This is a genomic window from Synechococcus sp. BIOS-U3-1 (assembly GCF_014279975.1).
In the GTDB taxonomy this organism is placed as follows: Bacteria; Cyanobacteriota; Cyanobacteriia; order PCC-6307; family Cyanobiaceae; genus Synechococcus_C.
On sequence record NZ_CP047936.1, the window covers coordinates 2,250,729 to 2,307,277 of the forward strand.

Annotated in this window: 58 protein-coding genes and 1 tRNA gene (1 of these 59 only partly in view); 31 read left to right on the forward strand and 28 right to left on the reverse strand. The window is 53.5% G+C overall.

From position 1 onward, the window contains the following. Positions 1-551 precede the first annotated feature (551 nt). The 5 genes from SynBIOSU31_RS12365 to SynBIOSU31_RS12385 all read right to left on the reverse strand — a co-directional run bounded on the left by SynBIOSU31_RS12365 (position 552) and on the right by SynBIOSU31_RS12385 (position 4,352). A complete protein-coding gene (locus tag SynBIOSU31_RS12365; protein WP_186490471.1) occupies positions 552-845 on the reverse strand; it encodes a hypothetical protein in 294 nt (97 codons plus the stop codon). Positions 846-962: 117 nt separating this feature from the next. After that, complete coding sequence (locus SynBIOSU31_RS12370; protein ID WP_186490473.1) at positions 963-1,145, reverse strand: hypothetical protein; 183 nt, start codon at positions 1,143-1,145, stop codon at positions 963-965. 1,181 nt (positions 1,146-2,326) lie between these two features. Further along, the gene (locus tag SynBIOSU31_RS12375; RefSeq protein ID WP_186490475.1) at positions 2,327-2,578 is read right to left on the reverse strand and encodes a hypothetical protein; all 252 of its coding nucleotides are present in this window, start codon (positions 2,576-2,578) and stop codon (positions 2,327-2,329) included. A gap of 1,192 nt (positions 2,579-3,770) precedes the next feature. Further along, positions 3,771-4,136, reverse strand: coding sequence for an AbrB family transcriptional regulator (locus SynBIOSU31_RS12380; protein WP_186490477.1), 366 nt, complete (start codon positions 4,134-4,136; stop codon positions 3,771-3,773). Between the two features lie 54 nt (positions 4,137-4,190). After that, positions 4,191-4,352, reverse strand: a complete 162-nt coding sequence (locus SynBIOSU31_RS12385; RefSeq protein ID WP_186490479.1) for a hypothetical protein — start codon at positions 4,350-4,352, stop codon at positions 4,191-4,193. Positions 4,353-4,753: 401 nt separating this feature from the next. Between SynBIOSU31_RS12385 and SynBIOSU31_RS12390 the strand changes: the two genes are divergently transcribed. The 6 genes from SynBIOSU31_RS12390 (at position 4,754) to SynBIOSU31_RS12415 (ending at position 9,245) form a co-directional block, all read left to right on the forward strand. Beyond that, positions 4,754-4,948, forward strand: a complete 195-nt coding sequence (locus SynBIOSU31_RS12390; protein ID WP_186490481.1) for a hypothetical protein — start codon at positions 4,754-4,756, stop codon at positions 4,946-4,948. A 928-nt stretch (positions 4,949-5,876) separates the two neighbouring features. After that, on the forward strand, positions 5,877-6,707 hold the full coding sequence (locus SynBIOSU31_RS12395) for a tetratricopeptide repeat protein (protein ID WP_186490483.1): 831 nt from the start codon (positions 5,877-5,879) through the stop codon (positions 6,705-6,707). 137 nt (positions 6,708-6,844) lie between these two features. Further along, positions 6,845-7,075: a Nif11-like leader peptide family natural product precursor gene (locus tag SynBIOSU31_RS12400; protein ID WP_186490484.1), complete on the forward strand. Its 231-nt coding sequence runs from the start codon at positions 6,845-6,847 to the stop codon at positions 7,073-7,075. A gap of 240 nt (positions 7,076-7,315) precedes the next feature. Continuing rightward, positions 7,316-8,200: a tetratricopeptide repeat protein gene (locus SynBIOSU31_RS12405; RefSeq protein WP_186490485.1), complete on the forward strand. Its 885-nt coding sequence runs from the start codon at positions 7,316-7,318 to the stop codon at positions 8,198-8,200. Positions 8,201-8,425: 225 nt separating this feature from the next. After that, positions 8,426-8,746, forward strand: coding sequence for a hypothetical protein (locus SynBIOSU31_RS12410; RefSeq protein ID WP_186490487.1), 321 nt, complete (start codon positions 8,426-8,428; stop codon positions 8,744-8,746). 325 nt (positions 8,747-9,071) lie between these two features. Next, positions 9,072-9,245 (forward strand): hypothetical protein, encoded by a 174-nt coding sequence (locus SynBIOSU31_RS12415; protein ID WP_186490488.1) that lies wholly within the window; start codon positions 9,072-9,074, stop codon positions 9,243-9,245. A 790-nt stretch (positions 9,246-10,035) separates the two neighbouring features. Here SynBIOSU31_RS12415 and SynBIOSU31_RS12420 read toward each other — a convergent pair. Next, on the reverse strand, positions 10,036-10,482 hold the full coding sequence (locus tag SynBIOSU31_RS12420; RefSeq protein ID WP_186490490.1) for a hypothetical protein: 447 nt from the start codon (positions 10,480-10,482) through the stop codon (positions 10,036-10,038). A 581-nt stretch (positions 10,483-11,063) separates the two neighbouring features. Here SynBIOSU31_RS12420 and SynBIOSU31_RS12425 point away from each other — a divergent pair. From SynBIOSU31_RS12425 to SynBIOSU31_RS12440, 4 genes are all read left to right on the forward strand, one after another. Beyond that, entirely contained in the window at positions 11,064-11,288 is a 225-nt protein-coding gene (locus SynBIOSU31_RS12425) for a class IIb bacteriocin, lactobin A/cerein 7B family (RefSeq protein WP_186490492.1), read from the forward strand. A 40-nt stretch (positions 11,289-11,328) separates the two neighbouring features. Continuing rightward, positions 11,329-11,550 (forward strand): hypothetical protein, encoded by a 222-nt coding sequence (locus SynBIOSU31_RS12430; RefSeq protein WP_186490494.1) that lies wholly within the window; start codon positions 11,329-11,331, stop codon positions 11,548-11,550. A gap of 55 nt (positions 11,551-11,605) precedes the next feature. Then, complete coding sequence (locus SynBIOSU31_RS12435) at positions 11,606-11,779, forward strand: hypothetical protein (RefSeq protein ID WP_186490496.1); 174 nt, start codon at positions 11,606-11,608, stop codon at positions 11,777-11,779. Positions 11,780-13,204: 1,425 nt separating this feature from the next. Then, positions 13,205-14,140 (forward strand): carbamoyl-phosphate synthase, encoded by a 936-nt coding sequence (locus SynBIOSU31_RS12440; RefSeq protein ID WP_186490497.1) that lies wholly within the window; start codon positions 13,205-13,207, stop codon positions 14,138-14,140. 274 nt (positions 14,141-14,414) lie between these two features. Here the strand turns inward: SynBIOSU31_RS12440 and SynBIOSU31_RS12445 are convergent, their stop codons facing one another. Further along, positions 14,415-14,678: a DUF1651 domain-containing protein gene (locus SynBIOSU31_RS12445; protein WP_186490498.1), complete on the reverse strand. Its 264-nt coding sequence runs from the start codon at positions 14,676-14,678 to the stop codon at positions 14,415-14,417. A 60-nt stretch (positions 14,679-14,738) separates the two neighbouring features. Between SynBIOSU31_RS12445 and SynBIOSU31_RS12450 the strand changes: the two genes are divergently transcribed. The 3 genes from SynBIOSU31_RS12450 (at position 14,739) to SynBIOSU31_RS12465 (ending at position 16,798) form a co-directional block, all read left to right on the forward strand. Next, entirely contained in the window at positions 14,739-14,951 is a 213-nt protein-coding gene (locus SynBIOSU31_RS12450) for a hypothetical protein (RefSeq protein ID WP_186490499.1), read from the forward strand. A gap of 52 nt (positions 14,952-15,003) precedes the next feature. Further along, complete coding sequence (locus SynBIOSU31_RS12455) at positions 15,004-15,264, forward strand: hypothetical protein (RefSeq protein ID WP_186490500.1); 261 nt, start codon at positions 15,004-15,006, stop codon at positions 15,262-15,264. A 340-nt stretch (positions 15,265-15,604) separates the two neighbouring features. Further along, a complete protein-coding gene (locus SynBIOSU31_RS12465) occupies positions 15,605-16,798 on the forward strand; it encodes a THUMP domain-containing class I SAM-dependent RNA methyltransferase (protein ID WP_255477237.1) in 1,194 nt (397 codons plus the stop codon). Between the two features lie 11 nt (positions 16,799-16,809). On the opposite strand, the gene SynBIOSU31_RS12470 is transcribed toward SynBIOSU31_RS12465, so the two are convergent. Then, a complete protein-coding gene (locus SynBIOSU31_RS12470) occupies positions 16,810-17,208 on the reverse strand; it encodes a phage holin family protein (protein ID WP_186490501.1) in 399 nt (132 codons plus the stop codon). Further along, positions 17,205-17,645 (reverse strand): glycine zipper domain-containing protein, encoded by a 441-nt coding sequence (locus SynBIOSU31_RS12475; RefSeq protein ID WP_186490502.1) that lies wholly within the window; start codon positions 17,643-17,645, stop codon positions 17,205-17,207. The genes SynBIOSU31_RS12470 and SynBIOSU31_RS12475 overlap by 4 nt, the downstream gene beginning before the upstream one ends. A 61-nt stretch (positions 17,646-17,706) precedes the next feature. Between SynBIOSU31_RS12475 and SynBIOSU31_RS12480 the strand changes: the two genes are divergently transcribed. From SynBIOSU31_RS12480 to SynBIOSU31_RS12490, 3 genes are all read left to right on the forward strand, one after another. Next, positions 17,707-18,093, forward strand: coding sequence for a hypothetical protein (locus SynBIOSU31_RS12480; RefSeq protein ID WP_186490503.1), 387 nt, complete (start codon positions 17,707-17,709; stop codon positions 18,091-18,093). Between the two features lie 131 nt (positions 18,094-18,224). Beyond that, positions 18,225-21,776 (forward strand): chromosome segregation protein SMC, encoded by a 3,552-nt coding sequence (gene smc / locus SynBIOSU31_RS12485; RefSeq protein ID WP_370593632.1) that lies wholly within the window; start codon positions 18,225-18,227, stop codon positions 21,774-21,776. A 60-nt stretch (positions 21,777-21,836) separates the two neighbouring features. Then, positions 21,837-23,027, forward strand: a complete 1,191-nt coding sequence (locus tag SynBIOSU31_RS12490) for a PRC-barrel domain-containing protein (protein ID WP_186490509.1) — start codon at positions 21,837-21,839, stop codon at positions 23,025-23,027. Positions 23,028-23,054: 27 nt separating this feature from the next. On the opposite strand, the gene msrB is transcribed toward SynBIOSU31_RS12490, so the two are convergent. The 3 genes from msrB to SynBIOSU31_RS12505 all read right to left on the reverse strand — a co-directional run bounded on the left by msrB (position 23,055) and on the right by SynBIOSU31_RS12505 (position 24,905). Further along, on the reverse strand, positions 23,055-23,480 hold the full coding sequence (gene msrB / locus SynBIOSU31_RS12495; RefSeq protein WP_186490511.1) for a peptide-methionine (R)-S-oxide reductase MsrB: 426 nt from the start codon (positions 23,478-23,480) through the stop codon (positions 23,055-23,057). Between the two features lie 27 nt (positions 23,481-23,507). Continuing rightward, positions 23,508-24,794, reverse strand: coding sequence for a glycosyl transferase (locus tag SynBIOSU31_RS12500; RefSeq protein WP_186490513.1), 1,287 nt, complete (start codon positions 24,792-24,794; stop codon positions 23,508-23,510). A 29-nt stretch (positions 24,795-24,823) separates the two neighbouring features. After that, positions 24,824-24,905 (reverse strand) — tRNA-Leu (locus SynBIOSU31_RS12505). Positions 24,906-25,053: 148 nt separating this feature from the next. On the opposite strand from SynBIOSU31_RS12505, the gene accC reads away from it, so the two are divergent. Continuing rightward, a complete protein-coding gene (gene accC / locus SynBIOSU31_RS12510) occupies positions 25,054-26,400 on the forward strand; it encodes an acetyl-CoA carboxylase biotin carboxylase subunit (RefSeq protein WP_186490515.1) in 1,347 nt (448 codons plus the stop codon). 22 nt (positions 26,401-26,422) lie between these two features. Here the strand turns inward: accC and SynBIOSU31_RS12515 are convergent, their stop codons facing one another. Continuing rightward, entirely contained in the window at positions 26,423-26,752 is a 330-nt protein-coding gene (locus tag SynBIOSU31_RS12515; RefSeq protein ID WP_186493052.1) for a YggT family protein, read from the reverse strand. Between the two features lie 89 nt (positions 26,753-26,841). Between SynBIOSU31_RS12515 and psbX the strand changes: the two genes are divergently transcribed. The 4 genes from psbX (at position 26,842) to SynBIOSU31_RS12535 (ending at position 29,005) form a co-directional block, all read left to right on the forward strand. Then, complete coding sequence (gene psbX / locus SynBIOSU31_RS12520; protein ID WP_066910860.1) at positions 26,842-26,964, forward strand: photosystem II reaction center X protein; 123 nt, start codon at positions 26,842-26,844, stop codon at positions 26,962-26,964. A gap of 81 nt (positions 26,965-27,045) precedes the next feature. Then, complete coding sequence (locus SynBIOSU31_RS12525; RefSeq protein ID WP_186490520.1) at positions 27,046-27,993, forward strand: Ycf66 family protein; 948 nt, start codon at positions 27,046-27,048, stop codon at positions 27,991-27,993. A gap of 38 nt (positions 27,994-28,031) precedes the next feature. Beyond that, positions 28,032-28,520 (forward strand): TolB family protein, encoded by a 489-nt coding sequence (locus SynBIOSU31_RS12530; RefSeq protein ID WP_186490521.1) that lies wholly within the window; start codon positions 28,032-28,034, stop codon positions 28,518-28,520. After that, complete coding sequence (locus SynBIOSU31_RS12535; protein WP_186490522.1) at positions 28,517-29,005, forward strand: TolB family protein; 489 nt, start codon at positions 28,517-28,519, stop codon at positions 29,003-29,005. The genes SynBIOSU31_RS12530 and SynBIOSU31_RS12535 overlap by 4 nt, the downstream gene beginning before the upstream one ends. Before the next feature lie 14 nt (positions 29,006-29,019). Here SynBIOSU31_RS12535 and SynBIOSU31_RS12540 read toward each other — a convergent pair whose 3' ends face one another. The 3 genes from SynBIOSU31_RS12540 to SynBIOSU31_RS12550 form a co-directional block, all read right to left on the reverse strand. Beyond that, positions 29,020-29,229 (reverse strand): chlorophyll a/b-binding protein, encoded by a 210-nt coding sequence (locus SynBIOSU31_RS12540; RefSeq protein WP_186490523.1) that lies wholly within the window; start codon positions 29,227-29,229, stop codon positions 29,020-29,022. A gap of 6 nt (positions 29,230-29,235) precedes the next feature. Further along, positions 29,236-31,527: an ABC transporter ATP-binding protein/permease gene (locus SynBIOSU31_RS12545; protein WP_255477239.1), complete on the reverse strand. Its 2,292-nt coding sequence runs from the start codon at positions 31,525-31,527 to the stop codon at positions 29,236-29,238. Positions 31,528-31,596: 69 nt separating this feature from the next. After that, a complete protein-coding gene (locus SynBIOSU31_RS12550; protein ID WP_186493056.1) occupies positions 31,597-31,938 on the reverse strand; it encodes a histidine triad nucleotide-binding protein in 342 nt (113 codons plus the stop codon). 77 nt (positions 31,939-32,015) lie between these two features. Here SynBIOSU31_RS12550 and SynBIOSU31_RS12555 point away from each other — a divergent pair, with 77 nt between their 5' ends. Continuing rightward, positions 32,016-33,566 (forward strand): YifB family Mg chelatase-like AAA ATPase, encoded by a 1,551-nt coding sequence (locus SynBIOSU31_RS12555; RefSeq protein ID WP_186493055.1) that lies wholly within the window; start codon positions 32,016-32,018, stop codon positions 33,564-33,566. Positions 33,567-33,597: 31 nt separating this feature from the next. Here SynBIOSU31_RS12555 and SynBIOSU31_RS12560 read toward each other — a convergent pair whose 3' ends face one another. The 5 genes from SynBIOSU31_RS12560 to def form a co-directional block, all read right to left on the reverse strand. Next, positions 33,598-33,741 carry a hypothetical protein gene (locus SynBIOSU31_RS12560; protein WP_186490524.1) on the reverse strand — a complete coding sequence of 48 codons (144 nt, stop codon included), beginning with the start codon at positions 33,739-33,741 and terminating at the stop codon, positions 33,598-33,600. A gap of 149 nt (positions 33,742-33,890) precedes the next feature. Further along, a complete protein-coding gene (gene rpsU, locus SynBIOSU31_RS12565; protein WP_006043142.1) occupies positions 33,891-34,061 on the reverse strand; it encodes a 30S ribosomal protein S21 in 171 nt (56 codons plus the stop codon). A 44-nt stretch (positions 34,062-34,105) separates the two neighbouring features. Further along, positions 34,106-34,723, reverse strand: coding sequence for a DUF3747 domain-containing protein (locus tag SynBIOSU31_RS12570; RefSeq protein WP_186490526.1), 618 nt, complete (start codon positions 34,721-34,723; stop codon positions 34,106-34,108). Between the two features lie 57 nt (positions 34,724-34,780). Continuing rightward, positions 34,781-34,978, reverse strand: coding sequence for a hypothetical protein (locus SynBIOSU31_RS12575; RefSeq protein WP_186490528.1), 198 nt, complete (start codon positions 34,976-34,978; stop codon positions 34,781-34,783). Between the two features lie 4 nt (positions 34,979-34,982). Continuing rightward, on the reverse strand, positions 34,983-35,588 hold the full coding sequence (def, locus tag SynBIOSU31_RS12580) for a peptide deformylase (protein ID WP_186490530.1): 606 nt from the start codon (positions 35,586-35,588) through the stop codon (positions 34,983-34,985). A gap of 65 nt (positions 35,589-35,653) precedes the next feature. On the opposite strand from def, the gene SynBIOSU31_RS12585 reads away from it, so the two are divergent. Next, positions 35,654-37,576, forward strand: coding sequence for a S9 family peptidase (locus SynBIOSU31_RS12585; protein WP_186490532.1), 1,923 nt, complete (start codon positions 35,654-35,656; stop codon positions 37,574-37,576). Here the strand turns inward: SynBIOSU31_RS12585 and SynBIOSU31_RS12590 are convergent. From SynBIOSU31_RS12590 to sufB, 6 genes are all read right to left on the reverse strand, one after another. Continuing rightward, positions 37,552-38,232, reverse strand: coding sequence for a class II aldolase/adducin family protein (locus SynBIOSU31_RS12590; RefSeq protein ID WP_255477240.1), 681 nt, complete (start codon positions 38,230-38,232; stop codon positions 37,552-37,554). The genes SynBIOSU31_RS12585 and SynBIOSU31_RS12590 overlap by 25 nt on opposite strands. Beyond that, the gene (gene mtnA / locus SynBIOSU31_RS12595; protein ID WP_186490533.1) at positions 38,219-39,331 is read right to left on the reverse strand and encodes an S-methyl-5-thioribose-1-phosphate isomerase; all 1,113 of its coding nucleotides are present in this window, start codon (positions 39,329-39,331) and stop codon (positions 38,219-38,221) included. The genes SynBIOSU31_RS12590 and mtnA overlap by 14 nt, the downstream gene beginning before the upstream one ends. Positions 39,332-39,439: 108 nt before the next feature. Continuing rightward, positions 39,440-40,708, reverse strand: a complete 1,269-nt coding sequence (locus SynBIOSU31_RS12600) for a SufS family cysteine desulfurase (RefSeq protein WP_186490534.1) — start codon at positions 40,706-40,708, stop codon at positions 39,440-39,442. Further along, entirely contained in the window at positions 40,705-41,901 is a 1,197-nt protein-coding gene (locus SynBIOSU31_RS12605; protein WP_186490535.1) for a SufD family Fe-S cluster assembly protein, read from the reverse strand. Before SynBIOSU31_RS12605 ends, SynBIOSU31_RS12600 begins: the two co-directional genes overlap by 4 nt. A gap of 2 nt (positions 41,902-41,903) precedes the next feature. After that, the gene (sufC, locus tag SynBIOSU31_RS12610) at positions 41,904-42,692 is read right to left on the reverse strand and encodes a Fe-S cluster assembly ATPase SufC (RefSeq protein ID WP_186490536.1); all 789 of its coding nucleotides are present in this window, start codon (positions 42,690-42,692) and stop codon (positions 41,904-41,906) included. 54 nt (positions 42,693-42,746) lie between these two features. Beyond that, on the reverse strand, positions 42,747-44,186 hold the full coding sequence (gene sufB, locus SynBIOSU31_RS12615; protein ID WP_186490537.1) for a Fe-S cluster assembly protein SufB: 1,440 nt from the start codon (positions 44,184-44,186) through the stop codon (positions 42,747-42,749). A 594-nt stretch (positions 44,187-44,780) separates the two neighbouring features. Here sufB and sufR point away from each other — a divergent pair. The 7 genes from sufR (at position 44,781) to SynBIOSU31_RS12650 (ending at position 50,296) form a co-directional block, all read left to right on the forward strand. Further along, positions 44,781-45,455 carry an iron-sulfur cluster biosynthesis transcriptional regulator SufR gene (sufR, locus tag SynBIOSU31_RS12620; protein WP_186490538.1) on the forward strand — a complete coding sequence of 225 codons (675 nt, stop codon included), beginning with the start codon at positions 44,781-44,783 and terminating at the stop codon, positions 45,453-45,455. Then, a complete protein-coding gene (locus SynBIOSU31_RS12625; RefSeq protein ID WP_255477241.1) occupies positions 45,452-45,835 on the forward strand; it encodes a hypothetical protein in 384 nt (127 codons plus the stop codon). The genes sufR and SynBIOSU31_RS12625 overlap by 4 nt, the downstream gene beginning before the upstream one ends. A gap of 78 nt (positions 45,836-45,913) precedes the next feature. Continuing rightward, on the forward strand, positions 45,914-46,504 hold the full coding sequence (locus tag SynBIOSU31_RS12630) for a phycobiliprotein lyase (RefSeq protein ID WP_186490540.1): 591 nt from the start codon (positions 45,914-45,916) through the stop codon (positions 46,502-46,504). A 93-nt stretch (positions 46,505-46,597) separates the two neighbouring features. Further along, positions 46,598-47,356 (forward strand): phycobilisome rod-core linker polypeptide, encoded by a 759-nt coding sequence (locus SynBIOSU31_RS12635; RefSeq protein WP_186490542.1) that lies wholly within the window; start codon positions 46,598-46,600, stop codon positions 47,354-47,356. A 194-nt stretch (positions 47,357-47,550) separates the two neighbouring features. Beyond that, complete coding sequence (locus tag SynBIOSU31_RS12640) at positions 47,551-48,630, forward strand: DUF4912 domain-containing protein (RefSeq protein ID WP_186490544.1); 1,080 nt, start codon at positions 47,551-47,553, stop codon at positions 48,628-48,630. Between the two features lie 10 nt (positions 48,631-48,640). After that, positions 48,641-48,823, forward strand: coding sequence for a hypothetical protein (locus SynBIOSU31_RS12645; RefSeq protein WP_186493185.1), 183 nt, complete (start codon positions 48,641-48,643; stop codon positions 48,821-48,823). A 114-nt stretch (positions 48,824-48,937) separates the two neighbouring features. Then, a complete protein-coding gene (locus SynBIOSU31_RS12650; RefSeq protein ID WP_186493060.1) occupies positions 48,938-50,296 on the forward strand; it encodes a phospholipase D-like domain-containing protein in 1,359 nt (452 codons plus the stop codon). Positions 50,297-50,963: 667 nt separating this feature from the next. Here the strand turns inward: SynBIOSU31_RS12650 and SynBIOSU31_RS12655 are convergent. Beyond that, entirely contained in the window at positions 50,964-52,106 is a 1,143-nt protein-coding gene (locus SynBIOSU31_RS12655; RefSeq protein ID WP_186490546.1) for a DegT/DnrJ/EryC1/StrS family aminotransferase, read from the reverse strand. 1,695 nt (positions 52,107-53,801) lie between these two features. On the opposite strand from SynBIOSU31_RS12655, the gene SynBIOSU31_RS12660 reads away from it, so the two are divergent. Continuing rightward, positions 53,802-56,549: the 5' portion of a tetratricopeptide repeat protein gene (locus tag SynBIOSU31_RS12660; RefSeq protein ID WP_186490548.1), read on the forward strand. It continues 612 nt past the right edge of the window; the window shows 2,748 of its 3,360 coding nt (coding positions 1-2,748); it begins with the start codon at positions 53,802-53,804; its stop codon lies off the right edge, out of view.

Sequence of the window (56,549 nt, forward strand, 5' to 3'; positions counted from 1 at the left end):
TGCCAAGGAGAAATCGTCAATAACGCAATAGAGGTCTAGGATTTTTCATCTATATGGAATTCTTTATACAAAGCCTTAGCACCATCTTCATTCATTGTGTCAACTAGCATAATGATACGGCTTTTCCACCACTTTTTGATAGGACCTGCGTCTTTTTTGATGAATGAATGAGGAGGCATATTCACAAGGTTCTCGTCGACTAAGAGACTTATAAACGATTTTTGCAAAAAAGCAAGTAGCAACAATCACTAGGTATTTCACACAGCAAACTCAGCTCACGTATGTGAATGGGCTCTGTCTGCATATCACAAGTTGCATTTACTTCTGGTCATCGAAATGATAGGTGTATACCACATAGACAATGTTGATGTAAGGCAACTACGGCTGAAAAGATTATTTTGCTAGGTGATCACCTGGTCTTGTGTAATTAACAATTTCCCCGTAGGCAATACATTGAGCCAGCTTTATTAAGCCCATTGTTAAAGCATTAGTTAAGGCTGTGACGAACGTTGCGTAAGGGTCCTGAGCTGTTGGTTCTTGAGAAGAGCTCTCTACGTGAGGTCATCACCGAGGCATGACAAGACTGTGACTATGGCTTCACTGATGACGCTGTCTCTGGGTTCACACTCAAGCTCACACGCCGTGGGACTGGTCTCGAAACGAGCTACAGCCTTCTGCCCAAGCCAGCCAAGATTACTAAGGCAGACACCGAAGCAATGGCCTAGGTGCGTGAAATGAATGTCTCCTGCCTCACCGATAGAGGTCACCCCTTTATCAAGCCTGCTGCTTCTTTCATCACTGACAGCAATGAGGAGGGTGGAGAGTTCTGATAAGCGGTATGGCATTCATCAGTTCATCATCAACACTTCAACCTTCACTGATGTGAGACTCCTCGACTGATATCGATTCAAGACCCGCTCTTAGAAGGCGGGTCTTTTGTTGCCTCGAGCTTCGGGGTTTGTCTAGCCCTGCTCGGTGTCTTCGCAGCGGATCTCTTCAATGGAGTGGGGGTGAGCCTTGATAAAAGGAACCACCTCCATAGCCAGAATCCTTGCTTCGTACGCATCTCCGGCGTAGTAGCAGCTTTCGACTCTTCGACTACTGGACTCTCGGTGCCTAACCGTATAGCGCTTGTGACTTTTCATAGATCCAAAAGTGGATTCACCTAAAGCTTCGGCCTGATCTGGCCACATAACAGCAAAGATCTTTAATTACTTCGGGATCACTCGACTGCTTTTGAGTGGCATGCTCTCCTATGTTGTATCAAGTCCTATCTGCTGTGAGGCAAGCGGGATTATTCTTGCCTTGATCTTTGGGGTATATCAGAAGACTCGGGTCTAGCCTTCGATCAGAGGCACAGCCCAAATAAAACAAGTCGCAGACGTCCTTCTTTTACAAGGACTAGCCAGTTGTAGCTATCCATCTCAGGTCCAGGCGAAGGAAGCCTGCGATGAATGGGCTTCCAAGAAGAATAGATTGATTTTATCAAGGCTTACGGCGGGGCAGGAGCAAACGACTGGTTTGAACTAGATCGCAAGTGCGTGCTTGAAGGAGTCACTAACCAATGGCTATGCTAGAAGGGAGATTTTGATGATGCTGATCGGGCAATAGCAGAATACAGGATTGAATGTGACGATACATCTAATCTACCGGCATGTTCTGATTGGAAATTTGTCAAGAATTTCCACTATTAGTTTTTACTAGCCTTGAATTTTGTAGTATATCTATTATTTGGCCAATAATATCTATAGGCTGTGGCTAGGTTGTATCCAACCGGCACATCGTTCATTGATTCTGGCAGGTTCCACGGTTGGTAAAACCAAGTTTCACATTACCTGTGCGAACTCTCAAAGACAAAATATCACTGTGTCCAATATTGTAAAATGGGAGGAGGGTTGCAACGTACGCTATTGGATTTGCATCATTGGCAGAAATAAGATCTGCCAGAGGCTATGTATTGAAATCAAGAAAGGCGGACCATTCAGCCTAATTGTGGTCCAATAATCACTCATCAGTTAAACGACAGCCTCACTATTAAAATTCTGTAAGTTCACTGATGTCGTTCTTCAGTTCTTGAATTGAAGATTTAACTGTCTCAAGCTATTTCCGGTGCTCTTCAGCTCTAGCTTCTAGTGCTTTAATTTGCTTCTCGATTTTGTTTTTCTGCATCTGCCGATAATGTGAGTCAGAGATGACATATACACGAGGTGAAAATGCATTGTTACTGTCAAAAACTGAATCAAGTGTCGGGAATGAGAACATAATTTCAATTATTGGTGAATCTAGGCTAAAAGCCATTCATTGCTGTTGATGCGGAGAACCGAAGCTATTGATTAGGGCTTACCTCACCCTCAATGGATACTTTATTTTTTCTAAATAGCTCCAGCATCCATACAGGCTCATCGCCAGTTAAGACGTAGGAGTTCTCTTTGTTATGGAGGACAGCGATATCTACGATGTTCCTTTGAATGTGGAACGCCCAGCGATCAGCATCCGCAAAGATTTCGTCTAAGCAAAGCTCTAGAAGGCAGGCATCAAAGAACTCTGCAGGTGACATCAGGTCTGAATCGTCGGACATAGTAACAGCACAAAACGTAAAAGCTATTTTACTGTCTTCATCTTGTTAACCGCAGGCATCAGCCCATGCCTTGCTTCATTGCTATCAGGCATTCACGATGTTATCTATAGCCTAATGAACTTTGTATTAACCAATTCAGCATGAAACAGACATGCAATAATGCGATAAATTCTTATTCATCTTGCTTTAGTTCGTCAACACTAAGCCTGTCTAGGTTATCAAGAGTGTTTTCAAGCAGTACCTGACCCTGTAAAGACTTGGCACTGATTGCAGCATTGTACGGTGGAATGTAGCTCCACCAATTCTCATCGTTGATCAATCAGGGCTGATGCTTTGTCTGCCTTCAGATGGTGCATGTCAACTGGCATTTCTCTTTTGCCTGGGTCCAGGCATGGCATGTTTGGACATTTATTATTAAGCTGAGCTCCACTTAATTTGGGCATATAAAGCCGTCCGTGATTCTTAAATGTGATGAAAAATATTCCTCTGCTATACGTACTTTGGAATCCAGGCAAAACTCTCTGCCGGCTTTCGAGATAGGTTCGGTTATACGCATTCATATACCGAAACAGAGTCCCTATGGTGTTAGAAACAGCTTTACCTAAATGAACACTACTGACCTTCTTGTTCTATTTGCCAGCTTTGCAACCGCTTGTTTCACTCTCAACATCTATAAGATTAATCGAACCGCTAAGCAATGACAGACCAAATTACAGTTTTATTCCTTGTAAGTTTTTCAACTGCCACACTTGCCTTGAGTATCTATAAACTCAACAGAGTAGTTTATTAGTAATCTGCTATCAGTTATTTTCTTGGCAAGGTATGGTTGTTCCGTTCATTTGCTCATTTTGATTCATAGATTGTTTAAGACACGTTGGTCGATGGCGATAGCTTAATAAGGTAGGGCCTTTCTGCATATTTAACTTCCACTAATAGAGTTTATGCTTTATTTGTAAGTTCTTTTATATAGTTTGCAATGCTCTTTGCTATTGCAAAGAACGATAGTTAAATCGGTTTTGCATTAGCTCAAAAGGGCTATAAATTTTTGACTGATTTGATTCCTTCTGCTGTCCGATTTATACTCATGCAATAAAGAATGGGTGTATGACATCAACAGGTTTTGATTATATATATTCAGCCCTACCTCACAGCAGGTAGGGCAGTTGGTGAGATCAGGGCTTTGCACAGTCTCTCACTCTTCTTTTTCTTCCTCTTCTCCAACTGGGATCAAGCGAACTGCCTTTTTGCCTAGCTTGATTTCGAATTCGTCACCAGGCTGTAGTTCAAGCATCGCTGTATAGGCTTTGCCGACCAGCAGATTGCCATTGCCTTGCACTTTTGCTGTGTAGCTAAGCGTGCGACCCCCTTTGCCCATAGCAGCAGAGCCACCTAAGTCAATGCCTTTTGCTTTGAGCAAGGCTTCATAGAAGGATGTGAAATTCACACGGTCTGAACCGTCCTTCTTCTTGGAGACGTAGCCACAAGCTGTTGCAAGATCAGTCTTTGAGACATCACCAAGGTCTTTGACTTTGGCGAGCAGTTCAGATCCAGTGAGCATGTTGTTTTCTCTGTTACTTCATTAATGGCTCAGAAATGATGCGTCGTCAACTGATTAAGTGTGGCGATGATGGCGGCGATCAATTCGCTGCGCCAGGAACTGACTAGCTTCGTCAACCAACTGCTTTGGGTCAATCACTTCGGGGTGAAGGCGGGAATAAACATTCAGTAGGTTGACCCTTAAGGCGTTGGTGGCTTCACCCTCTTCTTCGGGCACCAGATCAAGTAGACGACGTGCCTCTGTGATGGTCTTGATCTATTGGGAAGACGGATCCCACTCTGTCAGTTTCGGGTTCGTGCTGAATGGTTTAGTCATATCAGAACCTCAATGTCTGTTCGATCTCTCCGAAAAGTTAATTGCGCCGCTTGGCGGCGGCTTTTTCAATCGTGTCATTCTGCCCGGCGGTGATGGAGGTATCACTGGGCTCGTCGTCACAAGGTCTCCCCTCACAAAGTAATCTCTCCGCAATGTTGGCTAACACGGCAGTGCTGTTGTGGTGCCGCTGGAGAGCTGATCGTTGTTCTGGTGACACCTGTCTGTGACTCATCGGTTTGCCATCGCCAGAAGGATTAAGGAGTTAGGGGAGCCTCGATCGGTATTGGCGACTCAATGGGTATTTGCTTGATCTCGTCTTTGGCTGCATCTGCAGTAATGAAGCCGCCAACGATGACAACCGCCAAGCAGCTCAGGCCACCAATTACTCCCACTGCAGTGATCACAGCAGTTATGTGATCACCTGTGTTCCCTGGACCAGTGCTTTGAACCATCAAGTCAATTCAACTACTTCTGTTCTGGCTGGTGCCGATCCCTGAAGCAAGAAATCATCAGATTCCCTCTTGCTGCAAGAGAAATCGGCATGTTGAAAATCGATTAGCCACTAGTCTGATAAAGCTCTCTCTAGGCGTGGGAGCTTTTGGCTGATCTGAGTGACAAACGGCCGCCGGAAAGTGAGTTATGCAGAAGGTCTGAGACGTAGCGCCTACCTGCTTTTTGAGCTTCTTGAATGGACTTAAAATTGCCAACAAAGTCGTAATCAGAACCGTCAATAGTTGCCGTGACTGCGTATAAGCTTTTAGTTACTTTTTGGACACTCCAGCGTAGAAAGCAGGCTGGAGTTTTTTGGGATGCATTCATGCTCGTCTCCATTTCGTGTGTCGAACTTATGCTTATCCAAATGAATAAGCGCACAGATTTATTATTTCGCAAATAGGTATTTATTTTTTGTTCGGTTTTTGGGTGTGATTGGATTGCTGCTTTGGTTCCATTGTGCTTTTGCAGAAATCAGCTAAGCGGCACTTTCTGCATGAGACCCGTGCAGGTGTTTGGCACGGGATACGCGCTAGGTCTGCGAGATGTTCAATGCCAATGAGTATTTTCTCTTATGAGTGAATTGCTAGGTAGTTTATTCGCCGACACAAATTATTTGACTTTCTTGTGCAGTGCCTCCTATAGAGCGCTCACTCGGGAGCAAAGCATGTATGAATTGAAGAAAGAACCCCTTCAGAGTTCTATCACTGAAAGATGGGATGCACTTGATGATTATTTCGTCTGCATCACAGAATGCGATTTGAATGACAAAAATTGCATCACTAGCTGTCTTGTGACTCATTTGAATATTGATGACGGATCAGCAAGTACCGTCGCGGCTTAGATCGAACATCCCCCGCCAAGTGCGGGGTTTTTTATTGCCATGATCTTTGGGCTACACCTAAGCTCACAGCACAGCAGAGCACTAAACGAATGTCACGCAGGACTACTGCCATTGCTGCAGCACTGTCTGTGCTTGCTCTTGGGTCGCCGTTGATTACCGCTTGCGCGAACCCTTTGGCGGATGATTTATATGATAGTGGACAGGTAAAGTACAATCAAGGTGATTATCAAGGGGCAATTTCTGATTACAATAAGGCAATAGAGGTTAATCCTGAATACGCCAGTGCCTTCGTTAACCGTGGTGTCGCCAAGAATAAATTAGGAGATCATAAAGGAGCAATTTCTGATTACAATAAGGCAATAAAGATTAATCCTCAGAATGCCAATGCCTACAACAATCGTGGCATTGCCAAGAGAGTGCTAAAAGATTTCCAAGGAGCAATTGATGATTACACGAAGGCGATAGAAATCAATCCCAAGTATGCCACAGCATATTACAATCGTGGCAATATCAAGTGTGATTTGGATGATTATCAGGGAGCAATTGCTGATAACACAAAGGCGATAGAGATCAATCCCAAGTTTGCCCTTGCCTATTACAATCGAGGAAATGCCAAGTACGAGCTAGAAGATCATAAAGGAGCAATTTCTGATTACAATAAGGCAATAGAGATTAATCCTAGATATGGCGATGCCTACGGGAACCGTGGCATCGCTAAGTCTGATTTGGATGATTATCAGGGGGCAATTGCTGATTACGATAAGGCGCTAGAGATTAATCCTCAGAATGCTTATACTTATCGAAACCGTGGTATTGCCAGAGAATTGGTGAATGATCTTCAGGGTGCCTGTTATGACTGGAGAAAAGCAGCAGATCTTGGCGAGGAAATCGCTTCTGAATGGGTTAAAGAGCAGTGTTAGGGATTAGTCCTGTAATCACACGATGAGATCATCACGCCTGAATGCCTCAAATACCTGGCACGATTGAGCGCAAGTAAGTATTAGCCAAAGACACTGCAGCAAACCGTTGCTAAAACACTTAAAGCCTCCCGTTACCCATGTCCCTAGAACAACTCAAGGCATTCCTAGAGAAGGTCAAAGGCGATTCCAATCTTCAGGAGAAGCCAAAAGCAGCTAAGTCACCTGAAGATGTTGTGGGCATTGCTAAAGAACACGGTCATGAATTCACCGCTGATAAGGTCAATCAGCTCAGTGAAGAGGAGCTGGAAGGCGTGGCTGGTGGAACTTACTGTAAACAAAGTTGGAAGGTGGAAACTTTCTACTGCTGAAGGAAGTCAGTAAAGATATTGTCTATACTGAGGTGGAGTGAATAACACTTTCCTCTCGGCTTCAAAACTTACACACTCAAAGCCTCTGCATTGACAGGGGCTTTTTGTTTCTTCAATCACACCTAAAAGCTCATGAATCAGCCTTCAATGCCTGGCACGATTGAGCGCAGTTAGAGGGTTTTTTATTGCCATGATCTTTGAGGTACACCTAGGCTCATAGCGAAGCAGAACACTAAACGAATGTCTCGCAGAACTATTGCCATTGCTGCGGCGCTGTCCGTGCTTGCTCTTGGGTCGCCTTTGGTTATTGCAAACGCGAACCCTTTAGCGGATAATTTATTCAATAGTGGAGTAGACAAATATAAACAAGGTGATTATCAAGGAGCAATTGCTGATTATACGAAGGCAATTGAGATTAATCCTCAGGATGTCGGTGCCTATACCAATCGTGGCATTGCAAAGAATGGATTAAAAGATTATCAAGGAGCGATTGCTGATTATAATAAGGCACTAGAGATTAATCCGAAGGATGCCATTGCTTATAGTAATCGTGGTGCTTCCAAGGAATTGATTGGAGACCTAAAAGGTGCCTGTGATGATTGGAGAAAAGCAGTAGATCTTGGACATCAATCTGCTGCTGAATGGGTGAAGAAGCAGTGTCAGGCATCTACATCTGCTCAGCAGATGGAATGGGAAAAAATGCTGGTTGGAGAGTCAGCAGAGGCTGATCAAGCCGCTGCAGAAGGCTATTCATTGCGGGGTGAGGGTGTTCCAGATGGAGTGCCATTCTCAATTGAAGGCAAACCGGCCCCGGATGATTTTGTTGATTCTCAATGCATTAACGAGGACGATGTGCGCGAACCATGCAAACTCAAAGTTGACCGTATTAATAAGGCGATAGGTATTTGGACACCTCCTGGAAGGGTTTCATCAAGGCTTTCGATTTTTAAGGGCTCTTGCCTTGATGCTGGATGTGTTCTTCAGAATCCCGACTATGGATATCCAGAGGAATACAGGGGCACGACCAAGGTGGTTTCCTGGAGCGGAGAGCACGGAGGATTGCTGTTGAGACAGGATCACGGTTATGAATTTGAGGTCGTACCTCTAACACCATTCTCTTTTTAAAAGAAGACAGAAAACACCCTCGCCAAGTGCGGGGTTTTTGCTGTCGGAAGCAGCGAGACCGTCTCGGTCTGGTGAAGTCAACCAATAAACGGAATAAGCAGAACTGACCCAAACGGGGGAGTCAGGCGCGTGGAAGACCACCTGAATGGGTGATGTGAATCCGATTGATTCCGGAGATGGTGAAGAGGTCCAGGAGGGATGACCTCCACTCTCTAAATCAATCAAATGAAACTCTTCACTTCCATCGCTGCCGCTGCGGTTATCGGCGCTTCAATGATTGTTGCTCCACCTGCTGCTGAAGCTGGCAGAAACTGCCCTGCAGGTACTAGCTATCACAAAATCAAAAGGGGCTTGTTCCTGGCAAGAAAGACCGTTGCTGAAGGTTGCTTCACTCCCTACGAGGCCGCACAGCTGAATATGCAGGCAGACCGAAACGAGAATCAAAGGAGAGCCAATGTGATGAGGAATATCAATTCCAATCAGCACAGAAATGTCAATTGCACGACAAATGTTTACGGCAATACCGGATATACCAACTGCTACTGATTAGCTCCTTGTCGGGAAGCCTGAAGCCATGACACGGGGCTGAGAGCTATACAAGACCCGAAAGGGAAAAGCAGGGGGCGTTGAGTAGTCGCTATCGATCTCCCGACAAAACAACCTCACACCAATCACGCCCCGCCAAGTGCGGGGTTTTTTAATGGCTTTGGCGTCTGCACTTAAGTCTCTTACTGGGATCTGAGCCATTCACCAGAAGCTCACCAGAACATCTTGGGGTCTGCACCAGAGCTGTGCAGGGGGGTTCACCAGAAGGGCTGTGATCTTGAAGGAGTCGAGGGGCAACACCTCCAACCATCCACTCCAACAAGCCATGTCTGTTAAATCCCTCTTCATCTACACCCTTTCCCTCACGCTGGGCATTGGCGCAGTCGCGCATGCAAAACCCCAGTTGATCGAGCTGCAACTTCAGGAGGCCGCTCAAACCGAAGAGTTGGCCAATCGCATCAGCTATGCGCCCGGCCATTGGGGACGCTTGACTGTCTGATGCGGATTCACCACCCGGATCAAACCGGGTCACCACCTAGGAGGGCACCGCTTCCACCCGACTGATTTACGCAACTGCACTTACGGAAACTCACCACCTGGAATGATTTGTCTTTGAATTTTCTGGGAAAGTGCAATTCCTCCAGAAATAAATAAAGTCATGTATTCCACCTTTTAGAGACAACCCCAACTGTGTCAACAATGGTTTCACTGGCCTGCCTCTTGAGCGGTGAACGAAATACCCGACGACGCTGGAAACCACTCCGAACATGATGAGAGGAGACCCGCCAAACAACATCACGGGGAACAGCCACCAACGATGGCGCTTCCACATCTTTGGAGTCATGGGCACTTTTTGATAATCGGGTTGCATAGGGATTGACCCCACTTTTTCTCTATTCAACTAACGCTGAAGCCTGGACTGCAGGCTTGATGACTTAACAGAAAGAACAACACCAAGCCCCGCCCCAACCGGCAGCAAGTGGGCGGTCCTTGTTTGGCATGACGCCACGTTGGCTAAAACGTGACTGTTCTGCTGGCTGCAGCGGTCAACCCAAACGGGGGAGTCAGGCGGGTGGAAGACCACCCGAATGGGATGCAAATCAGCTCTCAGATTCTTTCAAAGCCTCCTCAAATACTGAATCATTAACTTCTTTGCATATCCCAGTCATCTTTATTGAATTCGAAACATCATCATCACGACTAAGGATATTCATAGTTACTTGCAATGCAATCACAGATGCATCTGATGTAGTTGGTCTCAATGTTCATAACAAATGTGTTTGGGAGGGTTATTTTGTGCCAAATCTCCCTACTTCTTCATCCCATCTTGATGAGACAATCCCTCTACAACTACCCTCTGTCTTCGCAACCCTTAACTTAGTTGGATTTCTCCACTGGTTATGAATGGAGATTGCTCCTGGGAGAATAAGTGGTAACGATCCTTGGCTATGAAGAGATTGGTTGCCTCTTGTGTATCTTTCATCTTGAATAATCCGATCACCTTCCACCCTTACATCAACCCACTCTGGAGAGATGTGATTTCTCAACTTCTTGTTTGTAAGATCCACCTTGAACAAGAACTGTTCCTCCATATCCTCTTCAGCGGTAATTTCCCCTGAACTAAGATCTGAAACCTTCACATTGCTATCAGTCTTACAAATCATATAAAGGAACTCATTCGCAAACGCAGGTGGTGTGCTGAGTAATAGAAGACTTAGGAGGATTGGAAGTTTCATGGGATAGGTAGCTTCGATTTAATTCAATGGTGGATATTTGTCCTTGCAAATGGCCTGAAACTCATCAAAAAACTCTCTCCAATCTTGGTCTGCGTATTTAACATAGAAATAATCGCCCATACAGTCGCAATACTTTGATTTCTGAATCCTGTAGTCGTCCGGCATTTCATCGGAACCCATACACTTCTTTGTAAAGCCAACAGGAATTGGTCCGACATCAGCCAATGCAGGTGATGCCGAGAGGAGAAGAGCACTTAGGACTAATAGAGAGTTCATATACAGATGCGAGACAGCTGAACGGTAGCAACGTCACGTGTCAGCTCAACCAGGAACAATACTCCGTACGACAGACAAGCTGCCATTACTCACATACCTCAACGAAGCGCGGGGTTTTTTTATGGCTTTGGTGTCTGCACTTAAGTCTCTTACTGGGATCTGAGCGGTTCACCAGAAGCTCACCAGAACATCTTGGGGTCTACACCAGAGCTGTGTAGTGGGGTTCACCAGAAGGGCTGTGATCTTGAAGGAGTCGAGGGGGCAACACCCCATAAACAACTCACACACTGAACTCCTTCAAAACAATGACTACTTTCAATACTGACTACAACAACACTGAACTGCTCGATCAAGAGCTGAGCTTCGATCAACTGCAAGAAATCAATGGAGGTGTAATTCCATTCGTAGTTGGGGCAATTGCATTGGGCAAGGCTGTCGCTACAGGTATTGCAACCTTCGCTGGTTATAAGGCTGCTGAAAAAACTTATCAAGCCATTAAAAAAGCGGTTGAAAACAAAGCAGTCGCCTAGTCACCATCTTTATCTTCACCTTATCATTCACTACAAAATCATGAATTTCCAAAATGATTTGAACCCCGACACCTCAGAGGAACTTTCCTTAGAGGAAATGTCTGAAATCAATGCTGGCCTCGGGCCACTTATCCTCTTAGCACCATTTATTGTCGCCGCAAAAGTAGGAGCCGCAAAGGCAGCCATTGGAGTTGTCGGAGGGCTAATTGGCTGGGGCGTCGGAGAAACAGTTTACAAACACGCTAGTGGGGAGAAAGATTAGAGACAGAAATGTCTATCCACCATCTCAATCAATCCAAAAAACTTTATTCAAAATCATGATGACCAACTATTCTCAAAATCAAAACAATGATTATCTGGACCAGGAGTTAACTATTGAAGAACTCCAAGAAATCTCTGGTAGCGGTTTCGCATTTGAACTTGTCAAAACATTTGGTAAGGAATTTGTGAAATGGTTTGCCAAAAAAGGCTACAACGAGGTCAAAGGCTGAACCATACTCAGCTCACAAGTAAAACCTCTCGTTATTAACCTAGCGAGGGGTTTTGATTAGCCTAAGCCTAACTCTCGCGTGAAAACACGACGAAAACCCTCAACTAGAAACCTTATAGCTGAAAGCTATACAAAACCCGATAAGGGAAAGGCAGGGGGCGTTGAGTAGTCGCTATCGATCTCCCGACAAAACACCTCACACCAATCACGCCCCGCCAAGTGTTGGGTTTTCGTGAGTGAGCCGAAGTAACCCGAGTTACGTCGGACCCGATGTGGCTTGAGCCATGCCGGGATTGCGTGGCTTGAGCCACGCCAAACCAGAGCCTTGAGTCATGCGTAACCCGAGTTACGCGTGAACCAGAGCCTTCAGTTGCTCGTATCCCGAGTGACGCTGGACCAGAGAGCCGAGACGTTTTGGACCCCCAGTCCGAAAGAGGCCCTTTTCGGCGCGGGGCGCAGGGTGATGAGAGCAATGCACCACGGTGTGGTGCGTTCCACTGGGTCATCACACCGTGGTGTTCGAAAGTCGGCGCACCGTGCCGAGTTAAACGCGCCACACCTCACGTCCGAAAGAGCCCCTTTTCGGACGCGCTGGCTGGCTAATGAGATTGGGGTGGGAATGGCGCAGATGCGCTAGTGATGGAGAGTGGTGACAATCTCTGCATGAAACCCGTTTTGTTCCTCCTTGCTGCCAGCACAGTTGGGCTAAACGTTGTATTTGATGATGCTGCCCAAGCATCAAATGCAGAAAAATTCTTGATAGCACAAAGGTCTGCATTCTCTCAGCAGTGCTCATTCAATGGTGTACAAGAAGGCTGCAATTTGCGTGAGATCAGAAGCAAGAGTGGTTCCTATGAAGGTACAACCATAATCTGGACATCTGACGGAAAGCGTGTTGACTACTATTTTCACGAGTGCAACGGGGACCACGGAGCTTCTTACTGCAAAGTAAAAATTATCGAAGACAATGGTCGCGTTACATTCGGGAAGTCAGCACATAGTGGGCGTGGAACCGTTATCACATCTTCAAGAGGTAATAAGACTTGGTACCCACCATTTTGAATCGGAATTCCGTCCAAAGGCGGTGAGGTGGAGATGTGTTGAATGGCGGCGTCGAGAACAGGCATTTTCGGCGCAGCGGTTCCTCAAGTAGTTGGGTAAGCGGCGATTGCGAAAGGGGTTGCGCAATTGCTGTTCCGCAAGTCCTTTCGCGACAAGCTTTACCCCAAGGGGTTGGGGAAAAGACTCCACTCCCCGGTGGCTGCTTGTCCAAGTAGTTGGACAAGAGGCGATTGCGAAAGGACTTGCGGAATCGCTCAGTTGGATTCGATCGGAACGAAATCTTCTTCAGTGCCGTTACCACGCTCAGCCGCAACGGGCGCAACCAGGCAAAGCCCGGCATCATGCGCGGACTGACGACTGATCCATGCTTCGCCGCCTCTCCGCAGGACTCTTAGCTTCTGTAGTTGCCATCGCCCCAATGCCTTTGAAGGCACAGGACGGCAGTGCAGATGATCTCGGTGATGTGATGAGCATCAGCCTCAAGGATGTGGTCAAGCCAACCCTTGGCTTTCAAGGTGCCTTGCAAGGCGCTGGCACGCCGAACCAGGCAGGCATTGGTGGATTCTTGCCACTGTCTGTTAGCGATAACAGCGTTTGGTTCCTTGATGCCCTGATCAACGCCAACTTCGCTGACCGTGCGGGTGAGAGCAGCATTATTAATACCGACGTTGCTGGTGGAACAGTCAGCACGTCTACCCGGCTTGGTTACCGCTGGCTGAATAGTGACCGCTCTTGGATGTATGGGCTGAATGCTGGTTATGACAGCCGCTCGGTGAAATCAGGTGATGCCGATACCGGCGTCAACGTCACCAACAAGAGGACTGTCGGGTTCCAGCAGATCGCACTGAATGCAGAAGCAGTTTCGAATAGCTGGACCTTGAACGGCTATGGACTGATCCCTGTTGGTGATGTGGAGCAGAGACTCAACAGTGCCTATAACGCTGGTGCACTGAACACCTACGGCCTAGATGTTGGCTATTTCATTAGTCCACAACTTCATGCCTCTGTTGGTTACTACTACCAACACCGCGATCAAGAAGAAGTTGATGGTTCTGGCGTACTCGGACGCTTGGCTTATGAAATGACCAGTGGAGTCACAGCAGGATTAAATATCTCCTACGACAAGGCATTTGACACAAGAGTTTCAGCTGATATTAAAGTTCGCTTTGGTGGTGCAAGCACAACAGCGAAACGCAAAGAGGTTCAACGACTACCTGTTATCAATGCCTTAACATCAACACCAAGCAACCGAGATGTGAGGGTACACGATTCATGTGGTGCATGTGACCCTTGGGATTAACAAACGAATCCTTGGTAGCAAACTAACAACCCTATGAATGGTGGTCAACGAGATGTGCATTCGTGGGGTGGTACATATATGTGTGGTTGGAAGCATTGGGGTGGTAGATAACAACCCTGGATGCAACTTATCCCTCAACGCCCCCGCCACACACGGGGCTTTTTATTGCTTCAATCTCGCCAACAATCCCACCAATCAGCCTTCAATACCTGGCACAATTGACTGCAGTAGGTATTAGCCAATGACACTGCAGCAGTCATAGCAACGGCCTGAATCACCACCTGGGCTGACAACGCTTCCACCCGCCTGACTTCTGCATGGTCTCCCAGGCTTCGATGGCGTTGTGCCTGAGCATTCGCCTGATGACTGGCTGACCACTGCCGCGTAATGGCCTGGTCTCGACGATGACCCACTGGGCGTGAGCCGTGGGTGAGTCATTCGTGAAATTGCAGACCTTCCCCTGCTGGGCGTTCACCAACCAGCCGACACCATTCTTCGGTGCATGGCGATCAACAAGTGGGCGGTCCTTGTTTGGCATGCCGACACGATGGCGAATTCACCCGGACGGGTGATGTGGTTTCACACCCTTTCAGCAACGGTGAATGCAGATAACGCAAGGTTTCGTGTGGATGGATTTTTTTTCAAACGCCAACTCGTCAAAGCCGTTCTTCTTGGTGCAATCGCTTGGCTTGTCGCAGTCGTACCGAGCGCAGAAGCCTTTGTGGGAATTGGTTTGATCTTGCTGGGCATCTTCGCGATTTTCGACTTGAGCATCAAAGCCCTGAAAAAGAGGGGGGCTAAATCGCCTTGATGGAGTCGGCAGACTGAGAGCGTTTGCCGCTTAGCCCATGCCTGCAGTTGAGATGACCTGCCTTCAATCACTGGCGGATCTGGAGCAACTGGAGGGACCACTGATGGATTGCTTCGGCACCCGCGATCCAGAGACAACCGCCGCGGCCGTGCGACTGGTGCTGACTCACATGGCGTGGAACAGCAAGCGCCTCCTGGGAGCAATGGTGCTCGATCGGATGGATGCCGATCTCTTGTCAACGCGAGCTGATTTCCCCGATCTTTGTCAACGCCTTGTCAACGGGGCTGATTTTGTCAACGAGGGCAATTACTGAGATCAACTGCCCTGGAATGGTGGTGGGGGCCTTCCAGCCCCCGTGAGTCACTTGGGTGATAAGGCTGACTTCACCCCATCTCCCTTAATAGGGTCAGGCAGCAACAGGGGCTGCTTGACGGGAGAAACGTACGATTTTGTTCGCAGTTACGGGATTTGCTCTAACCGAGCAGGCTTCAGTCACCCTCCTTATGCCCCGTCGAAACCATTGCAGCCCCAGGAAGGGGTAATGGAGCTGAGCGGAATCGAACCGCTGTCCGAAACACTGGTGTGGATCACCTAGTCCGGTCAAGACCGAACCTTGTCATTCTGGCAGCAGTGGTGAACCGGAGCAGAGAATCTTGGGGAGTGAGTACCGACAGACGCCGCGACCCATTCATGGCGTCGCCGTTTTGCCCCAGGGTCTCGAAGAAATCGGCAGCCAGGAATTGCAACGACTCGGCGCCAAAGACGTCACACCATTGCGCCGTGCCGCATCGTTTCAAGCCGACATGGCCTGTCTGTACAGGCTTCACTTGCAATGCAGGCTGCCCTTCAGGTTGCTGCGGGAGGTGGCACGCTTCCGCTGTGACGGTCGGGATTCCCTCTACGACGGAGTTCAGCGGGCCCTTGACTGGGAACGATGGCTTCATCCATCCATGAGCTTTCGGGTGGATGTGACCGGAACTGCCCCAGGGCTCAATCACAGCCATTTCACTGCACTCCAGGTGAAAAATGCCTTGATTGATCATCAGCGTGATCTTTGGGGGAAGCGATCGTCTATCGATCTGGACGAACCCGATCTCTGCCTGCATGTTCACCTGCATCGTGGTGAAGCGACCCTGAGCTTGGATGGCAGCGGCGGCAGCCTCCACCGCAGGGGATACCGAGCCGCTGTGGGTATCGCTCCGCTGAAAGAGAACCTGGCCGCAGGGCTGATCACACTGACCGGTTGGGACGGAAGCACCCCTCTGACTGATCCCTGCTGCGGTTCGGGAACATTGCTCATCGAAGCCGCAGCGATGGCCCTGCAGCGATTCCCTGCTCTGCATCGCAACTTCCTGCTGGAGTCATGGGCGGATTTCGAACCGGATCTATGGGATGCAGAACAGCGAAGAGCCCAGAAACGGCAGCAGCCCGTGAACAATCCACCACGAATCCTGGGCTATGAGCAGGACTCAGAGATTGCCCAGCAGGCAAGAGACAACGTCAATGCAGCTGGGCTAAAGGACGTGATCGAAATCGTTGAAGCCGATTTCAGGGATGCACCGGCTCCGGAGGCGGACAATGGCGTGGTGGTCTGCAATCCGCCCTATGGGGTGCGACTGGGCCATACCACTGAACTTCAAGAGCTCTACAGAGAGCTCGGATCAGTATTGAAACAAGATTACGGCGGCTGGGACCTATGGCTTCTCAGCGGAAATCGAGAACTCACCGGAGCACTGCGCCTTAAAGCAAAGCGCAGAATTCCCGTGAATAACGGTGGATTGGATTGTCGTTGGCTGCATTACGAGCTGAACAAGCGTTCAACGAAGCCGATCCTCCAGGAGAACTGAACGCAGGCCATTCATCTACCGAGGACAGCCCGCGTGGTTCTCATCAGGCCTTCCAATGTCTGGGGCAGATAAGGCCCTTTCGCCAGCTGTCCACCAATCCGCAGGCTGAATCCTGCCACCACCAGATTAAGAATCGCCATTGCCAGCAGCGATTGGATCAACGACCAACCCCAGGATTCCAGCATCCATACCAATAGGGCTGCTTCTCCAGCCACAAGGGCCAGCAGCATCAACGTGCCCCCCATGGCCAGAAACACACCGCCACTGATCAGGCGCCGTTTCTCGCGATCCATCTCTTGCAGAGCAATACGAACATGCAGATCCATCACCGAGCCCGCAAGAGCCGTGACCCTGGCTGCAGCTCCCATCCCTCTGGAGCGCTGTTGCTCAGAACGGGGCGATTCACTCATGAAGATCTCCGGCCACCGGTCAGTAGGGCACCCACCAAAATCCCTACCCCAGCCGCCACAGCCAGTGACATCAGGGGTCTTTCGCGCACGGGTTTCTCCAACTTCGGCCTGAGAGTGCGGTTGAGCTCATCGAGCAGATGCTCAAGCTGCTCCTCCAGCGGATCAAGATTGTCAGCCAAGTGGCGGGTGCGATCTCCGGCCTGATCAAGCAAATCCTCAAGCTGGGCGGTGACAAGGCTCGCAGCCCTGTCGCTTTGGGAAGAAATCAGATGCACCACCTCATCAAAACTTCCGCGGGTGGCTTCAAGTGCTTGGTGGGTGACTTCAGGCCAAAGCTTTTGGATCTCTGGCAACAGACTCTCAAAGCGATCACGGAAGCTGTAAGCCAGATCCTGGGAGTCCGCAGACGCATCCGTTGATGAGGGAGCTGAATCCATGGCGATCCTGACGGCCTACCGCAGGGTAGGGGTGGTAACTCTGAGATGACACCCATTGGCGTTGGTGGGCCATCAGTTGCGCTACACCCTGTTGGAGCATTTAGGGGCCCCGGATGACCCGGACGGCTGCCACCTCGATCTGTTGCTCGAGGACGGAGACAGCTGTCGCAGCTGGCGGTTGGAGGCGATTCCGCAATTGAACGGTCCTGCGGTGCAAGCCACAGCGTTGCCCCCCCACCGACTGGTATGGCTCGATCGGGAGGCAGCTTCCGTATCCGGCAACAGGGGTTGGGCACGTCGTGTCGTGGCAGGCGCAATGCGAAGCGCCCTGCCCGCTGATCCCAATCAACCCATCCAGGTTGAGCTGGAAGGGATGGCACTGATTGGCCTGAGCGAACCGGTTGTGCTGGAAATCACAGCAGAGCGATGCCGCATGCGCACGCCATAAGACAAGTGCACCGCAAACTGCACTTGAGCTTTTGCAAGGCTCCGCTAATTTCAGACGGCTGACAGCCGTGGCCCCTGTTGGTACACATCAATCAGGTCGGGCTGACACAGTTCAAGTCCTTTGGGGGAGCGATGAGCATCCCCCTGGAACCCGGTTTCACGGTGGTGACCGGGCCGAACGGTTCCGGCAAGAGCAACATTCTCGATGGAGTGCTGTTCTGTCTTGGCCTGGCCAACAGCAAAGGCATGCGAGCCGATCGCCTGCCAGATCTGGTTAATAGCAATGTGCTGAAGGCCGGCAAGTCAGCCGAAACCACGGTGAGTGTTCGTTTTGACCTAACCGAGTGGCAGCCTGACGCCGCTGAAGAAGGACTGGAGCCCCCTGAAGAGGGGCCATGGATCCGTTCCGATCAGACGGAATGGACCGTCACGCGCAAGTTGCGGGTGATGCCAGGAGGCTCTTACAGCAGCAGCTACAGCGCGGATGGAGTCCCGTGCAATCTTCAGCAGTTACAAACCCAGCTGCGCCGACTGCGTATCGACCCTGAGGGCAGCAACGTGGTGATGCAGGGGGACGTGACCCGCATCGTTTCAATGAGCAACCGCGATCGGCGCGGCCTGATCGATGAGCTGGCCGGTGTGGCGCTTTTCGACACCCGCATTGAACAGACCCGGCGCAAACTCGATGAGGTTCAGGAGCGCCAGGAGCGTTGCCGCATTGTTGAGCAAGAACTGCTGGCAGCGCGACAGCGGCTCGAAAAAGACTGCGCCAAAGCAAGGGCCTACCAGGAACTCAAGGAACAGCTGCAGCTCGGCCGCCGACAGGAGCTGGTGTTGGCCTTCGAAGCGGCTCAGGCTGAACGTCGACGCCTTCAGCAGCGAAAAGAACAGCTGATCGCTAAGGAAGAGCGAGATGCCCGATCGATCGAGCAGCGCGACATCAGCCTTCAGGACGCGGCGGGACGACTGCAGACCCTTCAGGACAGCGTCAAGGCCCTCGGTGAGGACCAACTGCTGAGCGTGCAGGCTGAACTGGCCGGGCTGGATCCACAAAGCCGCGAACTGGAACGGCAAGCTGGCCAGCATCAGCAGGAGGGTGAACGCCTGCAGGGACTGCGCCATCAACTGCAGGCCCGCCGCGGCCAGCTGCAGGCTGAAACCGAAGACCTGCGACTGAACGCAAACAATGGATTACTGGAGAAAGCAGAGCAGGACTGCAGAGATGCGGAAGCAGCCGTGGAGCTCTCCCGCCGGCGGCTGGGAGAGGTGGCAGGCCGCTCAGGAACCTGGCTCGAAGAGCAAAAGCAGCGCTCCGGTCAACGACAGGAACTTCAAGGTCGCGTCACACCACTTCAGGAAGAACGCCAACAGCTGCTGGAACGACTTCGACAGGACGAAGAACGGCAGCTGGAGCTGGTACAGGAACGAGATCAAGACGGAGCCGAAGACCAGCGGGTCCAGACCCTGCTGGAACAGCTTGAGCAGGAGTGGCAGACACTGCTGAAGTCGGTCCAAAGTGGCAGAGAGCAACTTCATCAACTGCTGGAGTCCGTCGCGATTCAGCAACGCACCCGTTCCAGGCTTGAGCAGGAACAAACGCGGCTCGAGCGCGACATTGCCCGGCACGACAGCCGCCGGGAAGCTCTGCAGGAAAGCAGGGGTACTGGAGCACTGCGGCTCCTGCTCGAATCCGGCCTGGAAGGCATTCACGGCCATGTTGCGCAGCTTGGTGAGGTTGATGAACGCCATCGCCTTGCTCTCGAAGTGGCTGCCGGCGCGAGGATGGCCCAGGTGGTGGTCGACGATGACCGCATTGCTGCTCGCGCCATCGATCTGCTGAAAAGTCGGCGCGCCGGACGACTCACCTTCCTGCCGCTCAACAAGATCAGAGCTCCTGGCGCGGGGGCTGCGGCAGCAGTTGCTCGTGGACGCAGCCCCCAAGCGGGTGCAGGTGGTGGACTGATGGGACGTGCTGTCGACCTGATCCGCTATGAACCGATCTACGCGAACGTGTTCGCCTATGTCTTCGGTGACACTCAGGTGTTCAGCGATCTGGGCAGTGCCAGACAGTTCCTGGGCCGTTCGCGGGCCGTCACCCTCGAAGGTGAGCTGCTTGAAAAAAGTGGTGCCATGACCGGCGGAAGCTTCTCGCAACGCGGAGGCGGGCTGAGCTTTGGTGCCAGCAGTGATGGCGACGAAGCAGCTCCACTGCGCCAACGACTGCTGGAGCTCGGCGAGAGCCTGGTCGCCTGTCGGAGAGAAGAACAGAGGCTGGTGGAGGCCGTGGATCAGCAGCGGCCAACACTGCGCCAACTGGAGCAGCGCCAGGCCGCTCTGGAAGCAGAACGCCAGGCGGCGAAGCGTTCCCATGGTCCGCTGCTCGAACGCGTGCAGCAGCGTCAACGCAAACTCAACGAACTACAGCAGGCCCAGCAGAGCCATCGTCTGAGGCTTGATGAGCTGGAGGCAAGCCTGACCCCGCTGCAAAGGGAACTCAATCAGCTCAATTCCCAGGAATCCAGCGTCGAAGCCAATGGAGATGCCGAGGGCTGGCAAGCTCTGCAGCAGGATCTGGAACGGGTGGATGCCGGACTTGAGGCAGCGCGCCAGCAACGTGATGCGCTGCTGCAACAAGAGCGCGACCGTCAGCTCTCACAACAGAGACTCGGCGATCAGCAGCAGACAATTGAACGGGAGGAAACGTCGCTTCAGCAAGCGGTTCAAGCTCTCTCGGAAGCCCATGGCCAATGGCGTGAACAGCAACTGGCTTTGAAGACCCGCAGAGATGCACTGGAAACACAGCAACAAGAATTGCAAACCCGGTTCGGGGAAGAACGACGCGCCAGAGATGAAGCGGAGGCTGCCGTCGCTGAGCAGAGGCAGACCCTGCAGCAGGCCCGGTGGGAACTGGAGCGCCTCCGCGAAGAGCGCACCTCACTCGAAGAGCAACTCCGTAGTGGCGGACTCCGCTTGGAGGAGCTGCGGGCCACGCTCCCTGATCCACTGCCGGAGATTGCCGACGAGCTGCGTGAAAGTGGCCTGGAGAGCCTTCAGGAACGCTTGCAACAATTGCAGCTGCGCATGGAAGCCCTGGAACCGGTAAACATGCTCGCCCTAGAGGAGCTGGAAGAACTCGAACAACGCCTGGGCGACCTAGGTGAACGGTTGGATGTGCTCAGCCAAGAGCGGGAAGAACTGCTGTTGAGGATCGAAACCGTGGCCACACTTCGTCAGGAAGCCTTCATGGAAGCCTTTGAGGCGGTCGACAGCCATTTCCGCGAAATCTTCGCCAGCCTTTCTGATGGCGATGGCAAGCTTCAGCTCGACAATTCAGACGACCCTCTCGAAGGCGGCCTCACACTCGTAGCCCACCCCAAGGGCAAAGCCGTCAGGCGGCTAGCGGCCATGTCTGGTGGAGAGAAGTCGCTGACCGCGCTCAGTTTTCTGTTCGCTCTGCAGCGCTTCCGTCCCTCGCCGTTCTATGCCCTCGATGAGGTGGACAGCTTCCTGGACGGGGTCAATGTGGAACGTCTGGCGTCCCTGATTGCCCGCCAGGCCGAACAGGCTCAGTTCCTGGTGGTGAGTCACCGCCGCCCCATGATCGGAGCTTCCACACGCACCATCGGCGTCACCCAGGCCCGCGGCGCCCATACTCAAGTCGTGGGACTTCCTGATGCAGCCTGAACAGCCAGCGCAGGGTCCTTGCGCCAAAATGTCACGAATCCCTCCGGCTGAGGCCCGCGGTTGAGCTTGTCGTCAACTCCCAATGACCCCTTAGCGAACGTGCCCAGCGACCGCCTCTGGTTGAGGTCGGAACTGATGGGTACTCAGGTGATTACTCGCGACAGCGGACGTCGGCTGGGCGTGGTGGGTGAAGTGGTCGTGGACATCGACCGCCGAGAAGTGGTGGCCTTGGGATTACGCGACAACCCGCTCACCAGGTTTCTGCCGGGCCTGCCGCGCTGGATGCCCCTCGACCGCATCCGCCAGGTGGGGGATGTGATTCTGGTCGACTCAGCCGACTCCCTGAGCGAAGGCTTTGCAGCGGATCGCTACAGCCGCATCATCAACTGCCAGGTGATCACGGAATCTGGGCAGCAACTTGGCCGAGTACTGGGCTTCTCGTTCGACATTGAAACCGGTGAACTCACCACCCTGGTCATGGGTGCCTTGGGTGTGCCACTTCTGGGAGAAGGGGTGCTGAGCACCTGGGAGATTCCTGTCGATGAAATCGTCAGCAGCGGTGCTGACCGGATCATCGTTTACGAGGGAGCCGAAGACAAACTTAAACAACTCAACAGTGGCTTCCTCGAAAAGCTGGGTGTGGGAGGAGCCAGCTGGGAGGAGCAAGAGAGGGAGCGCTACCGCCTCAACGTTGTGCCCGTCGAAAACCAGCTCAGTTCTGGGCAGCCAACCGAGACGGCACCACGCCAGCTCGAGGCCTCTCAAGTCGACCGGTTTGAAGCCGAACAACCGGAACTGGAATATGTGGAGTTGGAACAGCCACGGGAACAGGACCTGCGGCGACGCCGCTACCTCGATGAGCTGCCCATGGATGAACCCGAGACCTATCGGGAGCCGGAGCGCTATCCCAGACGCGAACCTCAGCCTGAAGACCGTCGTTACCAGGCTCAGGAACAGGAGGAACGTTTCTACCGGAAAGCCGAGCCCTCCGATTATTCAAACCCACTCAGCGAAAGGGATCCATCCAGCTACGAGGAACGTCCTCGCTACGACGGACGTCCCCGTCCAGCTTCCAGGCGCCCTGTGGAACGCCCCGGTGCGCCGCTGGATGTTGAACCGATGGAGGTTGAACCCATGGATATCGAACCCATGGAGCGTCGACCCCTGGAACTGGAGCCAAAAAGGCGCGAAACCAGAAATAATGACCGACCTGACAGGGGCTCCGCAGAGCCCGTTGAAGATCCCTGGTGAATCAATCAGAGCAGAGCTGTCGCCCAATCAGGAGTCAGCACCATTCTTGAACTGCAGGGAGGCGCTGTTGACGCAGTAGCGCTGTCCGGTAGGGGCCGGTCCATCACTGAACACGTGACCGAGGTGTGAATCGCAGCGTGCACAAATGATTTCTCTGCGCACCATTCCATGGGTGCGATCTTCCTTCGTGACGATGGCTCCAGAGCTAACGCCCTGCCAGAAACTGGGCCACCCGGTACCGGAGTCGAATTTGGTGTCGGAACTAAACAGGGGGACGTCACAGCAGACGCAGTGATAGGTGCCGCTGTCCTTGAGGTTCCAGTAAGCACCAGTGAAGGCTCGTTCTGTACCCCCCTTGCGAGCCACCTGGAACTGCTCAGGAGTTAACTGCTGCTGCCACTCCTCAGGGGAGCGTTCAACGCGATCGCCGCCAGTGGTTGAGGGAGTGGTCATGCACTGATCAGAGTTACGTGTCGAAAGCTAGTCGGAAAGGGCCTTTGGCAGCAGGCTCCTCACCTCTTCAGCCAGAGCAGCCACTGCTCCCGGCTGTCCCCGCAAAGCTCTGAGATCCTCGCGCTGACCCAGAAGCCGCTCAGGCTGCTGCAACCAGCCCAATGCCTCGTCTGCGATCTGCTCGGGTGTGATGGCGCCTACACGCTCAGGCACAACCATCCGACCTGCGGAAATATTCGGCCAAGCCAGCAGACCATGGTTTCTCATCCTCCAGACGCTGAGCAGAAGACCGATTAGTCGCCGCAGTCCAGGCAACCGGGCTAGCAGCCCCATCCAACCGTCCCAGGCCTGCATCACACCAAGATGCTGGGTGGGCACCAGCACGATCATGGGCACTCCCAGAGCTCCCAGTTCAGCCGTATTGGCTCCCACTGTGGTGAGTGCCAGGGAACATTGACTCAGCACTCCATGGGCAGGAGGGTCTTCCTGAAGATGGATGAGTGTGCCGGCCTCGGTCAGCAGTCGCCTCCAGGGCCAGCCATCCCCAGGGGGGAGCACCTTTCTGACCCCGGCCGCATAACCATCAGCGATGCGATTGGAAGAGCCCAGGTAAAAGAGAAAATCCTCAACACTGGTGGTGGGGGCAACGGGCAAAAGAAATCGACAGCCTGGGCGTTGAACCGTTAAGCGGTCGGCGGTTTCGAACAGGAAAGGGACACCCACACTGAGTTTGGCTGGCTTGGATCCCGGCAACAGCGCCACCCACTCCCCTTGAGGCAGAGGATCGCTTGCCCTGGCATGGCTCGATAGATCCGCCATCAGATCACCAACCACCCTGCAACGCGAACGAAAGCGCTTCGGCAACTGTTGCTGAACCTCCGGCGCCATGGCCGCAATGCGGTCATTCCAACGCGGCCAACGGGCCACCCATTCGGCGTAGGTGATGTGTCGATAGCCGAGTCTTGCTGAGAGCAGCACACTCCAGAACTGATCTCCACCGAGAAAGACCACCACTCCTCGAGCGGGCCAGTGGCCGTACCGCGCTGGATGGAGCAACAGAGACCAGAACTGAGCCGCTGGAATGATGCAATCGAACTGCTGCCAGCGACCGGCAGCCTCAGCTTCCTTACCTGTGGCGTTGGGACACGGCACCAGTACCAACCGCAGGTCGAGAGGCGAATGCCTTGCTCTGGGCCTAAGCAACAATTGCCGGTGGAGCTGTTCCGCCAGCGGGCGTACCCAGGTACTCAGCTCGCCGGGTCCGTTGGAAACGAACACCAAGGAGAGCGTTGGATCCGTGGATCGGAACGTCAAACGAAACGGATCGGCTTATGGAAGAAAAATGCGGATAGCGAGACTTGAACTCGCAAGGCCGAAGCCACACGCCCCTCAAGCGTGCGTGTCTACCAATTCCACCACATCCGCGTGGTCGATTTAGCCCCGCGGGCTTCATCGGGGTCTGATCATACCGGCTGGTGTGCCCGTTAATGCCCTCCTGACTCAACCAGCCGGAAACCGATCAACTCCCACGCACGGACACTGATACGATCCGCCCTGGCCTGGACTCTGCGGGATGCCCATCGGCAAGGTGCTGATCGCCAACCGCGGCGAAATTGCTCTCAGAATTCTGAGAAGCTGCCGGGAGATGGGGATCGCCACGGTGGCTGTTTACAGCACCGTGGATCGCAATGCCCTCCACGTCCAGCTGGCAGATGAGGCGGTTTGCGTCGGCGAAGGGCCCAGCAACCGCAGCTATCTGAACGTTCCCAACATTCTTGCGGCAGCCACCTCCAGGGGAGCTGATGCCATTCATCCCGGCTACGGATTTCTGGCTGAAAACGACAAGTTCGCGGAAATGTGCCGCGACCACGGCCTCATCTTTGTTGGACCGTCACCCCACGCGATCCGCTCGATGGGTGATAAATCCACCGCCAAAACCACCATGCAATCGGTGGGTGTTCCCACCGTTCCCGGCAGCGAAGGGCTGCTTTCAGGAACCAAGGAAGCGGCTGAGCTGGCAGCCAGCATGGGTTACCCCGTCATGATCAAAGCCACAGCCGGTGGTGGTGGCCGGGGCATGCGCCTCGTCCAGAGCCCTGACCAACTCGACACCCTCTTCAAGGCAGCACGGGGAGAAGCCGAAGCCGCGTTCGGCAATCCCGGGCTGTACATGGAGAAATTCATCGACCGCCCTCGTCACGTCGAAGTGCAGGTGTTGGCCGATCGCCATGGCAACGTTGTTCATCTTGGTGAACGGGACTGCTCGATTCAGCGTCGCCACCAGAAGCTGCTGGAAGAAGCTCCAAGCCCTGCGCTTGACCCTGAACTGCGTCGACGCATGGGCGAAGCAGCTGTGGCTGCAGCGCGCTGCATCGATTACGAAGGCGCCGGAACGGTCGAGTTCCTGCTGGACCGCAGCGGTGGGTTTTATTTCATGGAGATGAACACGCGCATCCAGGTGGAGCACCCTGTCACTGAAATGGTCACAGGCGTTGACCTGATCACTGAACAACTGCGCATCGCTGGAGGCGAGCCGATCAGCGTCCTTCAGGAAGATATCCAGCTGCGTGGTCATGCGATCGAATGCCGCATCAATGCGGAGGATGCTCGCCACAACTTCCGCCCCGCGCCAGGACGGATCACGGGTTGGCTACCCCCTGGAGGTCCCGGTGTGCGCGTGGACAGTCACGTTTACACCGGTTATGACATCCCACCTTTTTACGACTCCCTGATCGGCAAGCTGATCGTTTGGGGAACGGACCGCACCCATGCGTTGTCACGCATGAAACGCGCCCTCAATGAGTGCGCCGTCACCGGGATCCCCACAACGGTCGATTTTCATCTCGAGATGATCGAGCGGCCGGAATTCATCAACGGCGACGTCCATACAAAATTCGTCGAACAGGAAATGCTTCCCTGAGCTGCACGTGAACGATCGCGGTTCAGGCGATGGATTGGGAACGCATCAGGATCTGTGACAGCACACCCTGCTGACCTACCAACAGCTCACGCATAAGGCTGACCAAGCCAAGCCAGATCACTGGTGTCACATCGACACCGCCAATCGGTGCCACAACACGGCGTGTGAGTGACAGAACAGGCTCCGTAAGCCAGATCATCACAGCCCAGACCCCTGATTTCGAGTCGGCCTTCGGATACCAAGTGAGCACGATCCGCAGCAGAAACATCAGGCTCCATGCGGCCAGCAGCAAACCCAGGATCAGATGCACTGTCGGCAAGATCTGAAGCAGGGTCGGCGTCACAAAGCTCAAAGCAATGAGGTCAGCATCGTAGAAAGTCGCCAACGATCCCTAGGATCGCTCTTGCCTTGAATCCAGGGTTTGGTTCCGGCCCGATCGCTATGACTCCCTCCCTTACTAATTTCCTACTCAGCCTGGTCGCAGGTGCCGTGATCGTTGTGGTGCCTGCTTCCATCGCTCTGTTCCTCTTCAGCCAGACCGACCAGGTGGACCGAAAGCTCTGAAGGGCCTGGCGCGCTTCGTAAACTTGGAGCAACTGTTCCCGGTGTCGTAGAGACCGGCGAACGCATTTCGAGGTCCTAATCGTGGTTAACGCCAGTCTTAATTGGGCCAGCATCGTTGGCATCGTGCTGGCCGTTGGCGGCGCAATGCTGTACTTCATGCGCAGTTTCAAGCCTGCGCTGGCCCGCGATTACGACGTTTTTTTTGCAGCCATCGGCCTGCTTTGTGGCGGAATTCTCTTCTTCCAAGGATGGAGACTCGACCCGATCCTCCAGTTCGGGCAGTTTCTGTTGGCGGGTACAACCGTGTTTTTCGCCTACGAAAGCGTTCGCCTGCGGGGGGTCTCGGCAGAGCAAGCGCGTCGCTCGGCCTACTTCGATGACGAACCGCCCCTCAAGGGACAAGCCCCCGGGATGCGCGGCGGATACGACGACTCCTACGAAAGCTTCGACGAACCTCAGCCGCTGAGACGCCGCTTTGCAGGCCAAGAATTCGACCGTAGTGAAGGCCAAGAGGATGACTTTTACCGCCCTCGCCGAAATTCCAGAGCAGCGATTCCCGAGCAAGCCGCCAGTCGACGACGCGGTCGCCCTGAAGAACCCGCGAGCTGGAGGCAGGGCAGTGAGCAAGATCGCCGCATGGCCCGCTTCGGCAATCGAGACGACGAGCGTCAAGGATCCGGTCCCAGCTTCGGTGACCGCCGCAATCAACGAGACGATCAGCGACGCGGCAGTCGGCCCAGCGCCGCATCTGCCCGAGCGGGAGTCCCTTCAACGACATCCCCTCGTTCATCCGCAGATTCACAGGGTCCGGTGTCCCGCTCTCCTTTTATCAATCGCTCAGCAACGTCAACACCACCAGGAGTTCCCCAGGGAACACCATTCCGCCAGCCTGCTGAAGATGCTGCCTACAGCCCCAGCCGGCGTCAACCAAGCCAAGAGTCGTCAACCACTACCCGTTCCCAAGATCCAGGACGAACCCCTCCCCGCAGCTCGCGGCCACGGGACAACAGCTCTCGCTTCGACGACTGATCCACTTCCCTGCGCTGCTACTGCTGATTGGCCTATTGATGGCCGGGTGTAGCGGCAGAACTCAACGGGCTCCAGGCTCCCTTCTGCCTGAGCAGCAGCAGGAGCCAGCCCTCAGTGGAGACGGCAGCAAGCTGGCTGTGATTGTTGACCAGCGCGGCAGACCCACCGTGCAATTGAAAGACCTTCGTGGAGGCGGACGTTTGCAGCTGCGCCATCTGAACGGTCAACAGCCCCACAGCTCTCCTTCGCTGAGCTGGAATGGTCGTTATCTGGCTGTGATCATTCAGCGCGGTAATCGTCGGCTTGTTCTGATCGAAGATCGAGTCAATGGCCGAGCCCATCCGCTTCGCCTCCCCTCAGGTCGTTACCCCGTTCGCCTGAGCCTTGCACCGGATGGGTGTCAGCTGGCCGTGCAGACAGCCGAACGAGGGCGTTGGCAGGTGGAACTGCTTGATCTAAGCGGCCTACTCGAACCCGATCGAGGCGGCGGACTGCGCCGTTCAAACCCGGCGGAACCTCAGCCATGACACCTCAATGGCCACAATTGACTGCGCTGCTGCTTGGGCTCTGCCTAATCGGCTGTGGTCCATCTGGCCTTCGCCCTGAGCGGGGCATCAGCAGTGCCTTACAACGCAGTTCCGACAGCAGGCGATGGCCGTCCATGGGCAACCGCTGGTTGGCGTCGATCGCCAGTCGAAACGGTCGGGAACGCGTCGAGCTTGTAGATCTACGCAATAGTCAGCCGGTGCCGTTACCTGGAATCAACCAGGCAGATGCGCAGCCGATCAGTGTCAGCGTCAGCGCTGATGGCAATCGCATTGCCCTGGTCCGCAGCCGTGAAGGACGCACGGAACTGATGCTCTATCGCCGTGGTGTTGGACTCCTGCAACGCTTACCCGTGGAACCGGCCGGAGTTCCCAGGGAGGTCAGCCTGGATGGATCAGGACGTCTCCTCGCTGTACAGGTGAGCCGCCAGGGGCGATGGGAGGTGGATCTGATCCGTCTTCCTTGATCAGCATTTGCCGTTCAGGGCACCAGACCAGCCCAGTGCAGGAAAGTGTCGTGGCTCAGCGCCTCCACAAGCAACACCGAAACAAATCCGATCATGGCGAAACGACCATTGACGCGCTCCGCATAGCCGCTCCAGCCGAACGCAGGAACATCACTTGTCGTTGCGGAAGGTGTTTGGTCGGCAAGAGCCTCAGGCGGATTCGCTGAGTCGGTCTCGGAAGTCATCGGGGATCAGACGCGGCCGAATTCATAGCCTGCCGCGGGGAGCAGACGCCATCCTCCCTTGCCATCAAGTTCGAGCACCGTGTCGTGGTACTCACGAAGGGTTGGCCTGTGACCGACACTCACGACCGACATCTCCCTCTCCACCAACAGTTGGTAGAGATAGCGCTCGGTTCCCACATCCAGAGCGCTGGTGGCCTCATCCAGCACAACGACTTTGGGGGCGTTAAGCAACAAACGAGCAAACGCCAACCTTTGCTGCTCGCCCAAAGAAAGCAACCTCGGCCAGTCCTGCTTCACATCAAAAGATGGATAACGATCGAGCACCGACTGAAGCTGGACTTTCTTGAGCACGGCCTGCAGGTGCTCATCGCTGAAGCGATCGCAATCAAGCGGGTAGCAGAGCTGCTCTCGCAGCGATCCCAGGGTCATATATGGACGCTGGGGAATGAACAGCAGATCTCCCACTACCGGGGTGGACACCTGACCGGTAGGGGATGCCCAGAGGCCGCTGATCACCCGCAGCAAAGATGTCTTGCCACAACCGGACGGTCCCACCACAAGCAGGCGCTGACCGCTTGAAATGCTCAGATTCAAATCTTTGGTCAGAAGGCGATCAGCGAAGGGAGTCTTCACCGCAGCGCCTTTGAGCACAATCGAATTGGCTGGGGTGACCTCTGAAAAGAAATCGCGGTATTCCTCGCGATCAACATGAGAAATATTGGATTGGAATCCTTCAAGCCGACCAACGGAAGCGGAGAAACGTGCAAGAGACTCGATGTTGTAAACGATGAAAAACAACGAACCTTCAACCAAGTTGTAAGCGACATTCGCTTGAGCGAAACTTCCGTAATCCATTTCGCCGGCAAGTATGGGCGAAATTAAAATCAGATAGGGTATAAAATTACTCGCGTAAATACCTGATCTCTGCAACATTCGTAGCAAAGATTCCCATATAATCAGGAGATCAAAATTCTTAATAACTGTTCCCAAACGTCGCCTGACCTCTCTCGACTCTTCAGGCTCTCCTGAATAGAAGGCAATCGATTCAGCATTGTTTCGGACATGCACCAAGCCGTATCGGAAATCAGCCTCGTAACGCAATTGACTTGAATTAATAGCCACGAGCTTGCGGCCAGCAAAAATCATCACAGTAGAGATGATTAATGCATATCCCAAGAGAGCTAAAGTGAGCTCGCCGCTTATACTCCAGAGAATTGCAATATTGAGCGAAAAACTCAGGATTGAATCGAAAATATCAAGCGTAAACTTAAGAGCCTCTTTGGTGAAATCTTTGGTGTCATCAGCCATTCGCTGATCGGGATTATCAACATCACCACCCGAACCTTCATTGGGATTCAGAATGTAATAAGCCCGGTCTTTGAGATAGTCAGAAATCAAGCTTTTAGTCAGCCAGTCTCTCCACACCAGACTCAGCTTGGCAGTTAAATAATACTGCAGCGTGCGAATTGGCAGGGCTGCCATGAAGCAGATTCCATAGACCCAAAGATTGCGATAACTGGCTTCTGGATTGCGTTCAATCAGCGCATTAGTTAAATCACGGGCAATAAAGGTGATCCCAGCATTAATTCCGTTAACGGACAGCAGCATCAGGATGATGACACCGAGCATCAGCCAAGGAATCCAGCGTCGCTGCCGCAGACGCGAACGGAAAGTAATGAAACAGCCGAGTCCGAATGCAAACAGTAAAAGAATGAACTGGCCCCAGCAGAGCAAACCAAACCCAAGGCTGTTCATCCAGGGTGAAAGGTCCTGGATCGAGCTTGACCACATCTGATTGAAGGGATCAATCAACCAAGAGAGCGACGCTATGGCAGCAGTCCGACCCATCAATCCCAGCGAATAGAACACGCCTTGGACGTACCAGAACGCCAGGATTCCCAATGCCAAAACAATGCTGGGGAAATACAACCAGGCCTTGACTGGAAACCCTCGACCAACCCGCTCCACAGCAATCACAGCAATCACCGCCGCGGCCGGGAAAATAAGAATGGTGAGCTGCCCCCACGACAGCATCTCGATGATCGGCCGTGTCCAGAGCGATGTGATCGCCCCCTGAACACCGCCTAGATATTGGGCAGTGACCTGAGGCCAGATGGCACCCAGAAAAGCCATCAGGCCAGAAACGAGACCGAGAACCGTTGCAGCAACACAGAACAGCAGAGACAGCAGCAGCAGCGCAAACTGCCAGGCATTGCTCTCGGTGTAAGGCAGAAAATAAGGCTGAGAAAGTCTGCGCAGCCTCGTCAGCTGGGCCCGAAACGACTGCAGGGACGCCATGAAATCAACCACCTCTGTGCATTCTGGCGAGAGGTTGCTTTGGGCGGCTGTTCAGCTTTCAGCTATTGATCAACCGGGAGGCCAATCCAGAGCACGACCACCGATGACATGCACATGCAGATGAAACACCGTCTGACCGGCCTCTGCACCACTGTTGATCACCGTTCGCCAGTCCTCAAGCCCCTCCTGCTTGGCCACCCTGGCTGCCACCAGCAATAGATGTCCCAGCAGACCGGCATGCTCTTCGCCAACGTTCTGAAGGCTCGGGATTGGTTCACGCGGGATCACCAGTACGTGCACAGGAGCCTGGGGAGCGATGTCGCGAAAGGCAAGGCACTGCTCATCGCTGTAGACCTCATCGCAGGGAATCTCACCCCGCAGGATGCGGGCAAAGATTGTGTCCTCGGCCATAGCGCTGGGACTCATGGGGGTGGGGGCAGGTGATGGGACAGGCAGGGCATCAGATCCATGCACCGCTCATCATTCCAATGCTGGCACGCTGCCTGAGTGCATCCCTGCTCGGATTCGACGCCATCCCTGTAACCGTCGAGGTTGATCTCGCTCCAGGATTGCCAGGCCTGCAGCTGGTGGGCTTGCCAGATACCGCCATCCAGGAATCGCGCGAACGCGTGAGGGCCGCGCTACGCAACAGCGGGTTTCGCGGCCCGCTCGTGCGGGTGGTGGTGAACCTGGCACCTGCAGACCTGCGCAAGGAAGGTCCCGCCTTCGACCTCCCTATCGCACTCGCCTTACTGGTGGCGAGTGGACAGCTCGATGCGCCTGTTCTCAGCGGGCTCTGGTGTGCCGGGGAACTGGGACTGGATGGCAGCATCCGACCCTGCCGCGGCATCCTGGCCATCGCCTGCCAGGCCGCGCAGCAAGAGGCCCGAGCCCTTGCCGTATCGGCAGATGATGCAGCCGAGGCCTCCCTGGCATCCGGACTGTTGGTCCACAGCGCCGCAACGCTTAGAGAGCTTGTGGAGCGTCTTCGCAATGGCCAATCTGGAGCGCCTCAACGCTGCAGGCCGTTGGGGGAGGACGCTATTGAGCAGGCCGCTCCAGCAGCTCAAGCAACCAACAGCCTTCTAAGCCTTCCTGGACAGGATCTTGCCCGTCAGGGACTCGCGATCGCTGCTGCCGGCGGCCACCACCTGCTGTTGGTAGGTCCACCTGGATGCGGCAAAACAGTTTTGGCCCATCAGTTGCCATCACTGCTTCCTCCTCTGAACAGGGAGGAAGCCCTGGAAATCACCCGCCTGCATTCGATTGCCGGACTCATCCGTGGGAAAGGGCAGCTCATCCGGCAACGACCCTTTCGAAGCCCACACCACAGCACAACAGCAGCCGCATTGCTTGGAGGGGGTGCCAATCCCCGACCGGGAGAACTCAGCCTCGCCCACGGTGGAGTGCTGTTTCTGGATGAACTCACCGAATTCCCTAGATCGGTGCTCGACCAGCTCCGCCAGCCCCTCGAGGAGGGCGTGATCTCGTTAAACAGGGCAAAAATCAGCTGCCGCTTCCCGACCCGGGTGACCCTGGTCGCGGCCGCCAATCCCTGCGCATGTGGTTGGGCAGGCGATCGTCGCTGCATCTGCAGTGAGCTAAAACGACGGCGTTACTGGGGACGGCTTTCAGGACCGCTGCTCGACCGGCTGGATCTTCAGTTAAAGCTTGAACCAGCAGAGCCCGATAGTTTGCGGCGAAGCATGGCTGAAGAGTCCCATCGACAGGATCCGACATTCAGCGCTGCCACAATCAATTGCGCCAGGGTGCGGATGCGACAGCGCAATCCTGATGGACTGACCAACCGGGAACTCAGCGCAGAGGGCTTACAGCGTCATGGACGATTCAAGGCAGAAACCATCAGCCATTGGGAGGATGTCCTCCGCGCGCGACGTTTGAGCATGCGCAGCGGACTGCGTCTATTGCGGGTCGCCAAAACAGTGGCCGACCTACGCACCAGTGACCAAGTAACCATGGAGCACCTCGCTTCTGCACTTTGTTTCAGAAGCTTCGATGTAGCTGAGCCATGGAGCTGACCAGAGCCCATACAACATCAGGAACAGCCCTTCATCGAGCTGACCTGGGATCATCCCGATAAGGCTGAGGACCGATGGCCGGAGGAATGGTCATCTTCTCCTCTCTGAGATTTCCCATCGCATGGGATAGGGATTCCGCCATCCAGGAGCAGAATGCATTGATTGAGCGACCCATGGTGTTGACTCCTCATCTCTGCCTTTAGTTTCGACAGGACAGAGCAGGAAGCCAACAGGCCGAAATACTGGTTTTCGGAACCTTCCCTAGATCGAAAACTGCATCAAACAGCTGATCGAACGTACAACAACTCAACGAGAGAAGCTGATTCAGCGACGACGACGACGCTGCTGTGCTTTGCGCTTGTACTTCTCGATCGGTGTTTCGTGATGACGCAGACGCTTGAGGTCAGCGAAGATTCCAGCCTTGGAGACCTGACGCTTGAAACGACGCAACGCCGATTCGATACCTTCGTTTTCGCCGACCGTGACCTGAGTCATTCAAAAAGCAAGAGATTTCCAGCGCTCTAACTTAGCAAGTGACCTCAAGGGGCCTTTTCAGTTTCGTCGGTGACAGCCGTCTCAGCTGCACTGCCTGAATCGGACTGCACACCATCGCGATACACGTAGAGATGTCCAAGAGTGCGCTTTCCGTATTGACGGCGCATTAGCCGCCAGCCGGGCTCAAGCTGCAGTTGCACGAAACGGTTGCCGAAGCCTCCTGACCGAGCCACCAAAAAAGTTGGTTCCGATGGATTGCGCGTGGGCACAGCCATCAACTGCACGTCGTTTGATGACTTGATCACTGAGAGGCGATAACGCGTTCCCAGGTCGTCACCGCCGATGCGCAGCGAATAACCATTGCCGTCGATGTAGCGATTACAGATACCCGTGAAATCAAAGGTTGCCAGCAACGGATCAACCACTGCAGGAGCACTGCCACTCACCGAATAGCAGGGGCGGGCACTCGTGCGTTGCTCGTAGATATTCAGCTGGGATCGTTCGCCAGAACCGATCGGAGCCGAGACCAGAACGAACTTGGTTTCATCCACCTCAGCGGTGGTGAACAGGGAGCCCTGAGCACGCACTGAGGACATCAGTCCTGTGACGACAGTGGCACCGAAAACCGAGAGAGCGGCAGCGGCGATCCGGAAACGGGCCATCGAAGCAGAAGAATGTTTCTGGATCGTAAAAGTGCCGAGGCTCTTCGGCTGCCTCGATCAGGCCGGTTTGTTGAGCCGAATCGCAACTAGAAGTGACCCAACCGTGGCTGGGAGTGTCAGCCCGAGGATCCATCGGGTGACGGTGACACCCAGATCAGGATCGCCATAAGCAAGTTCGAACACGCTTCCTGTGGCCGCAATACCGAGCACACACGCAAGGGCCAGGAACAGACCGGAGAGGGGTTTCATCGGCATGGGATCAGGGGATGGAACGCACGTCAGAAGACTGGAAGCCATGGTCCTTCAGCTCTTTGCTGAGCTCACTGGCGTCGGTCACCCGATCGACGAACAGCACACCGGTGAGGTGATCCATTTCATGCTGAATGCAGCGAGCCATCAGGCCATCGGCCTTCATCGTGCGCGGACGACCCATCTCGTCGCGGAAACCGACCTGCACGGCACTGGGTCTCACCACATTGAGATAAACACCAGGAATGCTCAGGCAGCCCTCCTCATAAGTGTCGAGACTTGCACTAGCCGAAACGATCTCAGGATTGATCAGCACTAGTGGCGGAGTGGTGGCATTCTCCGGATCAAGATCAATCACCAGCAGCTGCTGGTGAATTCCAACCTGAGGAGCAGCCAGGCCAATTCCCCGGGCGGTGTACATGCTGCGCAGCATGTCGCGAACTAAATCCCTCACCGACTCATCAACCTTGCCGATTCGCCGAGCATCAACCCGCAAGACCTCATCACCCATAGTGTGGATTTGAAGAGGAGGCGTGTCCAAGACCTTCTTGGGCACTGCCACCGCGGAGCTGGTCTTCTCTGCAGAACGCGCCAACTGGGCGAAGCTCCTAGCCAAGGTCTCAAACTCCGTCCGATCTGTGCTGATCTTAGGCAGTCCCCTCTGAGCATCGGATCGCAGTCATGAGCTGTCCCCAGCCCCTGTCCGCACGCACTGCCCTCGGACGCCAACCGGTGCTGAAAACACCAAAGATTCTGGGCAACTGGGTGCTCTGGCTGGAGCAACGACCTCAGGAGAAAGGACGGACCACGGCACTGATCCGCCCCTGGCGTCAGACCAAAAAAGCGGCGAAAGAACTGACGGCAGCCCCCGCCAACCTGCGCTGCCGCATTCACGAATACGGCGGCGGAGCCATGGCCATGGCCCTGATGGGAGACCAAATGCTGCTGTGCTGGATCGATGACAGCGACGGCTGTCTCTGGCAGCAGACCTGGCGTGGATTGCGCGGTGAGGATTGCGCAGCCCTCACAGCCGAGACACCGCCGATCCGCATCAGCGCACCCGGCGCATGGAGCCTGGGAGGAGGCTTGATTGATCAGGCAAGGCTGCGATGGCTGGGAGTGATGGAGTGCAACGGCCGTGACCATCTGGTGAGCGTTGCCCTGGATCAGAGCGATCAACAACCACAGGTGCTTCACGCAGCCGATGATTTCGTCGGCTATCCGGCACTCAGCGCAGATGGAAGCCAGTTGGCCTGGGTGGAATGGCGCCAGCCCGCCATGCCCTGGGATGCCAGCGAGCTTCGATGCGCCTGCCTCACGTCAGAAGGGCAGCTGACGCAGATGCAGACGCTGGCTGGGAGCCGACCTGATGCGGAGCAAACAATCTCCGTGTTTCAGCCCCTATGGCAACCCGACGGCAGCCTGGTCGTTGCCGAAGACAGCAATGGTTGGTGGAACCTTATGCGGCTCGCCAATCCCACCAGCGGAAAGCAGAACTGGGAACGTCCATGGCCCATGCAGGCGGAAACAGCAATACCCCAGTGGGTGTTTGGCATGAGCACCTGTGCCTGGGATGGCAAGCAACTGGTGGCAGCGATTTGCTCTGAAGGTCGCTGGAAGCTGAAGCAGCTCAAAAACGACGGCACGATCGTCAGCGTGGATCAGCCCTTCGATGATCTGGCCGACCTGGATGCCGACGCAGGACGGGCCGTGGTCATCGCCAGCAACCCCTGTATCGGCCAGGGCCTGTTGGAGCTGGAGTTAGCCACCGGTGATTGGCAGCACACTCCGGCCAGCGAAGCCGCACTTCCGATCAACGCCATCAGCAGCGCCGAACCGTTGTGGTTTAAGGGCGCCGGCGGTCTGCCTACTCACGCCTGGTACTACCCGCCCCTCGGTGGAGCAAGCAGCGATGCCCCCTTGCTCGTGAAAAGCCACAGCGGACCAACCGCCATGGCTCGCCGTGGCCTAAGCCTTGGCATCCAGTTCTGGACAACCCGAGGTTGGGGGGTGGTGGATGTCAATTACGGAGGGTCCTCCGGCTTCGGGCGGGCCTACCGGGAAAGGCTGAACGGCGGCTGGGGGGTGGTGGACGTCCAAGACTGCGCCGCTGCTGCAATGGCACTTGTCGAAGCCGGCCAGGCCCATCCGCAAAAGATCGCCATCGAAGGCGGCAGCGCCGGTGGATTTACCACGCTGGCCTGCCTCTGCTTCACCGATGTATTCCAGGTAGGAGCATGCCGCTATGCCGTCAGCGACCTCACGTCTCTGGCTACGGAGACGCACCGCTTTGAAGCACGCTATCTCGACTCGCTTGTGGGGGCCTGGCCTGAGGATCGAGACCGCTATGAGCAGCGCTCACCGCTTCAGCATGCGCAATCCATTTGCTGCCCAGTGATCTTTTTCCAGGGTCTGCAGGACAAGGTGGTGGTGCCTGAGCAAACCGAACGCATGGCTGCTGCTCTCAGCAGCAAAGGCATTCCTGTCGAGGTGCAGACCTTCTCAGAGGAAGGTCATGGCTTCCGCGACAGTGACGTGAAGGTGCAGGTTCTGGAAGCAACGGAGCGTTTTTTCCGTCATCATCTCGGGCTCTCATCTGCCTGACCGTAATGAAGGCCGCGGAACTGGGCATGCACGGCTTGCATCTGCTGTGCGGAAAGCAACGGAGGCTCCCCCAGCTGCAGAGCCTGCAGATACATGCGCGCCAAGGTCTCCACCTCAACCGCCACCCGCAATGCGGACTCCAGATCCTTCCCCAGCGTCACCATTCCATGCCTGGCCAGCAGGCAGGCAGTGCGTTGGGCCAAAGCATTCACCACGTTGTCGGAGAGCTCTTTCGTACCGAAAGTGGCGTAAGGAGCACAACGGATCTCATCACCGCCTGCCACCGCCACCATGTAGTGAAAGGCAGGGATGCCACGGTCATGGCAGGCCAGTGCGGTGGCATGGATGGGGTGGCAATGAAGGACTGCCATGGCTTCGGGGTGGCAGCTGAGCACATCCGCATGCAGGCGCCATTCAGACGATGGTCGCCGCTGCTTCTGCTTCAGGGGTTGTCCACTGAGGTCCAGTGCCACCAGATCTCCAACCTCCATCTGTTCATAGGGAAGGGAGCTGGGAGTGACCAAAAGTCCTCCCTCAATCCGAACCGAGAGGTTGCCTGAAGTGCCCTGATTGAGACCTGTGCCATTCATGCGGCGTGCCACGGTCACCAGCTGATGACGCAGTGCCTGATCCGCCAAGCGATTAGCCACAGCCATACAAACTCTTCAGCCCCTCCTCACTGGCATCCGCGACACCCCGATCGGTAATCAGCGCAGTGACCAGACGGGCTGGGGTCACGTCAAAGGCAGGGTTGAAGCCAGTACTGCCGTTGGGTGTGAGCTGCACCTGAGCCAGAGTGCCTGCTGCTGGTCCATCGATCAGACGACCCTGAATTGCCGTGACCTCCTGGGGGGAGCGAGCTTCAATCGGGATCTCCGCCACCCCGTCATCCAGGCTCCAGTCGATGGTTGAGGCGGGGAGTGCCACATAAAAAGGCACCGCGTTGTCATAGGCCGCCAGGGCCTTCAAATAGGTCCCAATCTTGTTGCAGACATCTCCACGGCGAGTGGTGCGATCCGTTCCCACAATCACCGCATCCACTTCACCGTTCTGCATCAGGTGACCTCCCGCGTTGTCCACGATCACGGTGTGGGGAACACCTTCTCTACCGAGCTCATAGGCCGTGAGCGATGCACCCTGGTTGCGAGGTCGGGTCTCATCCACCCAGACATGAAGATCAAGACCGGCACGACGGGCCTTGTAAATCGGCGCCAATGCCGTCCCCCAATCAACCGTGGCCAGCCAGCCAGCATTGCAGTGGGTTAACACCTGAAAAGGCTTGCTTTGGCGGGATTCTGGCCTGGCCGCCACGAGACTCTGAATGATCTCCAGGCCGTGATCGCCAATGGCTGAGCACATGGCCACATCCTCATCAGCGATCAAACCGGCTTCTTCACGAGCAGCAGCTGCTCGTTCCAACGGAGGCAGCGGCAGCACATGATCACGCACACGCTCCAGCGCCCAGCGCAAATTCACCGCTGTGGGGCGCGTGGCATTGAGGGCGTCAAATGCTGCCGCCAAGCCTGCATCACTGGCGTCATCCTGCAGAGCCAGCATCAGGCCGTAGGCGCCGGTCACTCCGATCAATGGAGCGCCGCGAACCACCATGTTGCTGATAGCCGCAGCCGCCTGCTCACAGCTTCTGAGGGTGCGAGTTCCGAAACAATGGGGCAACTGGGTCTGATCAATCACCCAGACCGAGCGACCGTCCGCTTCCAGTCCGATGGTGCGCCAGGCCTGGCCGTCAATGTTCATCCGGATCGCTTGATAGACCTCGGCCAATCTGCCTGTCCGCTTCAAAGCACCCCTTCAAGGTGCTCATTTCGTCCAGGCCATGGTCGTGACAAAAGCCATGACCATGGCTCAAGAATTGTCCCGGAAAAATGTGATCACGCCCTGCAGCTCATCGGCGAAGCGATCGATCTCCGCCGTCGTTGTGATGAAGCTGAGACTGGCGCGAGCTGAACCGGTGACTTGATAGTGGCGGTGCAGTGGCTGACAGCAGTGATGTCCACTGCGTATGCAGATCCCGGCAAGATCGAGCATGGCGGCGATGTCGTTCGCATGAACGCCATCCACCAAAAAAGTGGCAAGGGCACCACGACCGGGCTGTTGCTGAGGCGTTGGGCCGAGAATGCGCAGACCATCAATTCCCTGCAGGCGATTGAACAGATGCAGCGTGAGTTCCGCTTCCCAAGCGGCGATGTTCTCAAGACCGATCTGATCGAGATAGTTGAGCGCAGCACCCATACCCACTGCCTCGCCGATGGCGGGAGTGCCGGCCTCGAACTTGTATGGAAGATCTGCCCAGGTGCTGTGATCCAGATAAACGTCCTGAATCATTTCTCCACCACCAAGGAAGGGAGGCATCGAATCCAGCAGAGCTTCTTTCGCCCAGAGGAAACCCATCCCGGTGGGGCCGCAGAGCTTGTGCGATGAACCAACAAGAAAATCAGCTTCCAAAGCGGTCACCGATGTGCGGTGGTGGGCAAGGCTCTGACAGGCATCCACCAACACCAATGCACCGGCTTCATGAGCTGCTGGGATCACCAGCTCCAAAGGATTACAACAACCAAGGGTGTTGCTGATGTGAACAAGGCTGACCAGTCGTGTGCGATCGCTGAGCTTGGCCCGGAAATCATCAAGATCCAGTTCTCCTGTTTCAGTGACCCCGACATGACGCAGAACACAACCGGTTCGCTGAGCGAGTAACTGCCAAGGCACCAGGTTGCTGTGGTGCTCCATCAACGTGAGCAGAATCTCATCCCCTTCACGCAGATTGGCGTTACCCCAACTGCGTGCCACAAGGTTGATGGCCTCTGTGGCATTGCGCGTGAACACGATCTCTTGAGGACCGGCCGCTCCAACAAAGGCGGCGGTGGTGGCTCGTGCCGCCTCAAAATCTTCGGTAGCTCTGGCACTGAGCTGGTGTGCGCCTCGATGCACATTGGCGTTGTCGCAGGCGTAATAAGCCTGAAGCGCTTCCAGAACGACTCGGGGCTTCTGACTGGTGGCGGCGTGATCGAGATAGATCAGAGGGTCGCCCTGGGACGATCGCTGATCGAGAATCGGAAAATCGGCACGGGTGCGTTCCGCTAGCGAAATTCCTGCATCACGAGAGAGTGTGGTCATAGCGATCGAGAGGGGTCAGGAATCGCGCCAGAGGTCATCCAGGGCTCGGCTGATGCAGGCAGACGATCCAGTACATCGCAACAAAAACCCTTTAGAAGCAGGGCAGCCGCCTCATCGGAGGCCACACCACGGCTGCGAAGATAGAAAAGCTCTTCCTGCTGCAGCTGACTGATCGTTGCGCCATGTGCGCACTTCACATCGTCAGCGATGATTTCCAGCTCAGGTTTGGCGTCCACGCGCGCGCGACGGGAGAGAAGCAGGCTGCGGCTGAGCTGTGACGCATCAGTTCGCTGTGCTGCTCTGGGCACCTGGATAGCGCCATTGAAAATGCTGTGGGAATGATCAGCTGCAACAGCTTTTTGCAGCTGGTCCAATTCACCCTCGGGCCCTTCGAAACGCACACTGCTGTGCGTCGCGAATTGTTCGTCAGCCGTTGTGACCGACAAACCGTGAATACCCGAATTGGCCTGACCTTCAAGTTGCAACACACGCGGTTCGAGGCGCCCGAATCGCCAACCCCGACAAACGCTTGTTAACGCGTAGTGGCTGCGCGGCTCCTGTTCGATAGCGAGGTGCGCCATGAGCGACGCTTCGCCATTGCCACTCGCAAGAACACCGTGACCCAAACGGGCGCCAGGCCCGAGATGCACTTCAAGCACATGGCTATGAGCGCTCTGCCGTTCAGAGGATGAGTCTCCTGACGGGAAAACCTGGAGCAACTCCAGCTCCGCATTCGACTCCAGTAGCAACAGCACCCTGGTGGCGGTCAGCCCAACACCGGTGGCGAGCACAAGTTCCAGAGGAGGGACCTTGCCGCAAACGCGCAGCGCCAGGACCTGCCGGCTGTGCGCATGGTTGAACTCAACTGGCCAAGCGTCGGCGCAGCGGCAGTGATCCAGCGTCTGACCGAGATGAAGATCCAGCTCGGTATCCGTAAGTGGGGTCAATCCGTCTGGAAGAGAGACACCGTCTAATGGATCAGTCTGAACCCCCAGCACCAGCCGGGTCACCCCATCTGAAACCGCAGGCATCAAGAGGTCGGGGGCGTCGCTGACCTCGGGCAGCGTGGACAAGACCTCGAGGCGTTTGAGGTCGGTAAGTCGCCAGGCTTCCTGCTTACGGGTGGGTAACCCCAGACGCTGGAGGGCATCTCGTCCTCGTTCCTGAACCGGTGCCAGCACACTGCTCACCATGATCAGGCCACTCCCTCAGCAGCGAGCTGCTGATCAACCCAGTCGTAGCCTGTTTTCTCCAACTCGATAGCCAGATCGCGTCCGCCGGTGCGCAGAATGCGGCCTGCAGCCATCACGTGGACGTAATCAGGCGTGATTTCATCGAGTAATCGCTGGTAATGGGTGATCAAGATCGTGGCGTTCTGCGGTCCAGAGAGCTGATTAACACCGCTGGCCACAATGCGCAGAGCGTCGATATCTAGACCTGAGTCGGTTTCATCAAGGATGGCTACTACCGGTTCCAGCAGGGCCATCTGCAGGATTTCATTGCGCTTCTTCTCTCCACCGGAGAAGCCTTGGTTCACGCTGCGCTCAAGGAATGCAGGATCCATCTGCACCACCTTGAGCTTCTCTTGCACGTGGTCTTCAAAGTCAAAGGTGTCGAGTTCTTCCTGACCCTGCTTTTCGCGCCGCGCATTGGTGGACACACGCAGAAATTCCAGATTACTAACGCCTGGAATCTCAACCGGATACTGGAAGCTCAGAAACACGCCGAGGCGTGCTCGCTCTTCTGCCTCCAGTTCAAAGAGGTCTTCGCCGCGATAACGGACGCTGCCGCTCGTGACCTGATAAGCGGGATGACCGGCCAGAACTTTGGAGAGGGTGCTTTTGCCACTGCCGTTACGACCCATGATCGCGTGGATTTCACCGGCTCTGATCTGGAGATTCACGCCTTTGAGGATGGGCTTGTCCTCTACAGATGCATGCAGATCTTTGATATCGAGAAGAAGCTCAGCGTCGGGGCGAATCACAGTTAGGGAAGAACAGGACAGATGATCGTCGGAAATTGAGCCTGAGAGGCGGGTTCAACCCACGGACCCTTCAAGCTTGAGGGCCAAAAGCTTGTCGGCCTCTGCGGCGAACTCCATCGGCAGTTGATTGAACACATCACGGCAGAACCCGCTCACCATCATCGAGACCGCCTCCTCAAAACCGATGCCGCGGCTCTGTAGATAGAAGAGCTGATCTTCTGAGATGCGGCAGGTACTAGCTTCGTGCTCTACAGCAGATTCAGGCTGCTGTGAGCGGATATAGGGATAGGTGTTGGCGGCAGCTTGATCTCCGATCAGCATCGAGTCGCACTGGCTGTAGTTGCGAGCACCTTTAGCTGCAGGTCCAATCTGCACCAACCCGCGGTAGCTATTGCTGGAATGGCCAGCACTGATGCCCTTACTGACAATGGTGGAACGGGTGCGGGCACCGATATGCACCATTTTTGTACCGGTATCGGCTTGCTGTTTGTTGTTGGTGAGGGCCACTGAATAAAATTCGCCCACAGAATCGGCTCCTTGCAGCAGACAACTGGGATATTTCCAAGTGATCGCCGAACCAGTCTCGACCTGAGTCCAGCTGATGCGGCTTCGAGCGCCACGACACTGGCCACGCTTGGTCACAAAGTTGTAAATGCCGCCGACTCCGTTTTCGTCACCTGCGTACCAGTTCTGAACGGTGGAATATTTGATCGAGGCATCGTCAAGCGTCACAAGCTCAACCACCGCGGCATGGAGCTGATTGGTGTCAAACATCGGAGCAGTACAGCCCTCGAGATAACTAACGGAAGCACCTTCTTCCGCCACAATCAGAGTGCGTTCAAACTGTCCGGTATCTCCTGAATTGATCCGGAAGTAGGTGGAAAGCTCCATTGGACATTCAACACCCTTAGGGATGAAGACGAAGGAACCATCACTGAAAACAGCAGAATTGAGCGCTGCAAAATAATTATCATTACTTGGCACCACTGAACCTAAATAGCGTTCGATCAACTCCGGATGATCTTTAACAGCTTCGGTGAAAGAGCAAAAAACAACACCATGCTCAGCTAATTTCTCTTTGTAAGTAGTTGCTATCGAAACACTGTCAAAAACGGCATCGACAGCAACATTGCTTAAACGTTTTTGCTCGCTTAGGGGGATTCCGAGCTTATCGAAAGTTTCAAGAAGCTTTGGGTCAACTTCATCAAGCGAGCTCTTTTTAATTTGCTGCTTGGGCGCTGCGTAATAAATAATCTCCTGATAATCAATCGGGTCGTAACCCAATTCAGCCCAGTCGGGCTCTTCAAGAGTGAGCCAATGCCGAAAAGCTTTTAGACGGAAACGAAGCAGAAATTCGGGCTCTTCTTTCTTACTGGAGATGAGCCGCACGATCTCTTCACTAAGACCCTTAGAAATCTTCTCTGTTTCGATATCGGTGACAAAACCGTATTTGTACGGCTGGCTGACAAGATCACGCGTGGAGGTAGAGGTCATGGCGCTCAACCTTCGGAGGCGTGAATTGTGTGCTTGGTGAAAATTCGAAGTTTCCCATGGAAAGAGCGACTATTAGCTGTTGACTCGATCTCAACAAAATTAAGGGCAGCTGCAGGGCTCTCCCAGCTCGTTTCTCGATTGCTGACAGGGGCAGCAGACATGGCGGCGAACATTTGCAAGAGTGTCGTAGCCAGGGAGATACGAAACAAAATGGTTTCGTATTTGGAGCCTAGAGCACGGATCCATTACCCGACCATGTGACCATTGTGACGGACATCGGTTCTAGCTGGAAAACCCTGCTGGTGTGGTGCCACCAGACAGCAACGCGTCGGGGTAGCCCAAAGATGCTTTCAAATGCTGCTGTTACAGGGCAAAACCCAGTGAAAGCGTTGATTGCCATCCACGCGTTGATGCCCTTATGTCCAACCAAGGCATTCACCGCCCTGATCAAGCAACGAGAGTCAAAAGGGATTCACTTCAGCGGACGTTGCACTGGCCGGGCCTTGTTCTGGAATCGTTCTCGACGTCTGCCCGCACATGACTCAAGGCAATTGATGCGTTCCCGTGGCATGGTGAAACAATCAACCCGATCTCATGGGCGCGTCAGCTCAGGCTCCCACTCGTGAAGCGACGCTCACTTTGCTCCTGCGGCAAGGTGAAATCAGTGCTGGCGACTTGGCCAGGGAACTGGGAATCTCGGTGCAGGCGATGCGCCGTCATCTGCGCACCCTGGAAGAAGAAGGTCTGGTAGAGGCGAGTCCGATCACCGCTGGGCCGGGCCGGCCCTCTAACCAGTGGAGGCTCACCCAACAAGGGCATCAACATTTCCCCGATGGCAGTGACACCTTTGCGCTGAATCTGCTCGAGTCGATGGCGACAAGCCTGCCGCCCGAAACTCTGGCAACGCTGCTGGAGCGACAGGCCCATGAGAAAGCACATCAATACAGGCACCAACTCGGCGATGGGCCGCTCGAACAGCGCATCAGCGGGTTGGTGAGTCTGCGCAGCAAAGAGGGATACGTGAGCGAAATGGTTCCAGCTGAGAACGGGCGCGGATGGTGCATCAATGAATTTCATTGCTCCGTGCAGAGAATCGCTGAAGAATTCCCAGCCGTCTGCGACCAGGAACTTCAACTGATCCGGATGACTTTCCCTGACTGTCATGTGGAAAGAGTGCACTGGCGGCTGGAATCGGGACACTCCTGCGGTTTTCAGATCAGCCCGTCCAACACACCATCCAACGAATCCAAACCAGGCTTCAGCTCGTGAGCGTTGATCCAGTGCCGGTTTCAGGCCCGTTGGACCGGCAGCAGATCGAACGCATCGACGCCACGCTTCTGCCCGCCGTCGACCGCCACCTTCTGCGGCTCCAGGCCCATTGCCTGGCAACGTTTAAGCAGATCGCCATGCCGGTGCAAGAGGGGCCTCTGCCAACACGTGATCACTGGCAGGACTGGTGTGATCGCCAGCCTCAACTGGCCAATGATGCGGACTTTCGGGAACAGCTGATGATGCAGTTCACGGTGATCGCAAGCCAGCTTGAGGAGCTCGCCAGGCAGCTCAAGCTGACTCCCCTCGAGCTCAAGCTCAACGATTTGATCCGAAACGCCGAAGCAAACAGCCGTCAACGCTTGTCGAACTTGGAGTGAACTGATCGCAGCACGCCCCCAGAAAATCGCGAACCGATCGCTGTCCTGCGATCATCCAAAGGAGACCGTCCGCAGCCGATGACCCTGGACATCCCCGACGCTCCAACATTCTTCCGACTGAGCTGCGGAAGCTGGCGTTCACAACGAAGTGTGCATCACCTTCTACACCGTCGCAGCGAAGCAGGCGGCTCACTGATCGTGGTCGAAGACCTCGAACTGAATGACGAACGCTTGCTGGCGATGGCACGCCAGCACGACCAAGATCCTGGCCTGATCATCGGCGGCAGCTACGTGCGCTGGAGCGCCTCGATGGCCTGGGACCGCGATGGCGATGCCCATGACGGTGAAACCTGCTTCGCTTTGGTTGGAGAGAGTGAGACCGCTCGCTCCGGCACCATGCTCCGCGATCAGGGCTACGCAGAAAAGTCGCCTGCAACGTCGACTTTCGATATGGACGACCGGGATGGACTGATTCTTTGCACGAGCTACGGAATGATGACCGTGTGGGAACGCTTCAGTTTCTCCGGCCCCGATGCGCGCATTCGTTCCAGCACCGTTGAGGGACTGTCTAACAACGCGTCCTTCTGCGTGGAGACCAGGCTTAAAAACGACAGCACATCCACCGGCCCAGAAGGGATAACAGCGCTCGCATCACCCTTCGGCTGGTGAGTGTCCTCTGTTACGGACTGTGAGTAGGCCGGAGGCAGCTTGGGAGAGTGATGACTCCCACTAATACGATCCAGCCAGTGTGTTCCGACTCGAGTGGCCATTCCTCTTCTTCAGTACGCACCGACCACGCAGAACAACCGCGTCGCAGCTCTCAGCGTTGCTTCTGAAGAGACCCAGCGTTCCCTTCAGATGGACATCTCGATGGACGCTGACAACTTCGACACGGTGATCGAATCGGCTTACCGCCAGGTTTTCTTTCACGCGTTTAAGAGTGACCGCGAGACCTTCCTGGAATCACAGCTGCGTGATGGGCAGATCACCGTTCGCGACTTCATCCGGGGTTTGTGTCTCTCTGACACCTTCAAGAGAACGTTTTACGGCTTTAACTCGAACTACAAGGTGGTTCGTCACCTCGTCCAGAAAATTCTGGGTCGCAAGACCCACGGACGTTCTGAGGAAATCGCGTGGTCGATCGTGATCGCGACCAAGGGTGTCGAAGGCATCGTTGATGCCCTTCTTGACAGTGAGGAATATCTCGACGCCTTCGGATACGACAACGTCCCCTTCCAACGCAATCGCGTGCTTCCAGGCAGGGAGCTCGGTGAGACCCCCTTTAATATCACCACCCCGCGCTACGACGAGTACTACCGCGGAATTCTCGGTTTCCCCAAGATCATCTACACCGGCAAAGCCAAGAGCCTGCCGACACGAGCCAACCGCTCCCGAGGCGGTTTCAGCGAAGATTATTTGCCGTGGGTCCGAGGCATGGCCGTCGCAGGCTCAGCTTCTCCCGAAGGCAACCTCGAGATGGACTATCTGTCGAAAGTTCCTTACCGCAGCATCAGCCGCTGAATCGCTTTCCAAGTCGAAGATGTTTGCCCGGAGTCCCCTGTGGGGCTCCGCTTTTTTGTGCCCAGCGTCAGGCCTGAAATGGAAGCGGTCCTGGCAGGTCATGCCGTCAGAAGATGCTGACCACGGGCAATCAAGCGCCCTGAAAACCAGGACTTTCCAGCAAACTGATCCCAAAGAAACCCGGTAGCCCGACCGTGACGCAAGCCATCACATCCCTCGCCCGCATGACCCTGCGTCAGCTGCGTCAGATGGCCAGTGATCTCGGCGTGACTCTCTACAGCCGTAAGAGCAAGGAGGACTTAGTTTCCGCGATTGCCAAGAAGCAGGAGCGCCGTAGCGGCGATCTCAAGGCCATCGAAGCGGAACTCAATCCACCCTCTCGTCTTCAGTCTGAAACCCGCGTGGTCTTCCTGCCCAGGGACCCCCAGTGGGCCTATGTGTTTTGGGAGATTTCAGACGACGATCGTCGCCGCGCTCAAAGCGAAGGCGCCGCGCACCTCAATCTTCGTTTGGCTGATGTAACCGGCCTCCAGAACGGTTCGGCCCATCCCCACACCCTCCAAGAAGTCCCCGTTGATAGTCACAGCACCGAGTGGTATCTTCCCGTACCTCTCTGTGATCGGGACTACCGCGTTGAACTCGGTTTCCGCGCGGGCAGCCAATGGATCTCCTTGGCGTTCTCCTCTGTAGCCAGGGTTCCGGCCTTGCACCCCAGCGACCAGATCCTCGATCAGTTCGTACCTTTCAGCCTCGAAAGCGCTGCTCCTTCACCGGCACCGGCACCGGTCAGCACACCCAGCTTCGAGCCCAGTGACAGCGGCTTGCATGAGCGCCTCTATCAAAGTGCTACCACCCACTTCCGCAGCCGCCGAGTCGGTTCAGAGGTGCTGCACGAACAGGACTCTCTTTCGGGCGATCAGCGTGGACTCAGCGATTCCGGGGCTGGACTGTGGGCCAGCGGCCGCAATGAGTCCGGTCTCGGAGGAGTAGCTCCTCGCCAACGCACCTTCTGGTTGGTGGCTGATGCAGAACTGATTGTTTACGGCGCCACCGATCCTTCCGCCCGCCTGACCATTGGCGGAGAGGAAGTGCCCCTCTCCAGCGATGGAACATTCCGCATCCAGGTTCCATTCCGTGATGGCGAGCAGGTGTATGCCGTTGAAGCAACAGCCGCAGATGGTGAGCAGAAGCGCAATATCACGCTCAACTTCGAACGCGTTACCCCCGAAGACAACAGCAACCCAGCTAGCGAAGCCAAAGCCGAGTGGTTCTGATCCTGTGGGAGTGAACCAAAAAGCCCTGCGCTGGATTGTGGCCATGACCCCCGTTGCTGGAGCCGTGGCATTCCCGATTCTTGTCCCTCTCACGATGGCAAAAGTTGGGATTGGAGCCGGTGTTGGCTTGGCACTCGTGCTGAGCAGTCTCTGGTTTGTCGGAATGCTGAAAACCTCTGAAATGCCCCACTGACGGTTTCATCTCCATGTCAGTGGAACACTGCCAGCAACTGAAGCTCAGTGCGTGCTGGACAGGCAGCTGAAACACCTTCCACGACTTGCCCTACTGCCTCTACTGACACCAGTAATGCTGGGCTGCAGCCAGGCAGGTCAAGTTGTAGGAGCAGGGATACCTGATCTGCCCTTGCCGCAGAACTTTCAGCTGCACTTCAATCATCGGGACAGCGGGCGCTACCGAAACCCGCTAAGTGGCCAGTGGCGTAACGGCGACAACCTTGAACAACAGTTGATCCAACAGATCAATGCGGCGAAAGAGGAAGTGCAGATGGCCATTCAGGAACTCACACTTCCCCAAATCTCACACGCCCTGATTCGAGCCAATGAGCGAGGAGTCCGCGTTCAGATCGTGCTGGAAAACAAATACAACCAGCCCTGGTCGAAACAGCATCCCAGCGATTTGTCAGCTCACAGCAAGCGGCGCTACCAGCAATTGCGACTGCTGGCAGACAGCACTCGCGACGGGAGGCTCTCTGCTGAGGAACGGTTAGCTGGCGATGCCATCGCACTCCTGAAGCGGGCTGGAATACCGATGATCGACGACAGCGAAGACGGCAGCCGAGGCAGTGGCCTGATGCATCACAAATTTCTTGTGGTCGATCGATCTCTGGTGATCATCGGCAGTGCCAACTTCACCAGCTCTGGGATCCATGGTGATGCGGGAGCATCGCGCAGTCGCGGCAATGTGAATCACCTGCTGAGCATCCGAAGCTCCGAACTGGCTGAGTTGTTCCAGGAAGAATTTCAGCGGATGTGGGGAGATGGTCCGGGAGGTGATCAGAACAGTCGCTTCGGACGTGACAAAGACAGCCCAGGAGTACAAACCGTTCAAGTCGATGGAATACCAGTGAATGTGCTGTTCGCACCTCATTCCAAGAAAAGCTCAGAACATGGACTGATCTTGATCAGTAAGCAGCTGGCTGCAGCGAAGCGAAGTATCGACATGGCGCTGTTTGTGTTTTCAGACCAAAGCCTGACCAATGTTCTGGCAGATCAAATGGCTGCACGCGTCGAAATTCGACTCTTAGCGGATCCAGGCTTCGCAAGCCGCTCTTTTTCAGAGGTGCTTGATCTGCTTGGCGTGGAACTCCCCGACCGTTTTTGCAAACTTGAGAGAGGCAATCAACCTCTCAAAACACCACTGCGAACCGTGGGAACGCCGAAACTGGCCAGGGGTGACAAGTTGCACCACAAGTTCGCGGTGATCGACAACAAAACAGTGATCACAGGCAGCTTCAACTGGTCACCCGCTGCTGCACACACCAACGATGAAACATTGCTAGTGATTCACTCACCCATGCTTGCTGCTCACTTCACTCGTGAGATGGATCGGATGTGGCGTGGTGCGGAGCTGGGGATTACACCCCACATTCAACGCAAGCTGGAACGGAAGCAAGCAAAGTGCGGGAGCGGAACTGAGAGAAACTAAAGAGCGAAGGACAGTATAAATTTTCTCCAATAAGCGAATTAGAGTCCTATGCTCATTACTTGCATCAACATTAGCCATAAGTCTCTACCTAACCGCGGGGGATAAAAACGAAAAGCAAGCTGGTATCCAAACGCTTGATCAAATCTGGCCGCAATACGAAATCCCTTGCAGTAAATGAGGCCAAAATCATTAACTGCTGCAGAAACCAAACGGACAGCATCCCTTCAATTTGTAGAAGCAACCCATCATCTGGGAGCAGCCATACATCAACCCTAGAAGATTCAACAAATACAGTTATTTTGCAGGCAAATATGGAGATTTGCAAATAGCATCCAGAAAAATACTTACTTTTAATTGCGAGCAGTTCGTCAGCGCACCCGAGGCGAATCAGAAGTGGCGTCGCGGATAACTGAAACTAGGGTTCGTTAATAGCCATCATCACCCCGAGAAAGGCATAAGAAGCGTAAATATCGGAATCGTAATGCAAGCAAAAAATTGATAAGCAGTAAATCAGTGGTTGAAAGGAAAAACCACGAATGGTCACTAAAGCCCTATCAAAAAATGCTGGGAGAAAGTGGACATTTAAAGTAATAAATCAGGCAAAACAAGTTTTATTTAAAATTTATCCAAAAATTTAATACGACACTCCCTTTGCTCTGCCATGAAACTATAAGATATTAAACCTGTTTGGATATTTATTAGCGAAAAAAGCTTTTACCCAATACACCACATAGTCAATATCGCAATCATTCATGCCAGGATGACATGGCAAGCTAATAAGCTTCTTCCATTCAACATCTGCAACAGGGTAATCGCGCTGGTTCATATTTTTTACGATGTCGTAGAGGTGGAGAGGCTTAAAATGAACACTTGTGTGTATATTTTTTTCAGCTAAAAATGAAATAAGATTATCACGATCTTCAGGATCGACCTTGGCACAATAGTACTGCACTGTTTCACTATGTGGGGGCGCTTGAATAAAGCCAGCCAACTCCTCATTATATCGTTTCTGCACACGCCTTCTTATCTGCAAATGCTTTGGCAACTTTTTCATTTGCTCCAAGCAAATTGCCGCCTGTAAATCAATCATATAGCATTTATAACCTAAAATATCAACCTGATAATCCCAGGAATAACCAGGCTTACCCGACAAACAATCGTCTTTTTTTATTCTAGAATACGTGCTACTGATTCCGAGCCAAGTCATTGGCACTAATTTCTCATATAGCTCTTTATCGTCTGTAGTAATCATACCTCCATCGCCACAAGGCATTGTTTTGACAGCTTGAAATGACCATACAGCCGCATCACCCTTAGAGCCTGCGCCAGGGGTATAGCAACTGTGAGCACAATCTTCCAATATAAAACCATCATAAAAGCTTCGAATTTGATCTATAGGAGCAGGAACACCAGCCTGATTAACAGCAATAATTGCATTAGTATTAGATTTCAAGTTTTTTCTTACATCTTCTGGATCAAGACACATTGTAAACGGATCGACGTCTACAATGTTTGAAGTGCAATTGTTCCATAAAGGAATAACCGCTGTAGACATAAAAGATATGGTTGGGTTTATGATGTCACAGTCTTTAATTCCCAACGCTTTTAAAACAAGGTCTTGGCCACTGGTGGCACTATTTATTGCTACCGCATATTTAGCACCTACGAGTTCAGCGAACTCCTTTTCAAACTGAGCCACTTTCGGACCTTTACCCCACCAACCACTTTCTATTACCTCTCGAATTGCGTTAATTTCCTCATCTCCTCCAACAGGTCGGAGTACTGGCAAGATTGTATCTCTGATTTTCACGCGAGCAATCTTTAAAACGTATACTTCTGATTATATAGCTTCTGTTGACAGAATTGAGCGCGGCAGCCTGTCGCTGCAAATTTCTGTATCATCTATAGCACATCAATAATAGTATAAGCTGATGATACAGATATTGAGATCCTGCCTCGAAATCAGAATTAATTTTTACTTTAAAAAAAGGAAGCCCACTAAATTTAGTCTAAAAAGCAAAAATCAAATAGCACGGCAGAATTTCATGAAACACACAAAATCTCATGGCAGACTAAGGAGTCTGCCATGAAAAAGGGTATTCTTTAACCAGATTGCCGAATAGAAGTTGGCGAAAAATTGAGGTTTAATTCTTGAAGAATTTAAAACCACATAAAAACCAACGAATACCAAGGTAAGAAGCTCGAGCCTCCTTATAGGCAAATTCGAAGCAGAGGAACAAGCAGCAATGGTTGCTAAAAATAATCGGGAAGGGCCAACTGCTCAGGAAAGTTACAGAGTTATTGAAACTTGCAGATAATCAAGACCTCGTAAATCTCACTGAGGGAAGCTGCCTTAGACAGTCAACAACCCGCTAGTGAAATTGACATGGCGTCACCCCTTAGGCAATTTGACGACAGGCAATTACAAACAGATACGGGCTCACACGAATTCGATTCGTGTGTGCAGAAGGAAACCGTAGAACGTTACTCACAGCCTTTTCTGACGGTTCTCCTACCTCTAAAAAGCCAGGGTCAAGAGGGCTCTGAAAAGAACTCAAATCATGAGATAGCAGAAAGCTCTTGGTAATGAGAACACCCAAGTCCTTATGTTCCACTCGATGCGCAGAAGGTCAGTCAATATACGAAGAGCCTTGCCTTTAGCTCCATCGCATGCCACAAAATCAATTGACCATGAAACCAAATGGGCAAAAAGTTTCATCAAGTTGGACAGGCATGATTTAGAGGACTTAGATAAAAGATTCTCTTAGAGGTTTTTTGATCAGCTTGCCCCCCATCCATTCCCTGATTTAATTTCTCAGACCAGGGAATGGAATTACAGTCCACGCCAATAAACCTTGGAATATCCCTACAACCATTCAGCTGTAGATGGTTGCAGGGCTGACGCAGACTATCTCGAAGACCTCCCTCATACGAATGATCGAATGGGTAGGGTACTGCGCAGCATCAGTCTTCCTACTGAGGGTAGAATCCAGCATATTTGTCTCTCTTAACCACAGGAAGTCCATGGTCTACTGCCTTAAGAAATTGATCTAAATTCCTGATGACCACCTGGTTCTTAGATATATCTGGTTAAGATGAGTGAAGCAGTTCATTGAAGCTCTTCATCTCACCCATCACCTTCGGCTGTCAAAATTTGCAATTCGTCTTTCAGTAACCTGAGATACCATGACAGCAAAGATGACTATAAAACGAGAATCTCAAAGGAATCACTACAGTCCTAGCTTGGTCGAACTCGGAGACGCCAACGCTTCGGCTACCCCACTCCTAAATGCCCCGTGCATGATCTGAATTCAGGGGGCATCCGCCTAGTCCTCGGAGTCGTTTAGGAGTCCATAGAACTGACCGATAGAGACGAAATGAACGCGTCAAAAGTCTAATTCGGTCATTGAAAGAGGCTGAAAGACAGTTGAGCGCTGGCTTAAGACACGAACCGAAAATTGCTCAAACGACTTAAATTACTCCCCAGGCAAGGCGTAAACACCTCGTGAATCAAAAGACTATTCAGGATCTCTCATCCGCTGGACAACATCAGGAGTGCCTACAGGCTTGTCAAAAACTTCTCCAGAGCGAACCTGAAAACCCCTTCGCCTGGAAATACGCAGGTAAATCACTCATAGCCCTACAGCAATTTGAAAGGGCTCGACAGTTCTTGGCCAAAGCCCACCAAATTGATAAAAACGATCCGGAGACGATGAAAGACATCGGAAATATCTACCTAAACACAAAAAACAAAATTATTGCCATCAAATGGTACAAAAAAGCCCTAGAAGCAAATAATCTATTCGCACCTGCAATTAACAATCTTGCCAACCTTAAGAAGCAGGATGGCAATCACAAAGCTGCCATTGATCTATTCAAACAATCTATAGAGGCAGACCCAAAACTGATCCAATCATACATTGGTGCAGCAGCAAGCTTTCTGGAATTAGGAGAACTCGATCAAGCAACATCATTGGCAAAAAAAGCTCTAAAAATGAACAAAGACGTCCAGACTATAAATGAAATCCTCGGAGTCATCTTCCAGAAAAAAAACAATATTCAACAAGCAATAAAATATTACCAGAAGGAACTAGCGATAAATCCGCGATCGAGCACCTCACTTCTAAACATAGGCCTACTGCACTTACAGCAAGGGAAGGCAGCAGAGGCTATCGAGCCGCTTTCAATCGCATCCGCCCTTGTCCAAACCGAACAGTGCTCACTTCTCTTGGCGCAGGCATATCAAAGTCTTGGAGATTTTAACAATGCAATAATTGAATACAAGAAAATGAATATCAACAAAACAAGAAATAAGCTGATTCCATTCAACCTTGGACTCTGCCTACTTGAGACTGGGCGCAATAGTTCTGCCATAGAAGCATTCAAAGTCGCCGTTCAGCTAGACGAGTCTTTTATCCCCGCATGGGGAAACATTGGGACTGCTCTCATGAACGAGGGGAGGCATCAAGAAGCACGCCTCGTAACACAAAAAGTTCTTGAAAAAGATCCAGACAATCCCACTGCCCACATGAACTTGGGCAGCATTTACAAAGCCTTCGGCAACCTTGATCAAGCTCTTGCTTCAACTTTGAGATCCCTAGAGCTTAAGCCTGATAACCCCACTGCCCACATGAACTTGGGCAGCATTTACAAAAATCTTGGCAAACTTGAGCCAGCTCTTGCTTCGACATTGAAATCGCTAGAGATCAAACCTGATAACCCCGATGCTCACATGAACCTGGGCAGCATATACAAAGATCTTGGCAAACTTGAGCCAGCTCTTGCTTCGACATTGAAATCGCTAGAGATCAAACCTGATAACGCCGATGCTCACATGAACCTGGGCAGCATCCAGAAAGATCTTGGCAATCTTGATCTAGCTCTTGCCTCCACTCTCAAATCTCTAGAACTCAAACCTGATAACCCTGACGCCCACATTAACTTAGGCGGCATCTACAAAAAGCTCGGGAAACTTAATCAGGCCGTCGCCTCAACACTCAAGTCCCTAGAGATCAAACCTAATAACCCAGTAGCACACTCGAATTTGGGCAGCATCTATCAAAAACTCGGCGAACTCAATCTAGCTCTTGCCTCAACACGCAAATCCCTAGAACTCCAGCCTGACAACCCTGATATCCACTTAAACCTAGGTAGTATCCATAAAGACTTAGGCAATCTTGATCAAGCTCTTGCCTCAATAGATAAATGCTTAGAGCTTAAACCTAATACCCCCGTTGCGCATTTGAACCTAGGCAGCATCTACAAAGATATGGGCAAGGCTGATCTTGCAATTGCATGTTTTGAACGCTGCTGCCAAACCCCGGATATCTCACCCTCGGAAACAGTGGCGGCGATTACAGGGCGCATTGCCTGCCTAATGGCACTGGATTGCTACGACGAAAGCCTCTTGGTGGCAGACAGTTGCAGTGACGACCGGCGCTTGCAGCTGATGACACGACTACATGTCCTACCGGTTCTATATGCAACGGATCATGAGGTCGCTGCAGTTCGCAAACGCTGGGAAAAAGATGCCGTAGATCTCTACAAGCTGTTGAAAGGCATCACTCAAGAGGACCCAGCCTGGGAACAACTTTATGTCCACGCCTGGACACTAACGAACTTCCATCTCGCCTATCAGATGGAAGACGATCGCCCTTTGCAGGAACTTTATTCAGGCATTATTGATCGAATCCTACGCCCCAGGCTTGGGGCGTTCATGCAACCTTTACCCCAACGCAATCCTTCAAACATCTCTCCGCTGCGGGTGGGAGTTATCTCCCCCAATTTGATGAACCACAACGGATCAATCTGGGCACTGGGATGGTTGGAAGGCATGGCCAACCATCCCGGTTACGAGATCTTCAGCTACAATCTCGGAACAAAAGAAGACTCAGGCAGTCAGAGATTCGCGGCTCTAGGAAGCTACCGCCATCTGCCTCTACGCGGAGAAAACCCTGAGGTCATGTTGCAGCAAATCCTCAAGGATCAGCTAGATCTCCTGATCTACACCGATATTGGAATGCATCCGGCCAGCAATGTCACATCCGTGCTGCAGCTGGCTTCTATTCAGGCTCAGGGCTGGGGGCACCCGATCAGTAGTGGTTCCAAAACCATCCACTACTACTTCTCAGGCGAAGGGATGGAACCAGAAGGCAATGAAGATCATTACAGCGAAACGCTGTATCGCTTGCCCAAAACAGGGCTAAATTACAATAAACCTGCCACAATCCACGACGGTCAACTGCTATTCGAC

What these genes read in the sequence shown, in the direction of transcription:
- SynBIOSU31_RS12365 (WP_186490471.1), bottom strand. Translation starts at nt 845, where the DNA reads ATGCCATACCGCTTATCAGAACTCTCCACCCTCCTCATTGCTGTCAGT.
- SynBIOSU31_RS12370 (WP_186490473.1), bottom strand. Translation starts at nt 1,145, where the DNA reads ATGAAAAGTCACAAGCGCTATACGGTTAGGCACCGAGAGTCCAGTAGT.
- SynBIOSU31_RS12375 (WP_186490475.1), bottom strand. Translation starts at nt 2,578, where the DNA reads ATGTCCGACGATTCAGACCTGATGTCACCTGCAGAGTTCTTTGATGCC.
- SynBIOSU31_RS12380 (WP_186490477.1), bottom strand. Translation starts at nt 4,136, where the DNA reads ATGCTCACTGGATCTGAACTGCTCGCCAAAGTCAAAGACCTTGGTGAT.
- SynBIOSU31_RS12395 (WP_186490483.1), top strand. Translation starts at nt 5,877, where the DNA reads ATGTCACGCAGGACTACTGCCATTGCTGCAGCACTGTCTGTGCTTGCT.
- SynBIOSU31_RS12400 (WP_186490484.1), top strand. Translation starts at nt 6,845, where the DNA reads ATGTCCCTAGAACAACTCAAGGCATTCCTAGAGAAGGTCAAAGGCGAT.
- SynBIOSU31_RS12405 (WP_186490485.1), top strand. Translation starts at nt 7,316, where the DNA reads ATGTCTCGCAGAACTATTGCCATTGCTGCGGCGCTGTCCGTGCTTGCT.
- SynBIOSU31_RS12410 (WP_186490487.1), top strand. Translation starts at nt 8,426, where the DNA reads ATGAAACTCTTCACTTCCATCGCTGCCGCTGCGGTTATCGGCGCTTCA.
- SynBIOSU31_RS12415 (WP_186490488.1), top strand. Translation starts at nt 9,072, where the DNA reads ATGTCTGTTAAATCCCTCTTCATCTACACCCTTTCCCTCACGCTGGGC.
- SynBIOSU31_RS12420 (WP_186490490.1), bottom strand. Translation starts at nt 10,482, where the DNA reads ATGAAACTTCCAATCCTCCTAAGTCTTCTATTACTCAGCACACCACCT.
- SynBIOSU31_RS12425 (WP_186490492.1), top strand. Translation starts at nt 11,064, where the DNA reads ATGACTACTTTCAATACTGACTACAACAACACTGAACTGCTCGATCAA.
- SynBIOSU31_RS12430 (WP_186490494.1), top strand. Translation starts at nt 11,329, where the DNA reads ATGAATTTCCAAAATGATTTGAACCCCGACACCTCAGAGGAACTTTCC.
- SynBIOSU31_RS12435 (WP_186490496.1), top strand. Translation starts at nt 11,606, where the DNA reads ATGATGACCAACTATTCTCAAAATCAAAACAATGATTATCTGGACCAG.
- SynBIOSU31_RS12440 (WP_186490497.1), top strand. Translation starts at nt 13,205, where the DNA reads ATGCTTCGCCGCCTCTCCGCAGGACTCTTAGCTTCTGTAGTTGCCATC.
- SynBIOSU31_RS12445 (WP_186490498.1), bottom strand. Translation starts at nt 14,678, where the DNA reads ATGCCAAACAAGGACCGCCCACTTGTTGATCGCCATGCACCGAAGAAT.
- SynBIOSU31_RS12455 (WP_186490500.1), top strand. Translation starts at nt 15,004, where the DNA reads ATGACCTGCCTTCAATCACTGGCGGATCTGGAGCAACTGGAGGGACCA.
- SynBIOSU31_RS12470 (WP_186490501.1), bottom strand. Translation starts at nt 17,208, where the DNA reads ATGAGTGAATCGCCCCGTTCTGAGCAACAGCGCTCCAGAGGGATGGGA.
- SynBIOSU31_RS12475 (WP_186490502.1), bottom strand. Translation starts at nt 17,645, where the DNA reads ATGGATTCAGCTCCCTCATCAACGGATGCGTCTGCGGACTCCCAGGAT.
- smc (WP_370593632.1), top strand. Translation starts at nt 18,225, where the DNA reads ATGAGCATCCCCCTGGAACCCGGTTTCACGGTGGTGACCGGGCCGAAC.
- msrB (WP_186490511.1), bottom strand. Translation starts at nt 23,480, where the DNA reads ATGACCACTCCCTCAACCACTGGCGGCGATCGCGTTGAACGCTCCCCT.
- accC (WP_186490515.1), top strand. Translation starts at nt 25,054, where the DNA reads ATGCCCATCGGCAAGGTGCTGATCGCCAACCGCGGCGAAATTGCTCTC.
- psbX (WP_066910860.1), top strand. Translation starts at nt 26,842, where the DNA reads ATGACTCCCTCCCTTACTAATTTCCTACTCAGCCTGGTCGCAGGTGCC.
- SynBIOSU31_RS12530 (WP_186490521.1), top strand. Translation starts at nt 28,032, where the DNA reads ATGGCCGGGTGTAGCGGCAGAACTCAACGGGCTCCAGGCTCCCTTCTG.
- SynBIOSU31_RS12535 (WP_186490522.1), top strand. Translation starts at nt 28,517, where the DNA reads ATGACACCTCAATGGCCACAATTGACTGCGCTGCTGCTTGGGCTCTGC.
- SynBIOSU31_RS12540 (WP_186490523.1), bottom strand. Translation starts at nt 29,229, where the DNA reads ATGACTTCCGAGACCGACTCAGCGAATCCGCCTGAGGCTCTTGCCGAC.
- SynBIOSU31_RS12545 (WP_255477239.1), bottom strand. Translation starts at nt 31,527, where the DNA reads ATGGCGTCCCTGCAGTCGTTTCGGGCCCAGCTGACGAGGCTGCGCAGA.
- SynBIOSU31_RS12550 (WP_186493056.1), bottom strand. Translation starts at nt 31,938, where the DNA reads ATGGCCGAGGACACAATCTTTGCCCGCATCCTGCGGGGTGAGATTCCC.
- SynBIOSU31_RS12555 (WP_186493055.1), top strand. Translation starts at nt 32,016, where the DNA reads ATGCTGGCACGCTGCCTGAGTGCATCCCTGCTCGGATTCGACGCCATC.
- SynBIOSU31_RS12560 (WP_186490524.1), bottom strand. Translation starts at nt 33,741, where the DNA reads ATGGGTCGCTCAATCAATGCATTCTGCTCCTGGATGGCGGAATCCCTA.
- rpsU (WP_006043142.1), bottom strand. Translation starts at nt 34,061, where the DNA reads ATGACTCAGGTCACGGTCGGCGAAAACGAAGGTATCGAATCGGCGTTG.
- SynBIOSU31_RS12570 (WP_186490526.1), bottom strand. Translation starts at nt 34,723, where the DNA reads ATGGCCCGTTTCCGGATCGCCGCTGCCGCTCTCTCGGTTTTCGGTGCC.
- SynBIOSU31_RS12575 (WP_186490528.1), bottom strand. Translation starts at nt 34,978, where the DNA reads ATGCCGATGAAACCCCTCTCCGGTCTGTTCCTGGCCCTTGCGTGTGTG.
- SynBIOSU31_RS12585 (WP_186490532.1), top strand. Translation starts at nt 35,654, where the DNA reads ATGAGCTGTCCCCAGCCCCTGTCCGCACGCACTGCCCTCGGACGCCAA.
- SynBIOSU31_RS12590 (WP_255477240.1), bottom strand. Translation starts at nt 38,232, where the DNA reads ATGGCTGTGGCTAATCGCTTGGCGGATCAGGCACTGCGTCATCAGCTG.
- mtnA (WP_186490533.1), bottom strand. Translation starts at nt 39,331, where the DNA reads ATGAACATTGACGGCCAGGCCTGGCGCACCATCGGACTGGAAGCGGAC.
- SynBIOSU31_RS12600 (WP_186490534.1), bottom strand. Translation starts at nt 40,708, where the DNA reads ATGACCACACTCTCTCGTGATGCAGGAATTTCGCTAGCGGAACGCACC.
- SynBIOSU31_RS12605 (WP_186490535.1), bottom strand. Translation starts at nt 41,901, where the DNA reads ATGGTGAGCAGTGTGCTGGCACCGGTTCAGGAACGAGGACGAGATGCC.
- sufB (WP_186490537.1), bottom strand. Translation starts at nt 44,186, where the DNA reads ATGACCTCTACCTCCACGCGTGATCTTGTCAGCCAGCCGTACAAATAC.
- sufR (WP_186490538.1), top strand. Translation starts at nt 44,781, where the DNA reads ATGGGCGCGTCAGCTCAGGCTCCCACTCGTGAAGCGACGCTCACTTTG.
- SynBIOSU31_RS12630 (WP_186490540.1), top strand. Translation starts at nt 45,914, where the DNA reads ATGACCCTGGACATCCCCGACGCTCCAACATTCTTCCGACTGAGCTGC.
- SynBIOSU31_RS12650 (WP_186493060.1), top strand. Translation starts at nt 48,938, where the DNA reads ATGCTGGGCTGCAGCCAGGCAGGTCAAGTTGTAGGAGCAGGGATACCT.